General features: G+C 44.4%; 23 protein-coding genes and 1 pseudogene. 21 read left to right on the top strand and 3 right to left on the bottom strand.

The features are described 5' to 3' along the window. Positions 1–1,809 precede the first annotated feature (1,809 nt). The 8 genes and pseudogenes from M23134_RS29695 (at position 1,810) to M23134_RS42645 (ending at position 11,749) form a co-directional block, all read left to right on the top strand. Entirely contained in the window at positions 1,810–2,574 is a 765-nt protein-coding gene (locus M23134_RS29695) for a ParA family protein (protein WP_002702802.1), read from the top strand. Positions 2,575–2,576: 2 nt separating this feature from the next. Next, a complete protein-coding gene (locus tag M23134_RS29690) occupies positions 2,577–3,518 on the top strand; it encodes a ParB N-terminal domain-containing protein (protein WP_002702800.1) in 942 nt (313 codons plus the stop codon). Between the two features lie 377 nt (positions 3,519–3,895). Further along, positions 3,896–4,846, top strand: a complete 951-nt coding sequence (locus tag M23134_RS29685; protein WP_053337415.1) for a DUF6920 family protein — start codon at positions 3,896–3,898, stop codon at positions 4,844–4,846. Between the two features lie 842 nt (positions 4,847–5,688). Next, positions 5,689–8,169: a TonB-dependent siderophore receptor gene (locus tag M23134_RS29680; RefSeq protein ID WP_045114608.1), complete on the top strand. Its 2,481-nt coding sequence runs from the start codon at positions 5,689–5,691 to the stop codon at positions 8,167–8,169. Between the two features lie 59 nt (positions 8,170–8,228). Then, positions 8,229–9,677, top strand: a complete 1,449-nt coding sequence (locus M23134_RS29675; protein WP_002702796.1) for an ABC transporter permease — start codon at positions 8,229–8,231, stop codon at positions 9,675–9,677. A gap of 1 nt (position 9,678) precedes the next feature. Beyond that, entirely contained in the window at positions 9,679–11,031 is a 1,353-nt protein-coding gene (locus M23134_RS29670) for a DUF3526 domain-containing protein (RefSeq protein WP_002702795.1), read from the top strand. A 23-nt stretch (positions 11,032–11,054) separates the two neighbouring features. Then, positions 11,055–11,473, top strand: a pseudogene (locus M23134_RS42650) (ATP-binding cassette domain-containing protein); the annotation flags it as partial. After that, positions 11,459–11,749: an AAA family ATPase gene (locus M23134_RS42645; RefSeq protein WP_002702792.1), complete on the top strand. Its 291-nt coding sequence runs from the start codon at positions 11,459–11,461 to the stop codon at positions 11,747–11,749. The pseudogene M23134_RS42650 and the gene M23134_RS42645, both read left to right, overlap by 15 nt. 241 nt (positions 11,750–11,990) lie before the next feature. Here the strand turns inward: M23134_RS42645 and M23134_RS29660 are convergent, their stop codons facing one another. Next, a complete protein-coding gene (locus M23134_RS29660) occupies positions 11,991–14,801 on the bottom strand; it encodes a tetratricopeptide repeat-containing sensor histidine kinase (protein WP_198145112.1) in 2,811 nt (936 codons plus the stop codon). Between the two features lie 237 nt (positions 14,802–15,038). Here M23134_RS29660 and M23134_RS29655 point away from each other — a divergent pair, with 237 nt between their 5' ends. The 3 genes from M23134_RS29655 to M23134_RS29640 all read left to right on the top strand — a co-directional run bounded on the left by M23134_RS29655 (position 15,039) and on the right by M23134_RS29640 (position 23,541). Beyond that, entirely contained in the window at positions 15,039–15,893 is an 855-nt protein-coding gene (locus M23134_RS29655; RefSeq protein WP_002702789.1) for a response regulator, read from the top strand. A gap of 384 nt (positions 15,894–16,277) precedes the next feature. After that, on the top strand, positions 16,278–21,836 hold the full coding sequence (locus M23134_RS29650) for an OTU domain-containing protein (RefSeq protein WP_002702777.1): 5,559 nt from the start codon (positions 16,278–16,280) through the stop codon (positions 21,834–21,836). A gap of 829 nt (positions 21,837–22,665) precedes the next feature. Beyond that, positions 22,666–23,541: a hypothetical protein gene (locus tag M23134_RS29640; RefSeq protein WP_002702772.1), complete on the top strand. Its 876-nt coding sequence runs from the start codon at positions 22,666–22,668 to the stop codon at positions 23,539–23,541. 306 nt (positions 23,542–23,847) lie between these two features. On the opposite strand, the gene M23134_RS29635 is transcribed toward M23134_RS29640, so the two are convergent. Continuing rightward, positions 23,848–26,658, bottom strand: coding sequence for a TonB-dependent receptor (locus tag M23134_RS29635; protein ID WP_002702770.1), 2,811 nt, complete (start codon positions 26,656–26,658; stop codon positions 23,848–23,850). 665 nt (positions 26,659–27,323) lie between these two features. Here M23134_RS29635 and M23134_RS29630 point away from each other — a divergent pair. The 9 genes from M23134_RS29630 (at position 27,324) to M23134_RS29575 (ending at position 56,469) form a co-directional block, all read left to right on the top strand. Further along, positions 27,324–28,592 (top strand): hypothetical protein, encoded by a 1,269-nt coding sequence (locus M23134_RS29630; RefSeq protein WP_045114604.1) that lies wholly within the window; start codon positions 27,324–27,326, stop codon positions 28,590–28,592. Between the two features lie 131 nt (positions 28,593–28,723). After that, a complete protein-coding gene (locus M23134_RS29625) occupies positions 28,724–37,441 on the top strand; it encodes a LamG-like jellyroll fold domain-containing protein (RefSeq protein WP_002702762.1) in 8,718 nt (2,905 codons plus the stop codon). A 111-nt stretch (positions 37,442–37,552) separates the two neighbouring features. After that, the gene (locus tag M23134_RS29620) at positions 37,553–38,104 is read left to right on the top strand and encodes a hypothetical protein (RefSeq protein ID WP_002702760.1); all 552 of its coding nucleotides are present in this window, start codon (positions 37,553–37,555) and stop codon (positions 38,102–38,104) included. Positions 38,105–38,967: 863 nt separating this feature from the next. After that, positions 38,968–42,495 (top strand): amino acid adenylation domain-containing protein, encoded by a 3,528-nt coding sequence (locus M23134_RS29615; protein ID WP_002702756.1) that lies wholly within the window; start codon positions 38,968–38,970, stop codon positions 42,493–42,495. Positions 42,496–44,709: 2,214 nt separating this feature from the next. Then, positions 44,710–48,315, top strand: coding sequence for a hypothetical protein (locus M23134_RS29595; protein ID WP_002702752.1), 3,606 nt, complete (start codon positions 44,710–44,712; stop codon positions 48,313–48,315). A gap of 12 nt (positions 48,316–48,327) precedes the next feature. Continuing rightward, entirely contained in the window at positions 48,328–49,941 is a 1,614-nt protein-coding gene (locus M23134_RS29590) for an immunoglobulin domain-containing protein (protein WP_002702751.1), read from the top strand. A gap of 107 nt (positions 49,942–50,048) precedes the next feature. Beyond that, the gene (locus tag M23134_RS29585) at positions 50,049–52,370 is read left to right on the top strand and encodes a DUF6443 domain-containing protein (protein WP_002702750.1); all 2,322 of its coding nucleotides are present in this window, start codon (positions 50,049–50,051) and stop codon (positions 52,368–52,370) included. A gap of 55 nt (positions 52,371–52,425) precedes the next feature. Then, positions 52,426–55,506, top strand: a complete 3,081-nt coding sequence (locus M23134_RS29580) for an RHS repeat domain-containing protein (protein WP_002702749.1) — start codon at positions 52,426–52,428, stop codon at positions 55,504–55,506. Positions 55,507–55,590: 84 nt separating this feature from the next. Beyond that, a complete protein-coding gene (locus M23134_RS29575; protein WP_053337414.1) occupies positions 55,591–56,469 on the top strand; it encodes a formylglycine-generating enzyme family protein in 879 nt (292 codons plus the stop codon). A 203-nt stretch (positions 56,470–56,672) separates the two neighbouring features. Here M23134_RS29575 and M23134_RS39110 read toward each other — a convergent pair whose 3' ends face one another. Next, the gene (locus M23134_RS39110) at positions 56,673–57,035 is read right to left on the bottom strand and encodes a helix-turn-helix domain-containing protein (protein ID WP_002702747.1); all 363 of its coding nucleotides are present in this window, start codon (positions 57,033–57,035) and stop codon (positions 56,673–56,675) included. Positions 57,036–57,181: 146 nt separating this feature from the next. Between M23134_RS39110 and M23134_RS29565 the strand changes: the two genes are divergently transcribed. Then, positions 57,182–57,670 (top strand): CHC2 zinc finger domain-containing protein, encoded by a 489-nt coding sequence (locus M23134_RS29565; protein ID WP_075164088.1) that lies wholly within the window; start codon positions 57,182–57,184, stop codon positions 57,668–57,670. Position 57,671: the final 1 nt, after the last annotated feature.

Here is a 57,671-nt window from a genome sequence, read left to right as displayed (position 1 = left end):
TATTTTTCAGTCATGAACATTCTGCACTCCCGTGCTTGCTCATTCATTTTTCCGCACCCTTGTTCCAGGTACTGAACTTATTTTCAGGTCTGAACATTCTGCACTTGCTCATTCATTTTTCCGCATCCTTGTTCCAAACATCGAACTTGTACTTGTCAATCTACCATCTTTATGGTGGTTTTGCCCCTTCCCTTCTGCTATAGTTTTAAAAAACCAACTTTTATAGCCAGTTAATTATGTGAAAACGTGGCCTTTTTGCCCCTACCTTGCCGATCACATGATCCATTGTTTTTAAGAATAAGTACACCAGTTGTATACAGGTTTAATTGAATACATAAACTTAAACAAAAATGGTTTTGAGGATGGATTTTGACTAACTGTCTGAATACCAACATTAATCAACCGAAGCTACAGCTTTGCTGTGCTGAGCTCAGCTTCAGCTAATCCTGTAAATCCTAAAACCGAGTCTATTTATAAATCCCGATTCATCGGGGCAGCTTGCTGTGACGAGCTCACCGCAGGTAATCACTTTAATCCTAGTATAAACATAGCAACCTTGGGTGTAAAAACGTAGAGTTTACAGCGAAATCGATTTTTGTTGAAAGTAGTTTGCTGTAATGTCATGCCCAAGCTCTTCTTGTATCTATCATGAACTTTTTAGGTGAGTTTTGCTTCCTTCTTGTGGTGGTTGAGTTGGGTGTTGTCATGGTTACTTGCCCTTTTATTACTTCCTGATGCTTTGCCAATATGTATGTGATCATTGGCGATATTTTAATCTTTTGTTCGTGATTTGGAACACATCTCAATGATCATAAATTCTGTTATTCGGAACAGCTTATTCGTTATACTGAACAAGTATATAGTGTTTGAGTATGCGATACTTCGAACTACTTGTTCGGGGTATGGAACAAATGCCTGAATTCCGAGTTCCGCATTTATCCATTATCCGAACTTTACTAAAGTTCATTATTCGGAACTCGCTTGAACATAAAAAGCTATTTGAATGAGTTTAAACATAAATTACGCATTCGGAAGCGCGGAAATTAGGGCTACATTCCGCGTTTTAGGTGGTGCAATATTCGGACTTTTGGGTTGCATATATTCCGTATTCGTTAGTTCGTAAAAACGACATAGGCTTTGTAATTCCGAGCCTGTGGTCTGAAAAAATATCCATTATTGCGAACAGAGAGGTTCGTAAATGCGGAATTTTGGTCAATATTCCGTAGATGATGCGGTTCGTAAATTCGAAATTCATCAATGCGGAATTCGGGACATTGGTTCGTAAATACAGAACAAGCAGGGAAGTTGAACACAGAGGGCAAGCCCAACACTCGATGAAAAGCATAGGAGCAAGGCAATATTTTTTTTGGGTAAGAAGCTACCAATTGGAATGGGTACCCTGAAGGGGGTAAGAGAGTAGGTGAACTAATAAATGGGTGATAGAGTAATAGATTTTATGTAGTCATCAACGCATGTGTGAGAGCAGGAGGGGTGTAATTTTGCTTATTTAAATGATCATGCCAATTTTATGTCTTTGTTGTGAAATATAATTTTTAGGGTGTTTTGGAAATTTAAGTATTTTGTAATGAGTTATTTGTGTAATATTAAATTGTATTTAAAGTATATTTTCAGTAAAATTTTAGAATAAGGGTACAAAAAGCAGGTTTGGAGCAGGTGATTTATTGTAGTGGAATATGGTTTTTAAGGCAGTTTTGGGGACAGGTTATCTTACCATCTATAGAGGAAATATAAATAGTAAATGATAACTTTGATGCTATATTTGAAGTGAACCATAAAATAAGCGCAATAATGGCAAAAACAAGAATCATAGCAGCGGTAAACAATAAGGGTGGAGTTGGAAAAACCACTACTACGCTGAACCTTGGCAAAGCGCTTTCTTTGCAGAAAAGAAAGGTATTGATTGTAGATTTTGACCCACAGGCAAATTTGTCTAATTGGGTGCCTGATGAGCAAAGGAAAGCCATTCATGACATATCACATGCTTTGTCGGGGCAAAAACAAGAGATTCCTATTGCAACCATTAGTAAGAACTTTGATATCATACCAGCATCACGCAACTTATTAAATATTGAGGCTGAACTGTCGTCAGATAAAAATGTGAATGGGTATTTTAGGCTGGATGAAGTATTAAAAAATGTATATGATGATTACGACTATGTACTCATTGATTGCCGCCCAAACCTAGGGATACTGACTTTGAATGCTATGATGGCAGCCACTGATTTGCTCATTATTGTGAGTTCTACTGAGTTGGCAAGTCATGCTATAGATAACGTGATTGACCTGAAAAACGAGGTAAGTGAAAGGCTAAACCCTCAACTACAGGTGTTGGGCATGCTCGTGACAATGTATGATGGCAGAAAGACGATCAACAAGCTGAAGTTGGAGGAGCTGCAAGAAACTTACGAAGATTTTGTCTTAAAGTCTATTATTCGAAACCGAGTCGTTTTTGATGAATCGTCTTATGCCCAGCAAGATGTATTTGAATATGATAAAAATTCGGATGGTGCCAAAGACTATGCAAAACTAGCCAAGGAAATTTTAAAGAAATAACGATGGGGAAACTAGACAAACTAAAAAAAATTAAGCCTGGTGGTGTGGCTGACGATGCTTTCTCACAGGTTGAAAAAGCCAAGTCTAAATTTAAAACCACTGACGATTATATCAAGAGTAAAATTGAAGTCCATCCTGACTTTAGAGATTGGATTCACCCCCTTTCTGACGAAGAATATAAACAACTACAGGAGAATATAATTGAGGAAGGTTGCCGGGAACCATTGGTGGTTTGGCAGGTACCAAATGCTGAAACTTATTACATAATAGATGGGCACAACCGCCACAGGGTTTGTACAAGCAATAATGTACATTACAATATTGTAGTCAAAGAGTTTGTTGATGCTGCCGAAGCCAAGGAGTGGATGCTCTTGAATCAGCTGGGAAGAAGAAACCTTACCAAAGAACAAGCTGCCTACTATAGGGGGCTTATCTACAACCAGCGAAAGTCGGACCCAAAAAAGAACCTGAAGCGAGGCAACTCCCCGAAGTCTCAAAATGATACTTCGGGAAATATAGCCGAAGAACTGTCAAAACAGTACAATACCAGCCGGGCGGGCATTTTGCGTGATGGCAAGTTTGCCGAGGGGCTAGACAAGGTAGGCTCGGTAGATCCAGTGTTTAAACGCCAAGTGCTGAGCGGCAAGGCAAAAGTAAAAAAGGCGACTGTAGAGAAGTTAGCCAAGACAGAAACAAACAAAATAAAAGAAGAAGTTAATAAAATAAAGGAAGCCAAACCTACCCCAAAAGCCACCACCTCATCGCTTAAAAAGGCAGCACCAAAAGAGGCAATCAATGTAGCCAATGTGCCTCAGTTTCTTCAGGAAACAGTAAACACTCACCGCAAGGTAGTGAAAGCCAACAAACAAGACGAACAGTACTTCAAATCGTTGGGAGCGTTAGAGCTGTGTGAGCAATTGCTTGCCAAAGTTGACTGGAAATAAAAAGCATTTGAGTTAACAACCCCCGAAGTCTCAAAATGATACTTCGGGGGTTTTGCTTTAGGGAGCAGGGCTGTTGAGTTGTTTCATCTTTTTTGCTAAACTCCAAACACCTTCGGGTATGATATCAAACCATTAGGTGCCTATAGATGAAAATACATTCTTAAATCTTTTTTTGGGTAAGGTTTTAAATTTAGAGTATGTTTAACTTCGCAGGATTTGGAGGCAATCCTCCTGTGGTTAAGGTGGTATTTTGGGGCTAAAAATGATGGGTTTTTTAAATCACTTTTTTTGCCCCAAATATAATAGAGCGTAAACGAGTACTTTTGCACCGTTGGAAATAAACAAGAAAACTGATTTTTAAATATACTTTTATTTCAATGATTTTTAACTCCGATTATTACTGGCTAGGCGGGGGCTTGATTGTCATTATTTCGCAAGCTTTCATTGTCAACCATTGGTCTAATGCAAAATATTGGACAATATTGAACGCGATTTTTCTTATAGCAACCATTATCTCCTACGCAACCTTTAGTTTTAAAAACAAAGTGAGCAAAGAGAGGGTGCAGATGCTCAGGGGCTCAACGAACATAAGCCAAAAAGTGATTACTGAAAAAGATATCTCAAGCCTGCCTGCAGTTGTTCAAAAATGGTTGGTGAACGTTGGAGTCATTGGCAAAAAACCTGTAACCAGTGTGCGTTTAACTCAAGACCTACAACTAAAAATGACCCCAGAGCAAAGCGAGTGGAACAATGGAGTGGCAGAACAATACATTACTGTTCAACCACCTGCATTTAACTGGAGCATCAAGACTCGAATGGGCGTTATGGGTGTAGTTGGACGAGATAAATTTGAGAATGGTCAGGGTGAAATGATCATTAAATTGATGTCGCTTGTTTCGGTGGCAGATGCCAAGCAAAACGAAAAGGTTGACCAAGCTACTTTGCAAAGGTACTTGGCCGAAATTGTTTGGTATCCAACGGCGTCTTTAAGCCCTTATATTGTTTGGGAGCAAATAGGTGACAATGCTGCTAAAGCCACCATGAGCGTTCATAAAACAAAAGGTACAGGGGTATTTTATTTCGATGACCACGGGAACTTCCTTAAGTTTACAGCACCACGATACAAAGACTTGAAAGACAAAGAGCCGAAGCTATGGACTGTTGCTGCTATAAAAACAGAAGAGCGAAATGGAGTGAAGATACCTGTGGAGCTAAAGGCTGACTGGGAGCTAGACAATGGAAATTGGACTTGGTTGAAATTAAAGATCAAGGACATAGACTACAATGTAAAGGAAACGCCAACAGTGGGCAATATGTATGCAAAATAATTGATTGTATTGAACCCTTCGACCAAGGCTAAGGGAAGCGAAAAAAATAACTTCCTTGACTTCTATTTTTGGCATACGGAATTAGGGTTGTGCGAAGTTTTTAAAATTATTGATATACAAACATTTATGCATAAATCAAGAGGTTTATTGTAGGGGCAATCCCTTGCTGTAATGCAATGGAAGTTCGCGATTTATCGGAATGGTCGCCCTAGCGAAGGAGTGCATACGCCGGTGGAAAGAAAGGCGCTGTTGGTCAGACACGACGCAAATGAGTATACTGTTTCAAAGTACAAGTGTGTATGCCATTTTTTTAAGTTGGGTAATTAATTACTTTCTTATCCCTAAATTTGGCTAACATGGTCTTAGTCTGTTGTTGTATTTCTTTGCTTATAAGCAAGGGCATATGTTGCAAAGGGTCAATTCTATTATTTGCTTCAGGTTTTTGTGAAACTTTGCGACCGTTCATCCAAGCCTGTGAACAAAATTATATACTTAAGTTACGCAGTTTTCTGAAGGTCACCTGTTTCTATTGTTGAATGGCTATATTGTTGCGCAATGTGTAGCCCAACCATTGAGCAATAAAGCCATATAACCATCAAAATAAGTAGGTCTGCGTAACTTCAGTTATATAGTCTTTTTTACCCATCTGGAAGCTAACACACCAGTACTTCATCTTTATAACTTTGTAAGACTTCAATCAGAGTGGTATTTTGTTGATGCATCTTTGTATCTTTTGCAACATTATTGCAAAAGATGATTTTTTATTTACATTTGCAGCATTGTTGCATAAATGTAAATCCATCAAAGGAAAAATGAAACTTGTTAAGTTTACTCTTGTATTAATGTTCGCACTGCTTCACGTAGCTATAAGCTATGGGCAAAATTCAATCATCAAAGGTAGAGTCATAGATAAGACGAACGCTCCTATGGTAGGGGCCACTGTGGTCTACAATACAAATGCCCAAAATGTGGTTACTGTCACTGGTAACAGCGGCAACTTTTTTATCGAAGACCTAAAGGATACGAAAGGCATATTAAAAATTAGTTTTGTTGGTTATCAGACTTTGGAAGTGAACCTTTCTGATGGGCAACGCAATACAGAGGTGTTATTGCTCACCCTAATACAAAGCACCACAGAACTTAAAGGGGTAGAAATTGTAGGTAGGGTCAAAAAAAGCTACCATAGTGATTATTCGTTTTCGGCTACCAAGCTTCCTATTCAAAACAAAGAGTTGCCCCAGGCAATATCGTCTATTACCAAAGAACTCATCTCTGACCAACAAGCGTTTCATGTAGGAGATGCAGTAAAAGTAGCCAGTGGGGTAGTACCCTCTAGTTTTTATAACCAATACGCTATTCGAGGCATTAGTCAAAACGAAGAAGGACAAATTGTCAATGGATTGCGTACCCGCCAATTTTATTTCCTGCAACCTTTAACCGCCAATATTGAGCGTGTGGAGGTACTCAAAGGACCCGCTTCTATTACATTATCTAGTGTTGACCCAGGGGGAAGCATCAATATGGTGACCAAAAAGCCCTTACCCATTGACAGAAAAGAAGTCAGCATGGCAGCGGGTAGTTTTAGTACCATTCGGGGCACATTGGATTTTACTGGTCCCCTCAATGAAAGTAAAACACTGCTTTATCGCCTGAATGGTGCCATACAAGAAGCAAAGTCTTACCGTGATTTGATCAATAACAAATCTATCTTGATTTCACCTTCTATTAGTTATATTCCTAACGAGCGTACTGCAGTAAATGCCGAGATTATTTATAACAATATGCAAGGAAACCTTGATCGGGGACAACCCATTTTTGGGGCAGTGGCTGGAGTGACCAATTTGAACAGCACTCCCATTAGTTTAAACTTGGGTGCTCCTGGTGACTTTTTCCAGTCAAAGGAGTTGCTCATTATGGGATCTCTGTCACATCAGTTTACCAAAAACATCAAGATCAATGTTCAGTATATGAAGCAAACCTGGACCGAAGATTTGCAAGAGCACCGCACTATCAATGCCTTTGCCCCCGACATCAATGGAAACACCATTGCCAGTTTGGTAGGTATGCGCTTTGTACAGCGAAAGCAGTTTTGGAACATTGACAACGTAAATGCTTACTTTAATTTTGACTTTGACCTGGGACCTACCCGACACGTGTTGGTGGCAGGCTATGACTTACATAGTTGGCAAAAATTGCCTGGCGGAGGACAAAACTCTGCCCGTGGTTTTTTGTTGAACGATGGCAGTGTAACCCGTAGTTTTGACCCTGCCAATGCTGCCGACTATCAAACCATGGCCTATGGCGATGTTACCATTCCTCGCCCTAATGTACCCCATTTTGATCTTAGCAACCCATCGGCAACCATCCGCAATGTCAGCGATTATAACCTAAACTCGCGTTTTGCCATTCCTAATGCACTCACCACTACACATGCGGCGTATGTACAAGACTTTGTCAAGCTTGGCAAACTTTCTCTATTGCTAAGCCTAAGGGCTGAATGGTTTGAAGACATCACCAACCACAATACCAACAAGGCGGCTTCTTTTACCAATACAGTTTTGCTCCCTAGAGTGGGTGTAACTTACGAGATTTTCAAAAACATCAACGCTTATGCAGTGTACCTTGAGGGATATCAGCCGCAGTCCAATACTGTCACTTTGATGCCTAGCACGGGTAGTTTTTTCTGGGCTGATCAATCAGCCGCTCAATTTGAGCCATTGATTAGCGATTTGAAGGAGTTTGGGATCAAAGCAAGTTTTTTCGACAACAGCATTGTGGTAAACAGTGCCATTTATGAAATCAATCAAAAAAACATTCTCATCAGTGCCAATGATCCCAACAACCCCGATTTGCTGGTGCAGCGTGGAGCTGACCGAAGCCGAGGGTTTGAGATAGACATTACCGGGTTTATTACGCCCGACTGGCAGGTCAATGTATCTTATAGTTATATAGATGCCAGCATTGTAGAAGATGATGATGAAAACTTAATGGGGAAACGTAAGGAGAATACGCCTTTCAATAGTGGAAACCTATGGACAAGGTACAATTTCCCGCAATCATCTGCCCTAAAAGGCATAGGAATAGGTTTTGGTATGCAGCATCAGGGTAGCAAAATTCCTTGGTTTACCCGTGACTTTGAAGTGCCCGCTTTCACTATTTTTGATGCTGCGCTCTATTATGCGCCTGCCAAAGGCAATTTACAATTGGCGCTCAACCTGAGAAATTTAGCCAATGAAACTTATTGGTTGGGTGCTCAAACCTACACCCGTTTGTTTCCAGGAGCCCCCCGTAACTATATGCTCACGGCTACCTATATATTTTAACATCATCTCTTTTCAAAGCCAACGCATAGTCGTTGGCTTTCAACAGTTTTATAATCAAAATGCGCGCTCATCATATCAAAGTTTTTGCTCATCAGGTGCTTGTTACCAAACTCAAAACCAAGAGTGTGGTATACCTCCTCCTGATTTTTAATCTGCTGCTATTTGTCTCACTTTATACCGAGTTTAGGGTACGTACTCAAGACCATCACCACGTAGAGCAATACAGCAAAGAAGTACGCCAACGTTGGGAAAACAACCCCGATAAACACCCTCATCGAATGGCTCATTACGGCTATTTGGTTTTTAGACAAAAGTATCCCCTTGGCTTTTTTGATCCAGGCATTCACCACTTTCTTGGAAACGTGATTTTTTTAGAAGCTCATCAACAAAATACCATCAATTCCTCAGAAGCAAGTTATTCCAGTGGTTTGCTTCGTTTTGGGTATTTCTCGGCTTCTATGCTTTTACAAGTACTGGTTCCTCTGTTGATTTTCTTTTGGGGGTTCAACCTTGTATCGCAAGACCGTGAAAATGGCACCCTAAAAATTGTGTTTACTCAGGGAGCAGACTGGAGGGGGGTGTTGTGGGGCAAAACCCTGGGTTTATACCTGTTGGCTATGTTGGTATTTGTACCTGCCCTCATCTTTTCCTTGTTGCTGGTGTGGTTTCATGAGGCTTCCCTTGTCAATAGTCAACTGATGAGTAGGTTTGGGTTATTGTTTGTGACTTACGGCTTATACTTTTTCTTGATGGCTATTTTGGCAGTATACGTTTCAGGGCGTAGCAAATCGTCAAGAGGTGCATTGATTACATTATTGGGCATTTGGCTTTTTTTCAGCCTTATACTTCCTAAGCTCGCTACTACTTATGGGCAAGCAAAATACCCCGCGCCCTCTAAAATTGCATTTGACATCAAAGTAGAAGAGGAGCTGCTAAAGCTAGGGGACAGTCACAACCCAGACGATCCACATTATCAACACCTAAAAGACTCGGTGCTGGCTGTGCATAAGGTAAATTCTACTGATCAATTACCCTTCAACTATCAGGGGTTTGTGATGAAAGAAGGAGAAAAGCTAAGCTCTAAAGCCTACAATAAGCGCTACGAAAAACTATTGCAGATTTATCAAAAACAAAATAATATGTTGCGTCTGGCGGGCATTGTCAACCCTATGGTAGCCATCAAACAAGTCTCTATGGCTTTGGCAGGGTCTGGTTATGCTACTTATGACGATTTTCGCGCACAAGCCGAAAAATATCGCTATAGTTTAGCCCAAAAAATGAACGATTTGCAAATCAAGTTAATCAGCAATGTACGAGGGAAGCGTATCCAGGGAAAACCCGATATTTTGGACAAATCGCATTGGGCTCAATTCCCGGATTTTAATTACCGTTTTTTAAGCTTTTCTCAAAGCCTTGCCCAGGAATACCTCTCTTTATTAGTACTATTAGGCTGGATGCTGGGGCTGGGTTTATTGGTACACTACTCTAAAAGCCTGAAAGTTATCTAACATGAATCGATTATTAATCATCAGTTTTTTTAAAACCAAAGCATCCTGGATAGGACTCTTGTCCATATTTTTTGCGGGTATGCTGAGCTTGTATTTTGGTGGGTTATTCATCGAAGAAACTCAAGAAAATGAACAGCGAGCCATCTTGTTACAAAAAGAAAATATTGAGCGAAACGTACAGCACCACCCCAAAGACATAGGGTTGTTATTATATTATCAAAAGTTTGGTTTGGTCAATCAAGTATCGCCCTTGGCAAGCCTAGCCATCGGACAACGAGATATTTCGCCTTCTATTCAAAGGGTAAATATTCGTAACCTTGAGGAACAAAAATACAACTCCAGACTAGCCAACCCGGTCTATCAGCTTATTGGAAACTTTGACTTTAGTTTTGTGCTTGTTTACTTCATTCCTTTGGTCATCATTGCCTTGTGTTTCAACCTGATTTCTGAAGAAAAAGAAGGAGGCACTTGGGCGCTTGCCCTGAGCCAAACAAACAATACCAAAGGAATGATTCGCGTCAAGTTACTCTTAAGGTATGGCAGCACATTGGTGGTGCTCGCCTTGCTATTAATCATTGCCAAGTTTTACTTAAGCATACCACCAGACCAAAAATATGCGGCCTTTTGTCTGGTGTCGTTTGCTTATGTGAGTTTTTGGTTTGCGGTGGTTTGGTGGGTCATTTCTTTTCACCTCAGCTCTAGTAAAAACGCCCTGGTTTTGCTCACCATTTGGGTGTTCTTAAATGTCATTGTACCTGCTGCCATTAGTGGTACCATGTCTTTGGTTTATCCCATGCCAGAAACTTTTGGCACGGTAGTAAAAAGCAGAGAGGGTTATCATAACAAGTGGGACAAGGAAAAGGCACCTACCATTCAGAAGTTTATCAAACATTACCCACAACTTGCTCAATACAAGCACCCCAAAGGCGCTCGGTTTAGCTGGTTTTGGTACTTTGCTATGCAGCAAATGGGCGACGATGAAGCAACAGCACAAGCAAGGGAGCTACAACAGAAAATAAAAAAACGAATAAGCCTGAGCAAAAATACAGGCATGCTTTTTCCTAGTGCCCACACTCAGCTAGTGCTCAACTCTTTAGCCAACGTAGGCTTGCAAAATCAGCTCAATTTTATGCAAGCACTGGAACAGTTTCACGAAAAAAAACGGCTTTATTTTTACCCAAAAATATTCAGCCAGGTCGCTTCTACTACCGAAAAATGGAACCAGCACACGCTTGCCAAATACGAGGAACAATCTGGGGTAAATTGGTTTCAAGTGCTATTGCCACTATTATTGGGCATAGGCGTTTGTTTGGGGGCGGCACGGTTCAATCAACGTAAATTTTATCATTTATAATTTTATTCAAAAAATACGAAATAATGCTCAAAGCTATTGACCTTACCAAAAAATACGGCAATCATACTGCACTTAATCAATTGAATCTCACCATCAACGAAGGGGAAATATTTGCTTTGCTTGGTCAAAACGGTGCAGGCAAAACGACTACCATCAACTGCTTTTTAGGTTTTATAAAACCCACCAGTGGTCAAGCACTGGTCGATGATGCTTCGGTAGCTACATCCCCTGCTTTGTCTAAAAAATACTTGGCTTATATTCCAGAAACTGTCATGTTATACCCCCACCTCACGGGGCTGCAAAACCTAAAGTTTTTTTCTTCGTTGGCAGGTTTCCAATACTCAAAAGAAGACCTGGTTTATTTCTTAAAAAAAGTAGGCTTACAAGACGATGCTCACGAAAAACCACCAAAGGGTATTCGAAGGGGATGCGCCAAAAGGTAGGAATTGCAATTGCGTTGAGCAAGAAAGCCAAGGCGTTGTTGTTAGATGAGCCTACCAGTGGACTAGACCCTAAAGCAGCCAATGAATTTTCAAATATTTTGATAGAGTTGGCGCAGCAAAAAACAGCGATTTTGATGGCTACCCACGATATTTTTCGTGCTAAAGAAATTGCCCATCAAATCGGAATCTTAAATGCAGGAAATTTGGTGTCTCAGGTAGAAGCAGCGAGCCTAACGGCGCTTGAGTTAGAGGAACTGTACTTGCAAACGGTGTAGTATTTAGTTAGAAACCCCGATAAGATTCTAGGTACACCCTGTTTAACTGTGTTGAGCTCATCACAGCAAGCGGCTGTAGATTCGGTTTATAGGCAACTAACAAATTCATAGTATGCTAATTTTCAATGGATTATGAATTTGTTGCGCTCAACTGAGCTTTGTTGAGTTTATAAACCCTCCAAATCAAGTTTGGAGGGCTTGACCTCTTCGACTAATTTTAAGCAAGCACTAATACCTGCCCTTAATGCATATTAATCAAAGACTCGTACTGTGGTTGGTTGGCAGTTACCATCGCTTGCTTTAGGGTGTTTTTCCAAAGAGCCAGGTCAGGGTGTTTGTGGTCGTCTATTTGTTGAAGAATGGATTTGATTTTTGTAAAATGATAAATCTTATGCTCCTTTATTTTGCTGAGGTAAGGTTTTAAATACGCCTTATCTTCGGGGGTGAGGCGTAGCGCAGACGTGTGTGTATGGGCAAACTCTTTGGCCAATGTTTGGGTAGGTTGAATGACTTCAGGCATAGGCAAAGTAAACCAAAAAGTACTGCCTTTGCCCAAAGTTGATATTACTCCAATATTACCATGGTGGGCTTCTACCACCATTTTACAAAATGCAAGCCCCAGCCCGGTAGAGGCTTGTTTGGCATTGGCTTGGTGGTAAGGCTTAAATATGGTTGCCAAGTGTTCAGGGGCAATGCCCTCTCCATTGTCACTCACCATCACTTTTATCTCTTGGGTAGCAGGCATTGCTTCGTATTGTAGGGTAATGTGCCCGTTATTAGGGGTAAACTTGATGGCGTTGTGCAAAAGGTTAAGCAATACCCTGGATACCAGCTGGGTGTCTACAGGCAAGTACATTTCCTGAGTGGCTGCTTGCTCTAGGCGAATGTTTTTGGCTTGGGCAAACCATTCTACCTGTGCAAGGGTTGTTTTTCCCAGTTGTGGCAGGCTCTGGGTAGATTTTTTGAGCTTAACCTCGGTTTTATTAAACTTTTGCGCATCCAGCATATTCAAAATGAGCAAGAGCATGCGTTGGGCAGCCCGATGGATGGCGTTTGCCTCAGGGTGTACATGTGTATCTTGAGTAAACCCTATGATGGCCTGCAAAGGGTTTTTGAGGTCATGGGCAATCATTCCTACCATTTTTTCCTTAAAACTATCCAGTTCTTTAAGTTTTTGCAAGGCTTGTTCCAGTTCATTTTTTTGTTCAGAAATGAGTTGAGCACTGTTTCGAATGGTCATATAAGACTCCTCTAACTCTGTGTTGATGCTGCTAAGTTTGCGGTTGTGGCGTTGCTGGCTACGGTAAAACATCCATAACACGATGACCAGCAGAGCAGAGAGTCCCAAACCCAGGTAAGTAGCGCTTTGGGTAGCTTCCCGGCGGCGTATGTCTGCCTGTGCCAACTGGTCTTTTTGGGTTTGTATTACCCGCAAAGAGTCGACACGTTTTTGTGCAATGTATTGGGTTTCCAAACGGGCAATCTTCTGAACGTTCTTTTTGTTTAAAAGACTGTCTGCCATTTGTTTAAAACGTATGTGATTTTCTAGAGCCTTTTGTGGGTTACCCATCGCTTGGTATACCTTGGCAAGGTACTCAGTGCCATACTTTATAAATAGAATAAACCCTGCTTTGGAGGCAGCTTGCACACCCTTTTCCAGGCATTGTTGAGCCTGGCTATAGTTTTTTTGAGAATAGTATGCCATGCCCAGGTTTATTTGGGCTTCTGCCGACATTGCTTTTTCTCCCATTGCTTCCCGCATTTTCAGGGCTTTTTCAAAAAAATCATGGGCTTTTGTATACTGTTTTTGTAACAGTGCAACCCGCCCTAAACCCAAGTAACTATCCGCAATTTTTGCCTTGAGTTTGAGTTGTTTTTCCAGCACAAGTGCTTTTTGGTAATAGTCCAGTGCTTGAGCATAGTTGCCTTGTAATTCATGCACTATGCCCATATTGTTATGGCTAATTGCCATCCCTCTTTTATATTTTTTTTGTTGATATATTTTAAAAGCACGCCTAAAGAAGCCTAAGGCTGTGGCATAATTTCCTTGCGTTTTGTGAATATCCCCAATGTTGTTAAAACACTGCGCTATTCCCTGCTTGTTATTCGTTTGTTCACGTATTTTAAGCGATTTTTGAAAAGTCTCTAAAGCCTTGGGGTAGTTGCCCTGATACCTGTATATGATTCCCAGGTTGTTGTAGTTTACAGCCATGCTTCGCTTGTCTTTTATCCGTTGGTCGATGGCAAGCGATCGTTGGTGAAACTGAATGGCTTTAGGGTAGTTGCCTTGTCGTGTATAAACAACACCGAGGTTATTATACGCTGTTGACAGCCCCAATGTATCTTTAATTTCTCGCTGTGTTTTAGCCGCGTCTTGGTAAAGTTCCAACGCTTTGGGGTAGTTACCTTGGTTGGTGTAAATGTTAGCCAAAGCATTGTAACACTTGCCTATACCTTTTTTGTTGCCAAGGCTGGTTTCTATACGAAGTGCCCTCAAGTAAATCTTGATGGCTTGGGCGTGCTTGCCTTGGTATTGGTAAATGGTACCTATATTGACGCAAGTAGATGCCATGCCTTTTTGGTCTTTGATTTGGGTTCTTATCTGAAGCGATTTTTGGTAGTAACCCAGTGCCTTGTCCATATGGCCCTTAAACCAATAAGTAGCCCCTATGCCATTGTAAGCATTGGCCACGCCTTCCTGATACTTTATTTTTTGAGAAAGGCGCAATATTTTTTCAAAAAACTGCATGGCGTCCACGCGTTTGCCTTTGACGAGGTTTACAAAGCCCAGATAGTACCAGGCATCAGCTACCCCTTGAGGGTAATGGATGGCGTTGGACAAACTAATGGACTGTGAAGTGTAGTGGGCTACCCTGGCAGAATCCATATAGCGGTATTCTTTTGCCAATAGGTTGTATACATCTACCTTTTGTTGGTTGGTGAGGGTAGTTTTCAACGCTTTTTGCAAAGAATCAACCGTGTGAGGGTTTTGAGCAAAAACACAGTGTGAGGCAATGAGCATGAGCACACATAATTTACAAAATGTATTCATTGTTTTAGTAAGCATAAAATAAGTGATTTAGGAATATGTACCTGATTGTATTTGTTTACCCAATACATGTCTTGGGTTAGATTGGTTGCCTGTGGCTAAATTTAAATTCAAGGCAACTTATTCCGGCTTCGAGTTGTATTGCTTTTGATGTTGTATAGTTATTTCGAAAATAGCCCGACCAAACTGTTCACATCATCACTTGAATAATTTACTTGCTAACCAAAAGTATTGTATCCTATGACAATGAACCCTCATTCCTTCAGAAAAAAAATATTGGTAGCCGATGATAATCCAGCAGTCATTGAAACCATATTTCAGTATTTTAATGACACCAAACAACCCTATGAGTTGCTCAATGCCTGCAATGGTTCTATTGCTTACCAGATAGCCAAAGAAGAGTTGCCCGATTTGATTATTCTGGACTGGGAAATGCCCATGCTCTCTGGCTTGGAAGTGATTGGTTATTTGAAAAAACAAGAAGAAACCCAACACATACCTATTATCATAGCTACAGGTGCCCAAATAGAAGATCGCAACCTGGAAGAAGCCCTGGAAACAGGCGCTATAGATTATATTCGCAAGCCTTTTAGCCGCATCGAACTATTGGCGCGTTCCAAGGCGGCTATGCGCATGAGTGCGCTCCACCAAAGAGAAAAAACATTGTTGCAGTCAGTCATAGATGCCCAAAACAGAGAATTGTCAACAATTGCCTTGCAGGTAGCCCAAAAAAACGAATTGCTGGACGGGGTGGTAAAAAAACTTCAACCTATAGCCTCTCAGGATAACACTATAAAAAGCTACCTTAAAACCTTGCAAAACGGCTTAAGCCTGGACAACCAGTGGGGCAAGTTTAAGTTACACTTTGAAAAAGTACACCCCCATTTTTTTACCCGATTGCAGCAAAATTACCCCGTGCTTAGTCCCAACGAGTTAAAGCTTTGTGCTTACATGAAAATGAACTTGTCGGTAAAGGAAACCATGCAAATTCTGAATATTTCTAAAAAAGGCTTGGAAACAGCGCGCTACCGGATTAAGAAAAAAATGAGCCTGACGCCCAAAGACGATTTGCCCAAATTGATTCAACATTTTTAAACACCTTTACAAACCAAGTATCTGCAACTATTCAGGTACTTGGTTTCTTTGTTTAAGGAATAGTGAAAAAATAAATTACCGATTTTGAGGTAGGGATTTTATTCTGAGAGGAGGCACTTTTTGCAGGCGTAGCCATAGCTACGGCTAAAAAAAGTAACGAAGTATCAGGGTGAAAGAGCACCTCCAAACTGAAAACTTACAGCCCCGAACTTGATTCGGGGGTTATTTTTTTTCCGTTCCTAAAACTCCCCATGAAGGGCATTTGAAGGGGTGCCAGTAGAGCATTTGAAGGGCAGCAAAAATGGGACATACCCAGTGGTCATTGTTACTTTGTAGTACCAATCAGGTATATCAAAAAAATACAATATAAACACTTAGCATATTATGTCAGACCGCCTCATACCCATTGTTCAGGAGACAGAAGAAACCTCTCCATCAACTACTGTTCAAAGTTCAAAAAACCCACAATTACACCAAGTCAAACACCAACCAGTCAAGACCAAACACAAGTCGGTTCCATCTAAATACACCCCCATACAAACCAAACTAAAAAGTGGTGCTGGTAGTGCTGCCCGTTCCGCCGAAGAGATCAAGAGCGAACCAGCAGCTTTGCCCGACGATGGCGACTTTCCACGCTATGCCAGGGCTTCTGAAACCCAACAAGAAGGAAACCCAAAGTTAACGTATAGAAGTTATGTACATACCCTTTTGTCTCGCCTTGCTTATTATCGGCAACAATTTGCCTTTTTAAGGGATGGGCTTGCCTTCGATGAAGTAGACAGGGAAACCAGGCAGCAAGAGTTGCAAGCGTTGGTGTCGATGATGGTAGATTATATAGTAGTATTGGTCAACAAGGATAAACGCCCTTATCAACAAGAAAACTTGCAAGAGCTGGATCACATGATCCATTTTTTGCTTGAAAAAGCCAAGGCTGTAACGTTTGCCGAAACCCCTTCAATCTTAGAAAAATTCCAAAAAGAGCTACCCCACATACAAGCCTCTAAAGGTAGCATGGCATTTGATGATGATGTTAAGCGACTCATTAATCCAACCGAAAACAGAAACGAAGATTTTGATAACACCTTTAGAAAAACCAACAATTTAATAGGGAGCCATCCAGAGCGCATGCCAGGCAGTGCCGAGTCGATCAAAGGGCTCTTTTTTGAGGTACACATGTCGATAGAGGGTGCCGTTACTTATTTGTACGAATGGTTGGTGGGCAAACCAAAACCTGCCAATTTTTATCCAGTCATGAGCCTTTTATCTCGCCCCGATGTACGCAAGGTAGAAAATGCTTTTGTTTACCATGCCGAAAACACCCAAAGAATACCTTTAAGGGTAGCCATTGCTGCCGCGTTTGGAGCGAAAAAGGAAGATGGTCTGAAGCATTGGCGTTATAATACCCGCGTGCAGTATTTGTATGAATTGCTCGACAATAAGGGCAGAGCTTCTACGGCAATGCGTATTGCTATTTCTTTGGGGCGGGCAGGTGAAGGTGTGCCTTCAGGAAAACTTCGGGCAGATGAGGCAGAAGTGGTAAGACTTGTAGAAAAACTTGAGCCTAAAGAATTACTCGATTTTTGGCACAATTATCAGCCCAGGCTTAAAAGCTACCTGAGTCCTTATAATCTGCAGCGGGTGAGAAATTATGTGCAAGCCAACCAACAATATGCTGCAATTAAAGGTGCTGCGGAGACTTTGGGCAACAAAGAGGGGGAAGATACACAACAAAAAAATCAGGAGGCGTTGTTAGGCTGGCAAGAAAGCATATTGCAAGCAAAAGGAGGCGAAGGAAAGGAGAAAATCCCGTTTCTAGAGCAAAAAGACCGTCACCTGGAAGGCATCATCAAGCACTATGTCAATGGTGGTAGTAAATACCTACGTAAGATAGGACCAAGAGGAATAGTTGCGTTGAGCGGCAATGTGAAAGACCTCAAAAAGGAAGTGGCCGATTGGCTCAAAAATACCATCAAAGAAGAAAAGACCTATTTTGGGGGGTATCCGCTCATTCGCAAATATGTGTTGGGCGAAAAAGTGGAATTCTTTATGAGAAAAAATAGCAAGCTGGTGATACCTAAACCCAATGCCACAGCCAATGATTTGGATGCCAGGTTAGGCAGGGTGGTCAATGTGCCCACCCGCTATACTGCCAAAGCATTGTCAGATAAAAAGGTGAAGGTGGGGTGGCACGATGGCGACCGAAATATGTTAAGGCTGTTGATTTCAGCTGGATTTGATGCTGATAAAACAGCCGAAGAGGAGCAGCCTGAAAGACCCTTAGACATCAATGCTGATGATCTAAAAAGTAGCCAGCTTATTTTGGCAAGAATTGAGTCGGCAGTGCGCCAAGGGGATTTGGGGCGCCCCAAAGAAATTGTAAAGCTGCTAGGCGATTTGGCGGCTCAGGCAAAAATCAAAGGACGCTATGATGTGGTCAATCGCAGGCAAGATATATTCAAATCTATCATGGAGCTATCAGACCGAATGCGGGTGGAGTTTTTGAGTCTTTTTGTAGACACTCCCATTGCACATGCCGATAGTGCCGAAGACGCTGATGGGTTGGTGGAGCAGGCATTGGGTGAGTTGGAAAAGCTATTGGTAGGGCTCAAGATGCTCCCCAAGCAAATATACGAGGTGTTGGGCAAGCTAAAATATGGGAGCGACATTGGCGACGATTATTTAAAACTAAGGCGCAGCGCCGGAATGACCAACTACACCCGCATGGAAGGATTGAGAAAATGGACAGCCAATGAGCCTTTTAACCCCAGCAAAACCCACATCTATGCACTGGCGCTGTCAGACAAAGAGTTGGCAATGGCAAGACAAGACGATGAAATGTTGCTGGGCTTAGAGTTTAAGTTTATTCAGTCTGTGATGCATACCCATGAAACGGACTATATCAAGTATGTAGGCTCTTTGTTTCGCAGCCTTGCCCATCATGTGGGGTTTGAGCCTAAACTGCAGTGGCAAGACATAGATAAAAAAAGCCGTCAGGGTGCCTATAAAAAAATGCAAAACTGGGTGAAGCCACCCAATCAAGGTAGCCCAAGGCAACACCGATTGACCCCAGTAGAAGCAAAAGATTTTTCCCAGAACTATTTGGGCTACTATACCAAATACATAGGCAAAGGAAAAGGCGCAGGCAAGGCTGCCGAACAAGCAAAACAAGACCGAAAAGCCCAGGAAGAAAGATGGGATAGTTTGGCAACCCACGATGAGATGGTGGTAAACGACGCAGAGTATAGACGTCAAGTAGGCATTTGGTGCGCCAGGTTGCATAAGGTAGCTGTCAATAAAAATTACCATGATATTATGCTCATGATGATGAGGATATGGCAAGCGGGAGATAATTTGTATGTGCCAAAGGGGATTGTAGTAAAAAGTTACCAGCGAAACCCTTACCTCAAACAAGACTTTAATGAAAAAAGAAAAGAAGTTTTTCTCTTTGAGGTATTTGATGCCCTTCAGGAGACTGCTCAAAAAAGAATTGCTCAAGACACTTTTTTGGGCTATCAAAGCCACCAAAAAGCCTCATTAAACAAGTCTATAAAGCATTTGCAGGGTGGAACACTAGAGCTCATTCCTTTCATTATCAAGCAAGGGTTTAGGTGGTTTCGTAAGCTGGATGGCAAAGACAAGGAACTGGCTCAATATACTTTTACGGGGCTGCATGGGCGGGTATTGCTGGACGAATGGACAGATTATAAATCGAACAAAACAGCTTTAGGTAAAAGAAATAATTTGCGTGAGCAAATGGCTAAGCTTAAACAAGAAATTAAGGAAAATAAAGAGCCTGGCTTGTTTGAGCAGAAAAAAGAAAGGTTAGAGGAGCTAAAAGAAGAAGTTGAAACACAAAGCCGGGAAATCAGACAAAAACACTTGCCCCTGCCTAGCAAAGAGCAACTAGAAAGGTTGTATGGAGGCAATGAAAGCACCCATACGAGTTTGGTATTAGACCTGATGACTCACTTGAGCGATGCGGCTACCCACGACAAGGCTTTTGTAGATACTTTGCTGGCGGAGGGTTACCTGGCAGAAGATATTTTTGCCTTGTCTGAGAATTACCTCACACTGCATGCCAACATCAAAAATAAGTCATTGAATGCTGGGGTAAGCTGGAAGTGGTTGACTGCCAAGGCAGATGAGTACAAAGAAGGAGGAGCACGCCTCGTGAGTGCTATGCGTAATATAGAGCAAGGGGTGAATGCCAAAAATGCTTTTGAAGACCTAGGTCAAGACAAGGAGTATTTTGAAAAAACTTTTAAAGACGATGTAACCAAACGCCAGGAAGGTTTTGAGAAGACAACCACTGCTTACCGCAAAAACCTGATAAAAACTATAGAGCTGGTGGTATTGGTGGGGGTAGTGCCTTTTGCTTCGGTGGGCATAGTACCTATCATTATTGATAATTTGGTGTTGGGGGCGTTGTATGCAGGTACAGGTTTTGTAACGGCAGTGATTGACAAAGCGTTGGACCCTGACAAAGAAACCATTCAAAACTATGTAGGTTTTGCAGGATTTGAGGCTATCAAGGCTTCTCTGACAGCAATGATGTATATGGGCTCTTTTTTCTTAAGTGATGCTATCAAAGAGTCTAAACTGTTGGGTGACAGCATTAATGCGCTTAATGATGGAGGCAAAAAACCTGGTGAGTTGGCAGTAAAAGATGGAGGAAGGTATGTAGGGGTAGGGATGACCCGTAGCTTGGGTAAAGAAGTGATCAAAGGCTTGGAGGGCTTTGTCAAAGGAAAACCTAACGAAGATACCTGGAGAAACATTAGAGACCAGGTAACTAATCCAGCGTCTTTGGTAAAAGCCCTCACCAAGGCAACTACCAACACTACATTTGAGGTGACCGGGCTCAACGATGTATTGAAGGAGGAAATGAATCCACTCTCAGAACAAAGTAAAGACAAGGAGGTGTTAGACCCTAAAGAACGCAACGCTGAATTTAGAGCCAATGAAGGAGCACGAGCCATCCGTAGGTATATTAACACCCCGTTGGGCTTAGACAAGCTCGTAGAGTATACCCAAGAAATGGTGTCAAACCGAAATCCTTTGTTTAAATCTTTTGAAGACAAAAGTGACAAAGATGATGTGCAATCCTTGGCACAAGCCCATATAGAGGAAAAAATGAAAGAAGACCGCCTGCAAGATGCCATTGATGACCTGGAAGAGGTAGTAGAAAGGGTGAATGAAGAGATAGTCGACCACAATGCGTCTGCCAAAAACCAGAAGGTGAGCTTTATTAATATGAGTGACATCTATAATGTTGTAAAAAATACTGGCGTGGCAGGCATTGACCAACTCAAGGGTGCTTTATGGGCTATAAGAAATAACCTCGATTTTCTGTGGTCGCGTAACAAAGCGGCAACAAACAAGCCCAAGAAGGCAACGGATGGTAAACAAAGCAGCCAAGAAGAAATACTTAAAAGTGGCAAAAATCTAAACCCAGAGAACAAAACCCAAAAGACGACTGCTCCTAAACTCAAGGCTAAAAAAACTAAAAGAAGACGTTCTCTGAAGGCTATAGAAGCAGAAAAATGGGCCAATAACTGGTTTAGAGATGGAGCGCTTGTCACAGGCTCTTATCAGGGGCAACCCTATACTTTTAATGTGCAGAATGTTTCTGGTCGGGGACATAACTGCTTGATTAATTGCATAGTAGAAGGGCTTGGAGAGGATTCAACACAAGTATTGAATATTCGGAAGTTTCTTATGACACAATTTCCTGAAGAAGTACAAAAAGGTAATTACCTGGAGGCGAGTGATGAGATTGTTGGTGCTATATTTTCGCAATTGACGCAAAACGCGAATGTGGTAGTATGGAGAAGAACAGGCGAAAGTACTGTCGATGCTATGAACTTTATTGCAGGCAGGGGAAGTCGAGTTTTACATATTGTGCATGTGGGCAATCACTTTCAAATATTGAATCCTCGATAATTAATTGAAGTTGCGAGGTATAAGCGACAAGCTTCAAGTGCCAGTTATATTCGTACCTAAAATATATAAATAGCTGGAATTTAAGCTTTTACAGTTTATATACTGCAACTTGGGTTAATTAGGAAGCGTAAAAACTTCTTTATACAAATCAATGCTCCGCAGTGATTTTAGTCAAAGTTGATTACTGATTACCTTCGTTGAGCTCCCGTTGGTCGGTTATCAAATGTTTATAAGTGAAACTGACCTTTCGCAGCACGTATTTTTGTTTTTAAGCCAAAAAATACAGCATAGGATTAAGGTCGCGTCAGCTAGATTCAGCCTTAGTTTGTTGCCGTTAAGAATCTGTGAAACGAAGCCGTAAAACCGAGGCTGCAGCTTTGCTGCGCCGAGCTCTGCGTAAGCTAAACAGATCACTGTTTGAGCGAAGCGAGTTTGAGCTGTTTCGGCGTAGTGTAACAGATTTAGGCAAAACAAACTACAGCTGTGGGGTTTTTGGTTACTTTTTTACCTATAGAAAAAAGTAACGGCTCACAGATACTCGAATCATTGTGTTTTATTAGCTTGCTTGAAGACTGGTATAATATTTTGTTAAACAAATTTTTGACCTGCGAAAGGTCAGTTTATAAGTTTAAAAACTATTTAATTACGTGTTTAGACGTAAAACTGAAACCCTTTGAAAAATAAAGCAAGTACGCAAATTTAATATACGCCATTGGTTTACAATGATTCATAGGGGTAAACATTTACTCGAATCCGCTATGGACTACGGGCTAAATGCTGTGGACTATTGACAAATTATAATGAACAAAATTCTAATCAAAAATATCTTATGAACCACCAAACCCTCACTTTAGATACCACGCAAAAAATGATGTTGGCACTACAAAACAGCACCTTAACCAATGAAACCAACGTTACTTTTATCAAAGATTGGCTGCAGCATGTACAGCTATCAAACTCTGATCAGTTTCAACGCTTTGCTCTCCAAAGCACCCACCAAGGCAAGCGCCTTACCCTGCAACATCTGGGCAATGCTAAAGAGGTATTGAAGAGGTACGCCACTTATTATCAGGATCGCCTCAAGGTGAGCACAAGTATTTTGCAAAGGCTTGTAGACCTGGGCATTGACTGGCAGCCCGCCAAAATGGGTTCGTGGCTGGAGCTCAACGCCTTGGGAGTAAACGCAGGCTGGTACCTTCCAGGAGAGATTCCTATGAACCGAGTGCTCCATACGCTTGACCCAAACAATCATAAACGCAGGTTGTTGAGCCGTTGGGTCAGCTTGTGTCCTGAGGCGGTTTGTTTGGGTTATGGTGAGTCTTTAGCTGAGCCAACTATTCGGCAATTAGACCTGATGATAGAACCTGCCGATGAGGTTAGTACTCAATATTATCAGGCATTGCACTTGGCAGATTTGTTACAAGTACCTGCTTTTCCAGGCTTTCTGCTAGAAATTTTAGAAACCTATGAAGTACAGCAATTGGTTATTTCGCTGTGGATGACCTCTGAGGAAATGCTCAAGTTTGGGCTAAGAGTTTTGTACCCTTCCAACAAGCTGTTGATTGCTTTGTGTATGTTGGCAAAATTCAAAGATGAAGACCAAGTGGCTTTGGCAAGCACCTACGGCATATTGGGGCAAATACAATGGGTAGAGATTCAACAAACATCGGATGGACTCATGGCAGAGATAAGTTTTGATGTGTGAAAAGCGTAGCGAATATTGGTTATACAAAAAAACCTCATCAGAGATCAATCTATTCTCTGATGAGGTTTTGTTTTAAAAGTGAGTACGCAATCTTAATATAAAATACTGGTTTACAGCATTTAACAAGGTGTACATTTATTCGGATCAGCTATCGACTAAATACTTCCATCTACCGATTTTATAAACCATTAAAAATCAATGTATTATAAAACAGGTAAGTTGCTTGTAGAGCAGCCTCAAACTTGAAGCACCGATATACATCGGTATCTAAGGACTTGAGGCTGTAGAAGCTATGGACTATTGTTATTAGAATCTTAACTGTACCGAAGCATTAAACAAGAAACCTAATTGGCTAAAGTGGTAGCCATCGTAGGTCATTTGTGAGTAGCGTTGGTTAAACGTAATCAAGTTAGACTGTATCTGAATTGGCGTAAGCCCAAAAGCATTGGTGCTGGTATCATCAATAATGGCTTGTCCGGCAGGGTTCTCAGCCACAAACTTCCATTGAGGAAGGATGCCCAAAATATTGTTGGCATTCAACGAGATAGTCAAATTGTCGGTGGGAGAAATAGTAACCCCTAAGTCGGTAACAACCCTTGGCTCAAACTCAGTTCTCAAGTTGTTGTCAAGCCCTTGTTGCTTAAAGGTAGTTTTGCCAAAAAGCGTATTGTTTACCATAAAAGTAACTTTCCCTAATTCATAGTTCAGTCCAAGAATCCATTTGGTTTCTGGTCGTGAAGTAAAGAAAAGTGCCTCTTGAGTGGCATTGGCCACCGATTGGTTGGCTGATTCAACAATGGCAGGGTTCTTTACATTATTGATTCGCTTGTTTTCTAACACCACGTTTCCTGATAAGTTGATAGAAAGTGTACCAGCGCCTAAAGCGAGGTAGCGAATGGCTCCTACAAAATCAATCCCTGAAGTACGCGTGTCAATGGCATTGCTAAAAAAGCTTACATCAGTCAGGTTGTTGGCAGTTAACAAGGCATCCAATGGAGTATTTCCAGCAGTGGTAGGTCCTATCTCTGTACCCAATATAATTCGATCTCTTACCTCAATATTGTAGTAATCAATCGCAATGCTTACCCCTTTTTTAGGCTTTAAAGCAATACCTGCGGTAAAGTTTTGAGACTTTTCAGCTTCAAGCGGCTTAATGCCAAGTAGTTTTGCCTGAGGCGATACATTATTGACTAAACCACCCACTTGTATACCCTGACCAGGTACAAAAGAGTACTGGGCTTTTTGGGTATAAATTTGATGCAAGGTAGGTGCCCGGAAACCAGTAGATACCGAACCTCTTAAAATCACCTTGTCTTCAAGAAACTTATATCTAGAGCTTACTTTCCATACAAAGGCTTCGCCAAAATCGCTGTATTCTTCAACCCGTGCGGTTCCATTGATCAGGAAGTTATCAGTAATGTCATACAAAAGGTCAATATAACCCCCAATATTGTATCGGTTAAACTTACCTGAGTTTTCTGGTTGGTTTCCAGCAAAAGAATCAGCACCACCACCATCGTAAGAAGCTAAAGAACCTTCTATCACAGTAAAAGTTTCTGATCTAAACTCTGTACCGACACCCAAGCTTAGTTTTTCGCCAATTTTTCTGGAAACATCTATGTTACCCACAGTATGGGTGAATCGAGTGCCCCCTACGTCGAATGTAATCGGAGAATTTTCTCTGTACAGCAATGACCCTTGAGTAAGTTCACCCGTGTCTACAGTTCCATTACTGTTGGCGTCTAACCAGGTAGAAGGTGAATAAACAAAGTTTCTGTTGTGCGAATTGTTCACCGTATAGCCTTGTTGGTTGCCACCTACGGTCAAAGAAGCATCGTGGTTCCACTCACCCAGCTTACCCTTAATACCAAGGGTGGCATGGTAGTCAGCAAGGTTTCCGTCAAAGCTAGGCACGTACCCATCGTATCCACTAGGGTTGGTAGGGTGATTGCCTGGGAAAAAGTTAGCCAAATATGGGAAATCCTGGATGGTTCTCCAGTAAGGGGTACGGTAGTTGGCAAAGCTATTTACCTTTTTGTAAACATAGGCTGCATTGCCATACACCTCGGTATTCTTAGATAAATTGATTCCTCCATTGATCAAGAACTTGGCAGCAGTAGTTTGAGGGGCTCCATTGATGTTACCCGCATCAGGTTTTCTGCTCAAAAACTCATTCACAAAATTGATATCAGCGCCAAAATCCATGGCTTCCCCTGCGGCATTCACCGTACCAGGTCGGTTAGACAAACCTTGTTGTGAAAGGTCTATCGCGTAATTGATGAAGCCCTTTCCGGCAAACTTAGAACCATTGGTAAATGACACGCCAAAAAACTCGCCATCACCTGCTCCGGTAACCCCGCCTCTTAGCGTAAGCGCAGGTGCATCGGTCTGGTCTTTGAGTACCACGTTTATAACCCCTGCAATCGCATCAGAACCATATTGAGCCGAAGCCCCATCTCTCAATACTTCTACCCGTTTGATCGCATCTACAGGTATGGCCGAAATGTCAGCACCTGTTTCGCCTCTACCCGGAGACGTTTGTACATACAACAAAGAACTTAGGTTTTTTCGCTTTCCATTGATCAAGATCAAAGTACGGCTTGGGCCCATGTTTCTTATCTCATAAGGGTCTAACAAAGATGTAGCATCATTTACTGGAGTTTGTACTGTACTAAATGACGGGATAGAGTATTGCAATGCCTTATCAAAGGTAGTTTGCCCGGTAGCTATCAACTCTTTTGCGCCTATCTTATCTACAGGCAATGGCGTGTCTACTTCTATTCTGGGTACGCCACGGCTTCCTACTACTACTACATCGTCCAACGCAGCATCTCCTGCCATCACAATGTTAAATGTACTTCGTCCACTTACGCTTAATTCCTGAGTTTTGAAGCCTACAAAACGCACCTGAAGAATGGCGTTTTCTGAAACATTCAGGGTAAACTTTCCTTCAGCGTCTACGGCTGTACCATTGGTGGTACCCTTTTCAAGCACTGTAGCACCAATCAATGGCTGTTGCTTTTCGTCCAGTACAGTTCCTGAGACCGTTTTTTTCTGTGCGATAACTACACCTGATAGCAGCAGTAACATTGTAATAATCAGTATTTTTTTTGTCATAATGGTATTATGTTTATGGTTAAATTAGCCGCGAGAATATGATTATTTGTTAATTAATGCAAATTACTTATCAAAAATTAGGTGAAATAGGTGTAAATTAATACAAGTTCCTACTTTTATTTGGTACCAGAGGAAGCTTCAGCACTATATTTAGAAGTAGTTTTGAATGAATATAAATTAGGGCATGCGACAAGGTAGGAGGGAGCATGGATTTTACCTTTTGGCTAATTGCCTCAAAATCTGATACTTTAGCTGCAGCAAATCACAACAGGGCATAGCCGTAGGTTTGGCTTTAGGGCTCCATTTCACACGCCTCTTCAAGAACAAGCAAGACACACCATTCCACTTTCCTTTAAAAATAATCCTGTTTATACAATGGTTTTAGGCTTGTAAAAGCCTCGCCAGGCAAGGCACATGAAGGGCATTTGAAGGGGAGCATGAAGAGTGTTTGAAGGGCAACAAAAATAGCATACATACACCCATTGCCCGTACTTTGTGTCATAGTCTTGAAGGTGCGCACCCATCAGACCAAATGATAAAACAATTGGGCAATACTGCCCCTCATCAGGAAGGTAAAAAGAAAAGACCCTTGGGCAATCAATCAAAGGTTGCATAGGTACTGCTGGTCTTTGTCAGGAACCTCAAAAATTAACCAAAGCAAAACAATGAAAAAGTTATCATTTATTCTATTCCTATGTTTGGGCTATGTTGCCATTGCCCAGGCACAAACCAGAGTAACCTCTTATGACAACAACAATGAAGGACGTAAGGGAACAGAAAATGTATTTTTAGGGGGAGCTGCGGGATCCTTTACCATCGCCCAGGGTTCCCACAATGTGTTTATGGGCTATCAGGCTGGTCTGCGTAATAATATTGGTAGTGGCAATGTATACCTGGGACACAGGGCAGGGCTCACTGGTGGCACAATAGGCAATAATGTGATTGTTGGTAAAGATGCAGGGCGCTTTAATAAAGCAGGCATCAATGTGATTTTAGGAGCAGAAGCTGGATTAAGTAATGAAGGCAGCCGTAATATCATGCTGGGTTATCAGGTAGGTACCAATAACACTGGCAGGTATAATATCTTTCTGGGAGAGCAGGCAGGTACCAATAACGCTGGCGAGCATAATATTTTTATGGGGCACCAGGCAGGGCTAAACAACAAAGCTGGCAAAGACAATACTTTTATAGGAAAGCTGGCAGGCCGCGACAATACCACAGGTACCAACAACCTGTTTATGGGAAACATTGCTGGGCATAGAACTACCACTGGTAACAACAACACCTTTGTGGGTATGGAAGCCGGGCGTGGCAATACCAAAGGAAGAGACAATATTTTTATGGGTCATCAGACTGGCTTTGGTGCGATGGTGGGCAACCAAAATGTATTTATAGGAAACAGCGCAGGGCGCAACACATCGGTAGGGAGCAAAAATGTATCTATAGGGCACGAGGCAGGTTATAACAACTCGCTAGGCAGCAGCAGCGTATTTTTGGGGTATCAGGCAGGCTATGACGAAACAAAAAATGGACGTCTGTACATTGCCAATTCTAAAACCCGTACCTTGATTTATGGGGAGTTTTATTCTAAAAAGGTAGGCATTAACACAATTACTCCTGAGGCTACCCTTGACGTAAACGGTAGCATGAAAGGACACAGCCTCACCCTCAATGTGGGTAGTTTCCCTGATTATGTGTTTGAAGCAGGTTACGACCTAATGCCCCTCGAAGAAGTAGACGCTTACATCAAAAAACACGGGCATTTGCCCAAAGTACCCAAAGCTACCAAGGTAGTGAAAGAGGGCATGAACGTAGCCCAAATGAATGTGTTGTTGATGGAAAAAGTAGAAGAACTCACCTTATACACCATAGCTTTGAAGAAGGAGCTTGACCAACTCAAGCAACAAGTCAACACATCTACTACCAAAAAATAACCCCAGACCTCTTGACTACAACCCATGCCAATGGTTGGTGCTTGTCTTTTGGTGGATGGTTGCGATAAGCAGCCAAGCCAGTAAACAGTACACCTATGCATTTGCCAGTTGTATGTCTATGCTTTTTAGTTATGAAAATACACAAACAATTATACTTGTTGAGTGGTTTGCTTGCCCTGCTATTGCTGGGAAGCCATCAATCGCTCCGAGCCCAAAGCCATGGCATATTGCGTATGAACGCCATCAACTATGCCAGCCACTTCAATACGGGCATCGACCTACAGGCGGCTTTATCGGCGGGCATTGCCCAGGAAGCCTCCATAGAATTTTGGATACGCTCTACCTTTGCCAACAACGATTGGCAACTGACTGATATACTAGGCAACGACCAGTCATTTTCGTTGAAAATGACGGCGGGCAACCAACTGGTCGTCCGTTTGGGAGGCACCAGCCAAACCATTGATTTGAGTGGAACGGTACAGGCAAGTACCTGGCACCATGTTACTTTGGTGTACAAGTTTCAGGTATTGCAAATATACATCAATGGACATAAGCAAGCCGAAGTGTCGGCAAACCTTGCCACTCCTCATCCGCGTTATTTGTATTTTCACCGCAAACGTGATCAACACAGCTTGCTTGAAATAGCCGAAATACGTACCTGGAACAAAGCACGTACTGAAGGCGATATTGATGCCAACTGGTTGAGAAGTTTTACCAAACTGAACGAAGTAGAACTCACCAACCTGATTGACAACCGAGGCTTGTATATGCTGCTGGGTCAGTACGAAAAAGCGTCAGTAGCCACCTCTATGCTCGACTCACTAGACACCATGCAATGGAGAGATGCATTGGCAGGTTCACCCAAAATGGGGCAAGGGATACGCAGCTACAAAGGCATTACTACTACGCTGGAGGTAAGAGACGATATTGAGCATCCTATTTTCTTGAATGACAAAATTTTGTTGAGTGCCTCCAAAGGAGCCCATCCTGACAAAGTAGTACTTGCCTGGCCACATATCAAAGGCGCCACCAGCTACAATATATTCAAAAACGACAGCCAGATAGGGTCTGTAAATGCAGGCTCCAGCGTGGGCGATCAGCTTACTTTTGAAGTAAAAAGTAACATCTTACCCGGAGAAACCGACTTGTACAAAGTCAAAGCCAACGGAGAGGTAAGTTCTACCGGACTCGACTATGGCTTTGTGTTTCACAATGGTAAAATATCGGGTACAGTTGCCTCCTCAAGTCAGGTAGGCACCCCTGAAGCAGCCATTACCCTCAAGGGCGATGGTGGTTTGCCGGGGCACGCCTTGGGTCTGGCGAAAAACTCCAAGCCTTTGTTGGTAAAAAATGTAGATGTATTTAAGAAAAGTGGGGCTGCCTCCGATTTTATGATAGAGTTTTGGTACAAAGGAGCCACCACCGACCCTAACACAGTATTTGCCTTGGGCAATGTACAGGTGCAAATGCAAGCGGGCAACGCCGTTGAAGCAACCAATGGAGATGGTACTTCTTACCTGGTGTATACCAACCCTGCCGGAGATGACCAATGGCACCACTATGCTATAGTATGGTCTGCCATTGGCGGACGTATCTACATAGATGGGGCATTGGTGGCAAACAATACCACCGCTTATGCCTACAGCAATATTGGGGTGTTGAACGCCTGGAGCATCAACGCCAGTGCAGGCACCGACTATGCCTTGGACGAATTGAGGGTGTGGGGAGTAAAAAGAGGCATTGTGCGTGTAGATGAAGCTACCCACCGCGACGAAACCGACGAAGAGTGGATGACAAGCCTCGACAAGCAGGTACATAACCATGCTCCATACATGATCAGTGGCAACCAAGACACCTACGAAAACCTGTGGTTGTACTACCGATTTGACCTGGATGCCGAAAAAGAAGTGTATAATCAGGCGAGCCGCACTGCGGGGCGCTATGTTGCCAAAACAACCGAGGTGTTGCCCAGAATAGCAATAAACCACGACCTGCAATATGTAGTGTATACCAACGATTTTGGCAACTATGTGATGGAAGGCTTAAACTTTGGCAACAGCAGCACTGGTTTTATTGTAGCACCCGTCAAAACCAACCACCTGTTTAACCCCGTAGCCAAAAACGTTTTGCTGCAAAGCAGCGTTCAGGCGAGCGACTATACCAAGTCAGAGGTAGACTTTACCGACGAGTCGCAATTCAATATTTCGGGCAATGTATTTTACCATGAAGAGGGCATCGAGTATCCGGTACCTGCCGGGCAAAGCTTTCAATTTGCTTCGGGGCTCAACCCAACTGCCTTAGACTATCTCATGATCAACGATGAGGGAGGTGCTCCGGTAGGTTCTGACAACTTTGGACAGTACAACCTGAGTTTGCCCATCGGCCTGCAGCATTTTCAGGTAACCAACCGAGAGCAATTACGTTCGTTTGGTGCCCAGAGCCTGAAGTTTGACGGGATAAATGACTATGCCAAATCGGAGAGTACCTTTATTGCTCCCAGCAATGGCGCTACTTGGTCGGGGTGGATCAAGCGAGATGACTTTACCGAAGGGCAAGTACCCACCCTGCAAACCATTATGCAAGTAGGTAACATTCGTTTGGTGTTGCGTAACAATACTTTTTTAGCGCTTTACAAGGCAGATGTATCATTGGCAGAGTTGCCTTTTGGTAGCAGTACCGGTTGGCAGTTTTTTGCTTTTACTTATGACAATACCACCCAAATTTTGCACCTCTATACCGGAGCTTCCAGTATGGTGGCCAGTGCTACCACCATTGCCTCGTCTGAGCTGGCTGGTTTTGTTCATTTGGGTGCCGAAGGGAGCAATTTGACTGAAAACCTAAAAGCCCACTTGCATTTGATAGAGAAGCGGGATGTGGTGTATAACAAGCCCACTTTAGATGACCTAAAGGCGGGTAATTACATTGAAGACGATGACCACCACCTGACCCACTCTTATGCCTTTGGCGAAAGCGCCCAAAGCCTGCGGGTAGTGAGCAATACTGCCCATAGTCAAGGCCATGCCTTGAACTTACTCAATGATGTAAGCGATGAGTCTACCATGCCATTGTTTGATGGGTCGATGGCCAATGCTTACACACGTAAATACAAATACGAGTATGAGGCACAAGGCGCTTTTGCTCAGGGAGAAAAACAAGTATGGAATGTGACCCAACCCGAATCGTCGATTAACTTCTACAACCATACCCGTTATGGCATCACGGGCAACATCATCATTCCCTGCAACAACAGCATTGGTTTGTGGGATGTAACCATAGAGCGTACCGATGTGACCAGCCCTGCCTTTAGCAAAACCTTTACGGCGGGTACCACTCCCAGCGCCAGCGATATTTTTAATGGTGATGGTACCGTGTTTACTGTAGATAATTTGTTGCCCGGTATTTACAAGGTTACCCTGACCAACCAAGCAGATCCTGCCATTGTAAAAACCCAGTTTGGGATAGACATTACCAAAGGTTGGGCTACAGTAGGGGTAGAGTACCGCAGTCCTTTGCAGGTGAAGGCAAGCGTGGTAGATATTTTGGATAAAACCCAGGGCTGGACTCCGTTTGATGCTACCTCTGCGACCAACTATTGTGCGACCAACAACAACTTTATTCTGGAGCAACAGCAACAATACCGGGTACGCCTGGAATTTTTTGAACAATATGGCGACAGCAAATGCTATAGTGCCAATACCAACTATTATGTGTCAGGAGATTTGCCTCAGTACCACGGCAAAGACGAAGTAGTGGGGAGTTCGCCTGATGCGCCATTTACCAGTGCGACAGGTATCGACACCGTGGCCATCTGGACGGCTTACCCCAACTTTACGGGCGAGCATACCCGCCAATTGACCATCAACGCTACCGATAGACAAGCTACTGCTTCGCTGACTGCTTGGGTAGTGGGCGTAGTACAAGATGAAAATCAGACTTTTACCCTTACTTTTCCCAATGTAAAACAAGTATTGTATGACCCACCAGGCGACGGAAGTAGTACTACCTGGGGCAAAGGAGCAACCATCAACAGTAGCTCTAGCCTGATCAATACAGGTTCGGTAAAACTTGCCACCAAAATCACTGCTGGAACCAAACACTCGGCGTATATGGGGGCTTGGGTTGGACTAGGAGGAGGTTCTGTAGTATTATACGAATCGTCTACTGGCGAAGTAAGTGCCGGAGGAGCCGTTTCAGAAAATATCCGCATAGGTGGTGGCAAGACCTCTACCAATGCCTTGAGCTTCAATACCAACATCAGCACCCCTCAAGGTGCCTCTCCGCTACCAGGCGAACAAAGTGATATGTTTTTTGGGACAAGCGACATTATGTACCTGGGGACAGGTAAAACAATTTCGGTAGAGGGTTGCACAGCTACCCTTACCCAGAACGACCCTACTACTTCGGTAGAAACGGGCGCTACTTTTGTTTTTACCCGTTTTTCTATTGAAAACAAATTAATTCCCAGCCTCCATACATTGATTACCAGTTTGCGGGCGGGCTTAAACGACTCCGATGCGGAGAATAAAAACCGTGAGGACTTGTCGGCCAACGACCGGGGTAAGGTAGATACGATCAAAAACCGTTTGGGCGACATTAGAAAATGGCAAGAGGCGTTGAACAAAACCATTACTAGCCGCCAACAGGTGTTTCAGGGTACCAACAACGACCCCTTTACTATGAAAAACGAGGCTGGAACCAAAAGTTTGCCTACTGGACCTGTAGCCTTGTCGGGGCAGGCAAACCTGAGTTTTGCCATTGGCAAAAATGCCACCACCAGCAAGGTAGTAAACGTAAAAAACACCCTGGATTTTACCAAATATTTTAAAACAAACGCCACGGTGTTTAGCGTGAAGTATAACCTGGACAGCGAAATTTCCTTGTCGCACGAGATAGATTCTCAAACGGGCAGTGGTAGTGAAGACACCGAAGCATTTACAATCAATTTGTTTGACAAGGACGTCAACGACCAGTTTAGCATGAGGTTTAGACAAGATCCTGACTACCCCACGCCTATCATTGTGGCTAGAGCAGGAGAGTCTATGTGTCCGGTAGAACAGCATACTTTAGCCCGTCAGGGAGTAGAAATCGTTGCCGCCAACTCTTTAGCCTGGGCAGAGCTTACGGGAGAAGCAGTATTTGACATTACCATAAGCAATACCCAAAAAGCCAACGAAGCCACTAACGGTGGATTTGCCAAAACCTATAAATTGAAAGTGCCTGCCGCCGACTTGCCTTCTGGTACTTCGGTGCGGGTAGAGGGTTTGGGCAACTTGTTGATTCCCCGAACTTATACCCTGGAACCCGGCGAAGCCAAAGTACTAAGGGTGTTTGTAAAGCGTACTGAAGCTTCTTCTCCTACTGAGTTTACCAATATTCCGCTGGTGTTCTATTCTGCTTGTGACGAAAGCATTCTGGAGATGTATGAAGGGGAAAAAATAGGAGAAGAGTTCTTAAAAGGAGAAGACAAAAGAGCCGTGGTGTATAACTCAGACGGAACCGAATATGTGAGGCTAAGAGATGTAGTAAAACTCAACGCTTATTTTCACGCGCCTTGTGCAGGCAGTATAGAGGTAGCCGCTCCTACTACCAATTGGGTGGTAAACAGTACTGCTAAAAACACCTTGCCGTTTAAGCTGAAGCCAGTTACTCCTCACGCTACTTTTGCCAAAGTGCGCCTGGAGTTTGCTTTGCCTTCTTCTGACGACATTCAGTTTGCCAAAGAGGTAACCCTGGCTGAGCTGGGAACGCCTGATGCTCAAGGGTATTATAGCTACCACCTCAACACCACCGCCATTGGTGCCGACCAAGCCTATAGGGTAAGGGTAGTGCCTATCTGCGGAAGCGCCCTCGAAGACTGGGAGGTAAACAACCCAAGCGAATGGATTACAGGGAACGTTCAACGAGCTACCCCAACCATTATAGAGGTATCGCCCTTGAACGGAAGCACTACCGCAAGTGCCCTGGCCACTGCTACTTACAACAAAACCCTCAATGCCAACGGGGTCAATCCGTTGAACGTGTCGTTGCGGGGAATTTTAGGCAGCGTAGAATACGTGCCTACTTCAGCATTGTTTGACCAAGTGGCTGATCAAATCACTATTCCCGATCAAAATGTGTTGGATTTGGACAGTTCTTATACGGTAGAGTTTTGGGTAAAACCAAACAAGTTACACAGCAGTGTATTGTCTACACCCATTGTCAGCAAGGGTACCAATTGGAACATTTCTTTTATTCAAGGCAATAAAATTTATGCCGGACAAGGCAGTGCTTTTACCGATGAGTCGCTAGACCTGGATGACTGGAGCCATGTGGCTGTAGTATTTATCAAGGGCAAGGCGATCAACACTTTGAAGATTTATCTCAATGGAAGATTGACCAAAAGTGTTTCGGCAGGCATACAACACTTTGCGGCCGATGCCAGCGACCTGGTGATAGGACAAGCCAATGGCCTGGAAGGTTTCAGAGGAGGATTAGACGAAGTACGCATCTGGAACAAGGCACTGCAGGAAGCCAACATCAGAACGAATATGAAGAAACGTCTCATTGGTACCGAAGCAGGGCTGCAGGCCTATTATGTACTAGACAACATTGCCCTGGATGGAGAAGCCATTCGTGACTTTACCGGCAAAACCAGTGGCACCACCAGCAATGGGGTGAGTTTTATTACCAAAGGCCAGGCGGCTCCATTAAATATAGAAACCATTGTGCATGACATTCCGGTAGCGGTGAGTACTTCGGCTGACCTTACCCAAGTGATTGTGCAACCTGTGGCCACTTTTGCCCCCGAATTATTAGAAGGTGCTTTGCTGACAGCAACCATCAATGATGACGCTATTAAAGACGCCTTTGGCAATCCGGCGGCAGGCAGATCGTGGACTTTTAGGGTAGATGGTAATAATATAGGCTGGAACAAGGCAAACCATACTGTAGTGCAAACCACAGGTACCAGCCAGTTGTTTGATTTGAGTCTGGTAAGTACCAATGCTGCCGAGGTTCAATACCAATTGACCGAGGTGCCTATGTGGTTAAACATTACCAACAATGCAGCGTTGGCAAATGGGGTATATACATTGCCCGGAGGACATACCCATGCCATGAGTTTTGCTACAGCGCCGTGGCTAAGTGCAGGTACTTATTACGGACAGGTAAAGGCTAAAATCACCCAAGGGGCAGCATTGTTAGGGTACGAAACCCTGGACATCAAGGTAATTGTAAGTTGCGACGAAAGCCACTTAACGGTTTCTCCAGCCGATTTTACTTTTAGCATGAGTGCCCAACTGACCATTCAAAAAGCGGGACAGGCGTATACCGATGCCATAGGCAAAACCCTGTTGGTGAGAAACAGTCAAGGTGCTTTGGTGGGCAGAGGAACTGTACAGGCAGTAGGCAATACTGCAGTAGCTTCGCTCAATGTTTATGCGAATGAGGCAAGCCCAACCAATGCCACTTGTACAGTGTATTTGTGGGATGGTACAGCTTGCCAAGAGAATCCGATAGGTACTGTAGAGTTTGCCAATGGCGTTACTTTGAACACTACCCTGGATGCCGATTATTCGGGCAAGGCGCAGTATGCCATCAACCTTTTGGGTAAAAACCACTGGCTGAGCTTTCGGGCAACCGACGTGCCAGGTGGTAAGACACTTTCGTTGAATCAAGTCACTGGTTTTCAGGTAAATGATGCCATTCAAACCCAAGGAATGGATGCCTTGACAGAGATCATATATGATGGTGCCCAATGGAAAGATGCGGCGGGCAATGTACATGCCAACTTCTTGTTGGATGTGACCAAGTCGTACCTGGTTACCTGCCACAATGGAGGCAGCAGAGCCCTACAGGTCACCGGATACCAGGCAGACCGTAGCCAAACCATCGACTTGGTGGCAAACCCTGACAATGGCAACGATGCCGACAACAATGCATTGGGGTATACCCGCACCGATGCCATTACCACTGTACAGGCAATGAGCCGTTTGAATCCTGATCCATCTATAGGAGATGTGCTCATTTCTAAAGAAGGGCTTGCCCAATATACTTTGGTCAATGGTACAGGTACCTGGGTAGGTTCATTGACTCACCTCATACCCAACCAGGGATACAAAATAAAGGTGACCAATGTGTCTACTCTCAAGTATTCCAGTACCTCTAATCTTAGTTTAAGAAAAAGTAGTCAGGTAGCCGCCCCAGTCAAAGCGGTAGTGGCAGATGCTCAACGTTTGCGCCTGAGCGTAAATGTAGGAGATTACAAATATTCAAGCCACGTGATAGGTGTATTGCAAAGCGACGAAGGCTTGCAAAATGAGCAAGACTATATGGTGGTCGCCTTTGCCGACAACCAAGTGAGGGGGGTAGCCATTCCTCAGCAAATAGAAGGCAAGTGGTATTACTTTCTGACAGCTTATACCAACCAAACCGGAGAGCAATTAGACTTTCAGTTGGTGACGCGTGCCAGTGGAGAGGCTTACGCCTTGGAAAACGTGATGGGTCTGACCCCTTCGGCTTTGCAAGGAAAAATAGCCGATCCTTATGTGTTCCGCTTACGCAAAGATGTGTCAGCGGCTACCCAAGTCGGCGAAGCAGGTTTGCAGTTGTATCAAAACAAGCCCAACCCTGCCAATGCCCAAACAGCCATTGCTTATTATTTACCCAAGGCAGGGCAAGTAACCTTGGCGGTGACCAACAACCTAGGGCAAACTGTCCGTACTCTGGTCAAAGGCTTTCAGTCTAAGGGGGCGCATCAGGTAGTTTGGACACTCAAAAACCAAACAGGAAAGCAGGTGCCTAAAGGGGTATACCTTTACACCCTCAAAACTGCCCAGGGTGTATTGACTAAAAGATTGATTATTCATTAAAAAAAGAGGGAAGACCGGGAGTGGGAGCGTTGCCTGCCAGCAATGCTGGTGAGATGTTGCGGCAATGTCTCTCCTCCCTTTTTTCTAACACTATTTAAATCAAATAAGAAGATGAACAAAATATTTATCATAAGTCTGTTAGCCTGTTTAGGTTATGGGGCATCGTGCCAGGCACAGCTCAACGATTATTCTACTTACCAACTGGCTTTTCGCAAAGGAGGTAAAATTATTACCATACAACCCGGCTTGAACGCTGCCACTACCTCGGTTGCCCACGAAAGAGCCAACCAGGTAAGCCAACAATTGATTTTTAAACGCCATGGTGACGCGGGCATGTTGATTGCTTCGGTGGCAGCCCCCCACAAGTTTTTGAAACGGGTAAAAGAAGGGGATGCTGATAAGGTTACTTTTGCCGCGTATGACAGCAACCATAGTACTGACTATTTATGGATAGTACACATTGTGATAGGGCAAACTGATCCTATCGTAAGTACAAACCAGGGTGGCAGGATGACAGGACTATTGAGCGCCCCTGATGATGCCAGTAGAGCCGCTACTTTGCAGGCAGACGGCTCCATTCAAATGAGTATCATCGACTACAGCTTGGTCGATGACCCCCACAGACTGTACGTGTCTAAAAAAACAAGCCCAGGAGATTTTTAAGCAAAACAATATCAAAAATGGTTAATTTAGTACATGGTAAATGAATCAATGGCTTGGCTCATATTGGCGTAACCTACGGGAAGTTTTTCTTGCAACTGTCTGCCTTTGACTGTTTCAAACTTGCCTTTGGGAGCAGTATGATACCCCTGTTACTCAAAGCAATTATCAACTTTAAGCGTTGAAAGTCAAGCAACACCAGAGTAAGCATTAAAAACAGGCAGGCAATGGTCTGCCTTTGGTGCTTTAGACCATAAAAGTTACCTCTGCCATAATAAAAAGAGTAAAACCACTAAATTTGGCCTGCGTTTGACACGAAGTGCTAATCTCCGCCGTCGCTTGTGTCTTCACAAGAGACCAGACTTTCTTTGGGCGCTTTTTTTTAGAGACTCAATCAGCGAGTGGAGACACTCGCTGAGGCGGTGGCGGTATTTTTAGGGTAAATTTTCTACACTTGTTTGCTTAACCTGACGGCTATGCGTTTGACACGAAGCGCTAATTTTAGAGTTGCCTAAAGCACGCAAATCACACAACCCCTGAATCAGAGGAATTTTCAACCATTCCAAAACGCCTGTATTCAATTCAACCAACGATGTAACATTAGTTTTCAATTTTTCTGGCAAATTACTTCTACCAAAGGTAGTTGAGTGGCAAACTATACCCTCTGTAGAAAAGCGTTGATTTCAAATAATAGCTAATAACAATTTAGGTCTTATTTGGCTCGAAGTCTTGGGCGCGCTTTAGTCCACAGACGATGGTCAATAGTGGCTGAAGCCTGTATATCGGTGCTTAATGCAGTTACGCCAGCATTGGACTATCTAATGCCCATAACACTAACCAATATAATAAAAATAGGATAAATAATTATGGATAAACTGGAAACAACTATTTGTGGGCTCATCGCAAAGCAACGGTTAGCCCATCCAACAAAGATAGCCATCATTGATGGTGAAACCAACATTGACTACCAACAGCTGATCAAACGAGCCAATGAGGTGGCCGGAGAACTTAAGAACCGTGGGGTAAAACCTGGAGCGTTGGTAGGGGTGTGTATGCACCGCTCCTGGGAACTGGTGGCAGCCCTTATTGGAGTTATGCAGGCAGGATGTGCCTATGTTCCGCTCGATCCTGCCTACCCACAAGATCGGGTCAGGTACATGTTAGAGCATTCCCGTGCAATGGCTACCATCGTAGACGATGCCCACACCGCTGACTTGTGTAGTGGGGGAAGCGAACTCATCTGGATGAACAAGGTGGGCAAACATACCAATAGCGCTATACAACCATCTGCCAACAACCTGGCGTATGTCATTTATACCTCAGGCTCTACCGGGCGACCCAAAGGAGTAGCAGTTGAGCATAAAAATGTGGTATCTATGAGCCAGGAAATGCGTGGGCGATTCAGCAATGAAGAACTGGAAGGGGTGTTTGCGGGAGCTTCTGTGTGTTTCGATACTTCTGTCATGGAAACGATGGGTACATTGTCGTTGGGTGGTACAATCATACTCGCAAAAAACGCCCTCGAACTAACCAAGCTACCCGCAGTAGACCAAATAAGAACCTGCGTAATGGTGGCATCAGCGGTGCAAGCCTTGCTCTCGGTAGAAAAACTACCCGAAGGCATACAATGCCTGGTTTTCGGCGGCGAAGCACTCAAACGCTCATTGGTAGAGCAAGTACACGCCCAAAAACCCGACCTGAGAATATTAAATGCGTATGGGCCTACCGAAGACACCGTGTACTCGACCATTGCCGAAGTTGCGGCGGGTACTCAAGTGGTCACAATTGGCAAGTCGGTGCCCAACTCGCGTGCCTATATTCTAAACGATGCTTTGCAACCTGTGGGGGCAGGGGTAGCCGGAGAACTTTACCTTGCCGGAAGTAAGGTGGCGCGTGGCTACTTATACGATCAGGCGCTGACCAAAGAGCGTTTTATTGAGCATACCGCCAGCGATTTGATTCCAGACAATCGGTTGTACAAAACCGGCGACCTGTGTCGCTGGACAGAAAACGGTGAGATCGAGTTTCTTGGGCGAGTCGACCAACAGGTAAAGGTCAGGGGCTTCCGAATTGAACTGGAAGAAATAGAGTCGACACTTGAAACAATGCCAGGCATTGACGCTGCCGCTGCGGCCGCTGTAGACGGAGGCATTGGGCAGAAAATACTGGTAGCGTATGTGGTAAGCCAAGGCGAAACAGCAACCGAGGCGAGGGTGAAAGCTTATTTGGCAAAACGACTCCCAAAGTATATGGTGCCCCAGGTAGTAAAACACCTCAAGGCATTGCCTCTTTTGCCCAATGACAAACTCGATCGCAAGAAACTCATGAGCCTGGATGAAGGGCAGTGTTTTGAAAAAGGGAATGGTGCTGTCAATGGTTCCAGCCCCCACCAGGGCTTGACAGACTCACCTAATGAACAACACACCACAATACTATCCCTCATTCGAGGCGAAGTGGCTTCTTTATTAAATCTGACGGATGTCGCTCAGGTATTGCCAGACCATTCGTTCGATGGCTTGGGCATCGACTCGCTCACTACCCTGGAGTTTAGTCGCCGACTTACTAAATTGTTGGGGCAGGAGCTGCCAGCACAGGCCATCTTCGAATACCCCACCCCAAAGGCACTCGCCAGTTACATTGCCAACGCGACAGGAAGCATCCTCAATGGCCACTCGGCAAACACGCTACCCGGCGTGGCTACAGATACACTTGCCAGTTTCCAAACCCATATTCAATCCAGTCATCCTACGTTTCAAGCGGCAAAAGCATCGGCGTGGAACGCCACCGACAAAAGCAAGTTGGTGCAGGAAGTCTTATCTATGGTAAACAATGACCGACGCAACCCTTATAGCAAAGTATTGCAAACGGGAAGTGCCACCAGGGGCACAGTAGGCGATGCCTACAACGATGAAGTGCAGGAAGCGATTATATGGACAACCAACCTCTACCTTGGTTTGAACCGCGACCAAAAGGTAATGGAAGAAGCATCTCAGGCTTTGGCTCGTTTTGGAACAGGCATGGGCACCTCAGCGGCGGCATCTGGCATGACCAACCAACATCTTGAGTTCGAAACCGAATTTGCCGACTTGGTAGGCAAACCCAGTGCTTGCCTGTTTCCTACTGGCTACACCGCCAACGTAGGTGCAATAGCAGGGTTGTTGGGCAGAAACGATGTGGTGGTCATCGACCAACTCTGTCACGCGTCTATTGTAGATGGTGCCCGTTTGTGTGGTGCTACCGTGAGAACCTTCCAACACAACAATTCGGCTGATTTGGCGGCGGTGCTTGAATCAGAAACATCGCCCTATCGCACGGTGTTGGTAGTGCTTGAAGGGGTATACAGCATGGGCGAAGGGGCGGCTCCAGTGGCAGAAATTGTGCGTACAGCAAAAAAATACAATGCCTTGGTGTTGGTAGACGAAGCCCACTCTTTTGGCTTTTATGGCGAAGGTGGCGCAGGCATTTGTGCTGCTCAAGGGGTCACCGAAGAGGTAGACTTTATTATGACCACCCTGAGCAAGGCCTTGGGCAGCCTTGGTGGAGTAGTGGCGGCGAGTCAAGAACACATTGACTTGTTGAAGTCGTCTTCAAGGGCGTACATTTTTCAGGCATCCGTTAGCCCGGCAGACATGGCAGCGGCACTGACTGCATTGCGACGCCTCCGTGCTGATGATGCTTTGCGCGAGCGATTATGGAGTACCACCCGTTACATGCGCCAACGTTTCGAGGAGGCAGGCTACGACCTGGGAACCGGAGATGGACCCATTGTTACCCCTCACTTTAGCAACAAGGATAAATTGTACGCCATAGTACAAAGCTTGTATCAGCGAGGGGTGCAAACATCAGCGGTGACTTATCCCATTGTAGAAAGTGGACGGGGTCGTTTAAGGCTGATCTGCTCGGCAGCCCATACACGTGCAGACGTAGACAAGACCTTGGAGGCGCTCATAGAAGCAGAACGTGAAGTAGACCAGCAACTTGCCGCAACACGCGATGAGGCAAGAGAGACAAGGGTTATCCACAACGATGTTGAAAATTGGGCGAATGCATTGCTTGTTTACCTGAAAGAAACAATGGCTAAAAGTGCTGCCCCAACTCCTAGCCTTGCCATAGCTGCGAGCATATCGGAAGATACTGCACCCACCGTCATTGTGGTGAAGGATGGAGACGTAACCCTGACTCATCGTAAGCCTAAAGGTTTGCCTTCTTGCACATTGTCTTTTACCGATCAGGCGACCATTGTTGCCTTGCAGTCGGCTGATGTGCAAGCCTTGCTTCAGAGCATTTCTCAGGGCAACTGTGTACTCAACGGGCAAGTCGAGCCATTTATATGGTTGATAGGACGCTTGGTAGACCAGCGTCAGGACGCCTGCGTTTATGCTGAGTTGGAGTAAAACAGGATGAAAGCATTGATCAGCTATTACACCACAGGCTTAAGTTTTTTCAACTTAAGCCTGTAGATAGAAGAAAGTTTTTAACCTTCGTTCTTCCTGTCAAAGGCTGATATAATTAAAAACAGGTAAGTTCCTTCGTAGGGGATTGCCTACCTCTCGCAAAGGTCTTACCACAGGGTGACCTGAGCAGTGCTACCTCAAATGTTTGTAAACAGCTTATTTTTGAAAGGCCTCATAGTTATCTTTAGGGTTGGCAAGTGTTCCGTCATTCGCCGGAATAGTCAGGCTTATTGGTCAGGCTAAAGCCTTAAGACCAACAGGAGCTATCGACCCCGGACTAATTAACTCCGGACTAATCTCTTTTCACCTCTCGCGAAGGTCTTACCGCAGGGTGACCTGAGCAGTGTTACCTCAAATGTTTGTAAACAGCTTATTTTTGAAAATCCTTATAGTTAGCTTTAGGGTTGGCAAGTGTTGGTCAGGCTAAAGCCTTAAGACCAACACGGGGAGGGGGAGCTATCGACCTCGGACTAATTAACTCTGGACTAATCTCTTTTCACCTCTCGCGAAGGTCTTACCGCAGGGTGACCTGAGCAGTGCTACCTCAAATGTTTGTGAACAACTTATTTTTGAAAATCCTTATAAGTTAGCTTTTGGGTTAGCAAGTGTTCCGTCATTCGCCGGAATAGTCAGGCTTATTGGTCAGTCTAAAGCCTTAAGACCAACACGGGTAGGTTGTTTTTTGGGCTTGAATTGTCTACGATGGCACACGCGAGGACGACGTGCACCAGCAAGGGAGATTCGATCGTTTTTTTAACAAAGCAAATTCATTTAAACCACCACCTCCCGCGAAGGTCTTGCCGCAGGGTGACCTGAGCAAGGCGAACCAGCTACTTGAAAACCGACTTATTTTTGAAAAGCCTCAGCTTTTGGGTTGGCAAGTGTTCCGTCATTCGCCGGAATAGTCAGGCTTATTGGTCAGGCTAAAGCCTCAAGACCAACACGGGGAGGTTGTTTTTTGGGCTTGAATTGTCTATGCTGGCACACGCGAGGACGACGTGCACCAGCAAGGGAGATTCGATCGTTTTTTTAACAAAGCAAATTCAATTTAAACCACCACCTCCCGCGAAGGTCTTGCCGCAGGGTGACCTGAGCAAGGCGAACCAGCTACTTGAAAACCGACTTATTTTTGAAAAGCCTCAGCTTTTGGGTTAGCAAGTGTTCCGTCATTCGCCGGAATAGTCAGGCTTATTGGTCAGGCTAAAGCCTCAAGACCAACACGGGGAGGTTGTTTTTTGGGCTTGAATTGTCTATGCTGGCACACGCGAGGATGACGTGCACCAGCAAGGGAGATTCGATCGTTTTTTTAACAAAGCAAATTCAATTTAAACCACCACCTCCCGCGAAGGTCTTGCCGCAGGGTGACCTGAGCAAGGCGAACCAGCTACTTGAAAACCGACTTATTTTTGAAAAGCCTCAGCTTTTGGGTTGGCAAGCGTTCCGTCATTCGCCGGAATAGTCAGGCTTATTGGTCAGTCTAAAGCCTCAAGACCAACACGGGGAGGTTGTTTTTTGGGCTTGAATTGTCTATGCTGGCACACGCGAGGACGACGTGCACCAGCAAGGGAGATTCGATCGTTTTTTTAACAAAGCAAATTCAATTTAAACCACCACCTCCCGCGAAGGTCTTACCGCAGGGTGACCTGAGCAAGGCGAACCAGCTACTTGAAAACCGACTTATTTTTGAAAAGCCTCAGCTTTTGGGTTAGCAAGTGTTCCGTCATTCGCCGGAATAGTCAGGCTTATTGGTCAGGCTAAAGCCTCAAGACCAACACGGGGAGGTTGTTTTTTGGGCTTGAATTGTCTATGCTGGCACACGCGAGGACGACGTGCACCAGCAAGGGTAATAATTAAAAACAGGCAAGTTCCTTCGTAGGGGCTTGCTTGTGTTATTTTTAGGGCAAAATAGCGCATTCAAAAACCATCAGACACTATTAGTACTTATCATAATGTCAAGTTATAAAGCAAAATAAAAACCACTGAATACAGCGAAAAAAAGAAAGTTTAAAAAAAATCCGAAGATTTTGTCCGGAATGCCTCCAACAAATGGGTATAGAAATATTAGATAAGTTTTTGCTCAAACCTTGTTTATTGTTTCAGGCAAATATTACCCAATAAATAAGGTCTACATTTTATAATTGAAATTAATAAATAATGATCAATACATCTACCCAAACAACAAAAGCAATGGTGCTGGCAATAAGGATGATGCTTTGTTTGTGTTTAACAGCACACATTGTGCAGGCACAAACACAAAATGTTCCCCCATCACCCAACGCGGCAGCCCTCGAAAAATTTGCCGATGTACCCGTGAGTTTATATACAGGAATACCCAACGTAAGTGTACCCATTTATCAACTCAAAAGCCGCACTTTGAGCGTTCCTGTATCGCTTAGTTACCACTATGCCGGCTTTCAGCCCAACGAAACCCCCAGTTGGGTAGGACTTGGCTGGGCGCTCAATGCTGGTGGAGTCATCACCCGAACGGTGAAAGGCAAGTCAGACAACGCTCCCGACGGATATTGGTCGCTGGAAAACCCAATCAAAGGAGACTCTGGTTATGCCCCCTATACCAACCATGACGACTGGGTTTTTTTGGACGGCGTAGCCAATGGGCGGATCAAAGATACCCAACCCGACCTGTATTCTTTTAATGTAGGAGGTGCTTCGGGCAAGTTCTTTATCAAAAGAAATGCTGCCGGCTTGCTTGCTGCCTATACCATACCCTACCAAGACGTGAAAATAGAAATCCCTACTGATATAGACAGTACAGTGATCCGTAGTGATTGGACGATTACCTTGCCCGATGGTACCAAATATACCTTTGGAGGAGCAGGTTTTACCGAAGAAACTTCTATGTACAATGAAGCTGGAGGCCAAGGAAGCGGCGACAGGTATATTTCTGCCTGGTACCTCAAAAAAATAGTATCTGTAAACGGAGACGATGAAATCAATTTTGTGTATACGATGTCATCTGGTGAAATTGGTTACCGGGCCACGGTTTCTGAAAGTCGTAGCTATAGCCAAACCATTGGGCAAAACCTATGCAATGGCTCCAATAGCCAGTCGAGGAGCTACCACGAGGTAAAAGTATCGGGAAGGCTACACATCAAAGAAATTAGAGCGAAAACCGGGCACAAGGTCGTGTTTCACGAAACTGCCGAAAACCGTAAAGACTATCAGGACAAAGCCCTGGACAGAATAGAGGTAGTATCGACCAATGGAAACACTGTACAAACCCACCAATTAAGCTTTGGCTACATGGGACCACCCCTGCCCAGCCCATATAAAGGCTACCTGTTGCTCACCAAAGTACAACAAGTGGCTCCTCAGGGAAACCTGACCAAAGGTGCCTACGAGTTTAGTTATCATCGACAATCAAACCCTGGCTCAGTGTCTCGTCAGGGGAGCATGGCCATAGACCATTGGGGTTACTACAATGGCGCCCAAAACTCCACCCTCATTCCTGACTATATCAACGAAAATGGTTCAATCGTACACAAAGGAGCCAACCGGGAGGTAAATCCTGAAACGGTAAAAATAGGAGTACTCACCAAAATGACCTATCCCACCGGGGGCGAAGCTTCTTTCAAGTGGGAATCTAATATATTCTTCGACAGCAAAAGCTGCAATGGCTATATAGAAAAAGTAGCCACTACCACTCAAGTAGGCACAAGCTTCGGCAAGCTGCACAATGGCAGGCAAAGCAAACGCATTACTTTTGTATTGGATACCACCCAGTGGGTAAGTGTACATATTGCGGTGGTAGACCACGACATTACTGAAAGTGAAGTCTTTGGACAAATATTGATACCTATACGCGGCGATACAAATAATTTGGGCACCTACTTTTCTATGAACAAGACTGGGTTGCACAGATTACACATGGCACCGGGCACTTATATATTGGAGGCCAGCGCCTGGGCTGCAGCTAACTTCCTGCCCGACAACCAAGCCACTGTATCTGCCCACATCAGGATAGATTATGCCAAGAACAAAGCCAGCGATGGTTGCGACAAACCCGGCCCTGGCTTGCGCATTGCCAAAGTGACCATGACCGATGGGCTGAATCAAGGCAACGACTTGGTGAAAGAATACTTGTACCACCAATTTGCCAATAAAAAAGCAAGCAGTGGGTATTTACCCGGCCTGATGCCAAGCTACGACACCAAACGAGAATATAACGTACGGGAAACTAACCACCCAGGGGCAGCTTGTACCGAAGTTGTTTGTCAATCGGTGAGCCTTTCTTCGTCAAGCGTATTGCGGGGAGGCTATACCAAAGGCAGCCCCATTGGCTATACCAATGTAGCCGTGCTTTTGGGTGAGGCGGGCTCCAACGGTAGGACTGAGCACGAGTACTCTTTTGTGCTTGACGATGGAAGCAAAGACAACGACTGGCAAAGGGGGCATTTGCTCAAGCAACGCACCTACGATGTACACGGACGTATTTTGCAGGCCACCGAAAACTACTATACTACTTTAAAGAGCAAAGAAGACATTAACCACCAACAGGCACATGGTATTACAGCACGGTGGACGAAACGCTCAGTGTGCCTAGCCGATGTAAAAGAGCCAGGAACCAATACCATGGTAGTTACTCACCGCCCATTGGTTTCGGCGTGGCACCGTTTAGACCAGGTGGACAATTACCAATACTTTTATGACAATGGCGATTTGGCGGGTACTTCTCAACGAGAAATGAAAACAGTGAGCAAGTATTACTATGAAAACCCACTGGATCCAATGAACAATACCCAACATACCTTCTTGACCAAAACCGAAACTACCAATAGCAAAGGGCAAACTATAGTAACCAAAAATTACTATCCACAAGATGCCTTGGCGAATTTGCCCTTTACCAGCAAAATGCATAGAACCGCCGAGTTATTGTCTACTAGATACATGTTGGCAACCCCAGTGCTCAGCATCAGCCTGATAGACAACCAGGCAGTGGGCGCCACCTATACCGAGTTTACCGAAGTGGGCAGTAAGCTATTCCCCACCAAAAAATATGCAACAGAATTGGCTGCCCCATTAAGCAACATGGCAGATGTATACCAGGTAGACGGTGCCGGAAACTTTGTATACTTAAAACTCAAAGAAGCTTATACGTTTGAGTCTGAATACGGCAACCTGACAGAAACCAAAGCAGCCGATAATATCAGTAGTGCTTTTATCTGGGACCACGCGCACAAATCGCAGGTAACGGCCCACGTGGTGAATGCTACCGCCGGGCAAATTGCCTACAGCAGCTTCGAAACCGCTACCGATTGGGGTCACTGGAGCACCAACACCCCTACCTGGGTAGTAACCGCTGCTGAGCAACATACAGGAATGACGAGCTTGCAAGCCGTCAACGGGGTGGCGACCCTGCAAAGAAGCTCTTTGCCTTCGGGGAATTACCAAGTGAGTTTTTGGCAAAAAGGCAGTGGACAGGTAACCGTCAATGGCACGGCAGCTTCGTTGATAAAAACACTGCCTTCGGGTTGGTCGTTGCACCAAGCCACGGTCAATAATGCGACCATGGTGACAGTAAACGTAGCTCAGGGGGTATACCTCGACGAGTTACGGCTACACCCCGTAAATGCCCAAATGACTACCTTCAACCATCGGCTTTTGGTGGGTTTGGTGTCTAAAACCGATGCCAACCAACAAACCATTTATTACCAATACGATGGGTTGAATCGTTTGCAACTGTTGCGCGATTTTGAAGGAAATATTTTGAAAAGGTATACTTATCAATACAAGAACAAATAAGGAGATCAAAAAATGAGACATTATCAGGAAGTGCTTAAGTGGAGCCGAATCACAGGTTTGCTGTTGATCTTATGGGGGGCAATGGCTTTGCAGTTTGCCCAGGCACAATCAAGAAACATCCTCATTGGTCAAGCTTCATCCATAGAGTGTGTAGGTCAATCTATGATGTATACTGCCGAGATTTCAGGGATAGAGGAAATGCACATCGACTTCTCTAAGTATAGCTGGAGCATTGTCAGTGGCAATGGAACCTTGTCAAGCAGGTCAGGAAGAACAGTAGGAGTGACCTGGAATGACAACAATGGTGGCGTGATCAGGGTGATATATGCCGGGCAAATCACTGTTGAAATGACTACTTATAATATAACCCCAGCTACTAAGTCTAGCGTACCCCACCCAAACCCCAGCGTTGGCATGAGTGCCAGCCAAACAATGGTGGCAGCAGGAGCCGCCGTTAGCCTAAGCGCAAGTGGAGGCACCTCTTATTCCTGGACATATCAGCCTGCTTCTGGTGGTATATACCCTATCGGTGGTTCAGGTAGTTCGGTTACCAGCCCGGCGCTCTACCAAAATACTACATTTAATGTCACAGGGTACAATGCTGCTGGTTGTGCTTCTAGCCGTAGCGTGGCAGTAAAAGTCATCAAAAAAGCTTCGGTGGCGAGCCAGGTCACTACTTTTAACAACACCTACAATGCCCAGGCTACCCCAGGCGCCAATGGAACTACTTGTCGTTGGTACAATGCTGCCACGGGGGGTACCTTGCTTGCCCAGGGCACCAGCGTTACCATTGCTTCTTCGCAACTTATCAATAGCACGGTACATGTGGCTTCTTATAACACTACTTCTGGAGTAGAAAGCGCCAGAGTGCCCCAAAAAGTAGATTTTGTGCGGGTGCTTCCTGTCATTGTGAATGCTTCCCCCAGCTTTTTGTGCGGGGGCGGAGAGGTTTCGGGAAAAATCAATATCAATGGCTGGACCAACCAAGTCAATATTCCTGAAGGAGACGATGCCGGCAATATTACTTACGAATGGTTCAACGCCAGCCAGCAAGCCATTGGCAGCAGCCAACAACTGTTTTTAGGAAGTGTGTATGGCTCAAAAACTTTTTACGTAAGAGTGACTCTGGGCATAAACAATCCTATTTCCAGTCCGCTTATTCCTTTCGTGGTCACTTCGGGCACCCAGCCCAACCCACCTGCCTACCAGGTGAACAACTGCGGCGAAACGGTTACTTTGACCGGGGCAAATGCGGGTGAAACCTACCACTTGATCATAGAAGAAAGAGAAATGGACACTTGGCACCAGGTAGCCAATATCAGCAGTACTACAGGGGTGTTTAACCTGACCAGCGCCGAGCGCCTGTCGTCAACCATTCGCTACCAAGCCAAAATAGCCAATGGTGGGGGATGTTACAGCGTGCCCCAAAGCATTGCCACCCCTACTTTTGACCTGAGCAATTACAGCATTGGCAAGAACCCCTCTGCCGCCCAGTGTGGCAGCGACCTTACTCTGAGCATCAATAATATTCAGGGCTATGCCCATTTTTATTCTGAGTACTTGTGGGCCACCAGCAACGGCAGAAGCTTCACAACTACTGTCCCTACCTTGGTTTTGCCTCAGTAAAAGCAGTACTACTACCATATCGGTCAGGTTCAAAGACGCACATACTGGGTGCATAAGCCCTAGTATCACACCAATTTACCGCGAGTGCCGCCATCAACCCACTGAGTGTGCGCGACCTGACCATTACCAACTGTGGACAAAACCTCATGGTTAACAACCCTGAGTCTGGCGTCATTTATCACCTCAAACACCAGGAGGATTCTTTATTCACTAATATCATCACGGTAAGGCATTGGGTGACCAAAGAAACCTTCACCAGCAGCACCGGGGTTTTTAGTAACTTGCCACCTATCAACCACCTCAATCGCTATGTGTTACACCTGGAAACAGCCCCTACTTGTTTGAGCGAAGGTTTGGTAATAGGGGGCAATAGTTTGCCCTCCCCGGTGTTGTTGGGGGCTTCTTGCAAAAATAAGAGTACAAGCGTAACTTTGCCTTGGTTGCCCGGAGGCGTTACCTCTTTTGTTTGGAAAAGAAGACCAGTAAGCGACACAAACGCCATCTCTACTACCCCTGGAGATATGGCAAGCCTTACCTATAGTTTTTTATCAGACACCAATTACGAAGTATGGGCAGAGGCATCTATAGGCGAAGGTTGTGTAATGACCAGCCCCAAAACTACGGTTACCCCATTATTGGTGCCTTTGGCGCCTGGTGTAGCAGCCGATGCCCCATTGTTGTGCAACGCTTCTACTACCTTGTTAAGGGCTACGGGCAGCTCTAATACGGCAGGTATAGTACGTTGGTACAAAGACGACCCCAACAGCACGCCCATACAAGTGGGCAGCAAACCTTATTTACTCACCGAAAAGCTGAGCACTACCACTACTTACTATGTTTCTTTGTCGCATGGCGGTTGCGAAAGCCCCAAAACTGCTTTTTTGGTAGAAGCCTATACTGGTTTGCCCAAGCCTACCCTGGTAGGGGCGCCTTTGGGCATAGAAAAAGCCGGGCAGAAAACCCTCACCGTGGCTGGGGCACAAGCCGGACAGGAGTATGTGTGGTATACCAGCCAGGACGACCACAGCCTGGTGGCAGATAACAACACCGCTACCTATGCCGCCAATTTTACCCAAACCCAGGTAATGTATGTGGCACTCAAAAACGACAAAGTGGGTTGTGTGGGCGAAAAGCTGGCCATTCCGGTGCGCATTATGCCCACCTATGCCAATGTAACCGAGGCTGACCTGAACATTACTGGGGTACAAACCCTGCGGGTAAAAGAAACCAATCAGGCCAACCTGGATGCCTTGTCAGTCACCAATCGCCAAACTTTTTGGGACAAAGTATATTTAGATGGTTTGGGCAGACCCATCCAAAGCCTGAGCCAACAAACTTCGCCGGGCGGAGCCGATGTGGTAAAGGCTGTAGTATACGATGAAATAAGTCGTACCCCGCTTACCCATTTGCCCTATACCTCTAGCGAAAACCTGAAGGGTTTTAAACCCAATGCCATTACCGCCATTGAAAGTTTTTATGCCGATGGGGCCGGAGGCAACCGAGTCACTACCAGCAAGCCTTACGCGCTGACTACTTTTGAGGCTTCACCGCTCAACCGAGCATTTGCACAATACGCCCCCGGCAATAGCTGGGTAGGCGCGGGCAAAGGGGTGACCACCGATTTGTGGACCAATCCTGACCCCCACCAGGCAAGCACGGCATCTTTTGACAAAGTAAGGTTGTTGGAGGTAAATAATGCGTTGGCAAATGCGGAGGTAACGGTTCGCCCAGGCGAATTGACCCTGTCCACTCTCCAAACCAAAAGCAATGGGCAACCAGTTACCCATTATCAGGCAGAACCCAAGATAGTACTAAGCGAGGGCTTTAGCATTGCCGATACCGACCCCGCCATTACCTTTGAGATCAAAGAAAGTGACCAAAACAAGCCTGCTGTAGCAGGGTTTTATGCGGCTGGGCAACTCAGCCGGGTAAGGGTGACCGATGAAGATGGCAAGCAAACCGAAGAGTTTAAAAACAAGTCGGGACAAGTCATACTCAAACGCGCCAGGGTAGACGCCCACACCTGGGCACAAACTTATTATGTATACAACGACTTTGGTCAGTTGAGTTATGTATTGCCTCCAGCGGCAGTCAAAGCATTGGATGAGGCCAATTGGGACTTTGCCGCGGTTGATGCTCAGCTGGACAAGCTTTGGTACCGTTATTATTACGATGCCCGGGGGCGACTCATCAGCAAAGAAGTGCCTGGGGCAGGCAAGGTAATGATGGTGTATGACAAACGCGACCGTTTGGTGCTTTCGCAAGATGCCAACCAACGCCACCTGGGCAAGTGGAGTTTTACCAAGTATGACCAGCTCAACCGCCCTGTGATGACGGGCATGTACACCAGCACCCAAACCCGTTTGGCGCTACAAACGCCCTGGATGCCCAATTGGCAGCCCTGGATACGCCAGCCACGAAAAATTTGACCTGGCGGGCACCCATGGGTATACCAATGTAAGCTTCCCGAACACCGCCCTGGATGTGCACTCGGTGACTTATTATGACAACTATGCCTGGAAAAACGGCCAGACTGCCTACGACTACTCAATAGCCGGGTTGGATGCCCGCTTGGCGACCGAGCCCGTAAACTACCAGGTAACAGGGCAGGTAACTGCTACCAAAACTGCGGTGCTGGATGCCTACGGCGAACGCACCGGATGGTTGACTACGGTCAGCTATTATGATGCCCGGGGGCGGGTATTGCAAACCATTGCCGACAACAACAAAAATGGTCGTGACCTGACCATGACCCAGTATGCCTTTGATGGCAAAGTGTTGCAAAGTGTAGTAAAACACCAAACCACCAGTCCGGCGGCTACTTATTATGTGACCCAGTGGACCAAATACGACCACGCGGGCCGGGTATTGGAAACCTACCAGGACATTGCCAATGGTTATACTTACCGTGATGCCGCCACGGCTGAAGCCTTGGCGAATGCCCAACCTGCCACGGCTTCGGTGACTCAGGTAAGCAAGCTGGCTTACAACGAAATAGGGCAGTTGATCACCAAAAAGCTGGGAAAAAAACAACAGACAACTGAGGCTTTGCAAACCCTCAACTTTCGTTACAACATCAGGGGTTGGATGACCCACCTCAACGATGCTACCCTGAGCACCCACAGCGTAGACGGCGATATTTTTGGGTTTGAACTGAAATATGACCAGGGTGCCACCCAAAACTACCTCAATGGCAACATTGGGCGAATGGTGTGGCAAAGCAGCATAGACCAGGTGCAGCGCCAGTATGACTATACCTACGATGGGCTCAACCGATTGAAAACGGCCAGTTATACCTCTTCGAACGCCGCAGAAAACGGGCGGTATGATGTAAACAACCTGACTTATGACTTGAATGGCAACATTCTGAGCCTTAAGCGCCAGGGTTTGCTGGAGCGTAAACTCAACCTGGCAATGGTGTTTGGTACCATTGACGACCTAAGCTATACCTATGCGGGCAATCAATTGTTGGGAGTAGCCGATGCCGAAGACAGCCAAAACACCGGCGTAGCCGGAGACTTTAGAGATGGACACACCGCTACCGCTCAAGACCCCGACTATATTTATGACGCCAACGGGAACCTGGTGGAAGATAAAAACAAAAAAATAGCGAGTATTGTCTATAATTATTTAAATTTGCCTACGATTATCAATTTTGAGAAAAACCAGCAAATCGTCTATACTTATGATGCTGCTGGAATCAAACTCAATAAGGTAGTCATTGACAGCACGGGCGCGCAAACGAGCCGCACCGATTACATAGGGAGTTTTGTCTACGAAAACGACGAATTGCAATTTGTTCATACTGCCGAAGGGCGTGCTTTGGCACCTGGTACTTTGGACGGAAACGCGGGCTTTGTGTATGAGTATCATTACAAAGACCATTTAGGTAACTTGAGGGTAGCTTTCAGGGAAGGAGAAAAGAAAATTTACCGGGCTGATTTAGAAGATGTTACCACCGATAAACAGCAAGGTTTCGAATACAAAGAAGTTATTATTTCTTCTGATCCGACGAGCGCCAGCAACCATGTAGCCAAACTAACGAGCACCGAGCCGCTAGGAATGTTGCGCAACCTGGAAGTAAGCAAAGGCGATGTGGTAAAAGTGAAAGTGAAGGGTTATTACGCCGGGGGTTCGGTGACCCATAGCAATGCGGTGAACTGGGGGCTGACCCTGGGACAAGTAAACGGCCACTCAAACAGTGGTGAAATCTCTACAGAAAACACGCCTTTTCTACTGAATTTAGGGCTGAGTATTACGCCTAACAACGGGGGTAATAACCCGAACGCCACGGTACCAAGTGGTTACTTAAAATTGGTATTTTATAAAAAAGACGGTACGCCCGTTACCGCCTCGTTACAAATTGCTCATCTGAGCCCAGGCGCCGGACAATGGCAAGACCTGGAACTAACGTATACTGCTACCGAAAGGGGATACTTACAAGCCTTCGTCGCCAATGAAAGCGACCAGGAAGTATTCTTTGATGATATGGTGGTGGAGCATACCCCGCAACTGATTGTACAGGAGAATCATTATTATCCGTTTGGAATGAACCTGCGAGGGATTGAGAAGCAGGGTAAGCCTGAGCATAGGTATCAATATAATGCGGGGACTGAGCTTGAGAAAAGCTTTGAGTTGAACTGGCATGAGACGATATACCGAAGATATGACGCGCAGCTAGGACGCTTCCACGGAATAGACGAACTAGCCCCCTTGATGCCTAGTATTACCCCTTATCAATACGCTTTTAATAATTCTATTTCATTAAATGACCCTACTGGCTTAGCTCCTGAAGGTGATGATGCCATTGAACAAAAGCGCCTGGATGATTGGACTAAAGAAAACGAAGCGCAGGGAAGAGCTCAAGATGCGATGTTGGATGCACAACATGGTAGGTGGCCTTCGAGAAATGGAGTAGGAAATAATTCATCGGAAGGAAACCCCTTTGTGAGAGAAAGAATAATAGATAAATACATTGAGTATGTAGAAAATAAAAATTCTCCTCAAACAAGGCATACACTTATTGTTTGGTCGTTAAGCAGGAGCTTACAATCTGTCAAAACCCCCAGCGGACACATACGTCGCCAAGAAATTGTAAGGATTCGTAGGCTGCTTATAACTCTTAATGACAAAGGGATAATTAACAGGAGAGCCACGCTTGAAGGGGATTCTAAACATTACAACTATCCTTCCCAGTATAATAATAGCAAAGGTTCACCTCGTCCTTTTAAGCGACTAAGCAAGTTATCGCAAAGTAAGTATACGTTTAAAGGTTGGCTTGATAGGGCTGCCTTTGCTGGTCAGATTGATCAACCCATGAAAAACTTAATTTTGCGTTATACAGGTTTTATTAGAAGAAATTCTAGAGCTTTTATATCTGAAAAAACCAGCATGGGAAAGGCACTAGTTGGAACTTATGGCGGAGATAATAATCCATACTTTGATTTTGGGTATTCTCTTGCAGGTGCACTTGCTCCCATACTGGGGTATACTGACCTTGTATTAAAGGGGCTTAATATCATTAGGGGTGACAAAGTAAAATCATTTATATTGCCTGATAAATAGCTTTCAACCCATACAATACGCCTTAACACAGGTTTTTTATAGAGAAAACCTGTGCATTAACAAAAATTAAATATTTATAATTAGATGGCTACAAAAAAATATCTGATCTTATTTTTTCAAATAATGTGTTCAACGTTTCTGGTATCTTTGGGAACTGCAGGCTTTGTCTACTCCCAGAAAAATGATTTTCGTACTCCAGAAATGGTTTTTGTAAAGGGAGGGGCATTTAACATGGGAAGTCCACGCTTTGCGCCCGATGCCAAGCCTACCCACAAAGTTTTACTTGACAGCTATTATATCAGTAAATTTGAAATTACTAACCAAGATTTTGTCCTTTTTCTTAATAACGGAGAATGCACTTGGTTTTTAGACAGCCTTATCAATATCAAACATAAGTATTCAAGTATTAAATACTCAAATAAGCGTTTTTATGTAATAAAGGGTGCAGAAAGGTACCCAGTTACTAGAGTTTCATTTGATGGAGCAAAAGCTTATTGTGCCTGGTTAAGCAATACAACAAAAAAGAAATATCGCTTGCCTACCGAAGCGGAATGGGAGTATGCAGCACGGGGTGGGGTCAAAAGCCGAGGTTATTTGTTTGCGGGTAGCAACAATGCAGAAGAAGTCTCCTGGCATGATAAAACGGCTTTATACGTAGGAGGGGATGATGACCAGCAAAACGAAGTAGGGTTAAAAAAAGGTAATGAATTGGGTATCTATGACATGAGTGGAAATGTAGGTGAATGGTGTGAAGATTGGTTTGATGATGACTATTATGAAAGAAGCGCAAAACGAAACCCCGTGAATAAGGTTATTGATAAGAGGTTTGGAGCACTTAAAGTTGTTCGTGGAGGCTCTTGGAGAGATTTGCCAATGGTTTGTTCTGTTTTTTATAGAATGCAAGCATTTACATATGAGACTAAGCCAATTCTTGGTATTAGGGTGGTAAGGGAGGCTGATTAATCCTGGCTTGGTTTATCCCAATAAATATACAGCCTGATTCATTCACTTGAGTCAGGCTTTTTTATTTCTTATGAACCTGAAAGATAGGAGTTTATGAGTTGCGAAAGTATATGATTGTCTGTACTTTTGCAAGACAGACGATTTGGGATAGTCATCTGTTAAAGTGTAACCCTGTGCTAGTTTAGTGCAGGGTTTTTTGTTTCTTATGAGGCTAAGTTGATTGCATTTGCTAATGTATCCTTTAGGCGTTTGTGAGCCACCGCAGTATCAATCATTGTGTACAAGGACTGTTTTTGCGCCTCATCTAATTCTTCAATCAACTGTATTTTTTCTACCAGTGTTTTGTCATAAGAATCAATATCAAGCTCATCATTTTCTGCAAATAAGTCTGACAATTTAACATTTAAAGCCTGTGCTATTTTCTTAATTGTTGCTAGAGATGGTTCAGCCTTACCATTCTCAAACCTCGAATATTGCCCGCGATCAATGCCAACGCTTAGAGCCACTTCTTTCTGTGAAAGGCTTTTTTTACTTCTTATATCTTTTAGTTTTTTCGCAAAATCCATAGTGTTAATAGCTTATTTATACTACAAATTTACTTTTTAGTGTCTTACTATGCAATATTATTTGTTTTACCTTTTTCTTTAGTTGTATATTTATACAATTATAAATATGTTTGCAATTGTATAAATCTACAACAAAAAAATTTACTATGACTATCTCAGATATTAAACAAAATCTCTCCATCACCACCGTTCTAGCCCACTACGGCTTAAGCGTCAATGGAAGCAACCGCCTGTGTTGTCCTTTTCACGATGACAAAAAGCCGAGTATGGAAATGTTCCCGAAGTCGGACACGGTGTTTTGCTTTAGCAGCAATTGCAAGGTGCACGGAAAGCCTATCGATGTGATTGATTTTGTGATGCACCAGGAGAAGTTGAGCAAACACGAGGCAATTTTGAAGTGTAAGTCGCTGTTAGGTGCCACTGGTGGGGGAGTGGCTGCGGCTCCAGCACAGGCGCAGCCTATGGTGTCTGAAAAAGTGCGCGTAAAGACAATGACGGCGGCTTTTGCTCACTTCCAAAGGTCGTTTGCTCAAAGTAAAGCAGCCCAGGCATACATGCAAAATCGTGGTTTGGAGCGCATCCAGGAAGTAGGTTTTCACGATGGGACGTTGAGCAAGCCTTTGCGTGCCGGGTGAG

Origin of the sequence: Microscilla marina ATCC 23134 (genome assembly GCF_000169175.1) — a bacterium.
In the GTDB taxonomy this organism is placed as follows: domain Bacteria; phylum Bacteroidota; class Bacteroidia; order Cytophagales; family Microscillaceae; genus Microscilla; species Microscilla marina.
This window is presented reverse-complemented; position numbering and strand designations above follow the sequence as displayed.

Excerpts from the sequence above, each read along its gene's own strand:
- M23134_RS29695 (WP_002702802.1), top strand. The coding sequence starts at position 1,810 with ATGGCAAAAACAAGAATCATAGCAGCGGTAAACAATAAGGGTGGAGTT.
- M23134_RS29690 (WP_002702800.1), top strand. The coding sequence starts at position 2,577 with ATGGGGAAACTAGACAAACTAAAAAAAATTAAGCCTGGTGGTGTGGCT.
- M23134_RS29685 (WP_053337415.1), top strand. The coding sequence starts at position 3,896 with ATGATTTTTAACTCCGATTATTACTGGCTAGGCGGGGGCTTGATTGTC.
- M23134_RS29680 (WP_045114608.1), top strand. The coding sequence starts at position 5,689 with ATGTTCGCACTGCTTCACGTAGCTATAAGCTATGGGCAAAATTCAATC.
- M23134_RS29675 (WP_002702796.1), top strand. The coding sequence starts at position 8,229 with ATGCGCGCTCATCATATCAAAGTTTTTGCTCATCAGGTGCTTGTTACC.
- M23134_RS29670 (WP_002702795.1), top strand. The coding sequence starts at position 9,679 with ATGAATCGATTATTAATCATCAGTTTTTTTAAAACCAAAGCATCCTGG.
- M23134_RS42645 (WP_002702792.1), top strand. The coding sequence starts at position 11,459 with ATGCGCCAAAAGGTAGGAATTGCAATTGCGTTGAGCAAGAAAGCCAAG.
- M23134_RS29660 (WP_198145112.1), bottom strand. The coding sequence starts at position 14,801 with ATGAATACATTTTGTAAATTATGTGTGCTCATGCTCATTGCCTCACAC.
- M23134_RS29655 (WP_002702789.1), top strand. The coding sequence starts at position 15,039 with ATGACAATGAACCCTCATTCCTTCAGAAAAAAAATATTGGTAGCCGAT.
- M23134_RS29650 (WP_002702777.1), top strand. The coding sequence starts at position 16,278 with ATGTCAGACCGCCTCATACCCATTGTTCAGGAGACAGAAGAAACCTCT.
- M23134_RS29640 (WP_002702772.1), top strand. The coding sequence starts at position 22,666 with ATGAACCACCAAACCCTCACTTTAGATACCACGCAAAAAATGATGTTG.
- M23134_RS29635 (WP_002702770.1), bottom strand. The coding sequence starts at position 26,658 with ATGACAAAAAAAATACTGATTATTACAATGTTACTGCTGCTATCAGGT.
- M23134_RS29630 (WP_045114604.1), top strand. The coding sequence starts at position 27,324 with ATGAAAAAGTTATCATTTATTCTATTCCTATGTTTGGGCTATGTTGCC.
- M23134_RS29625 (WP_002702762.1), top strand. The coding sequence starts at position 28,724 with ATGAAAATACACAAACAATTATACTTGTTGAGTGGTTTGCTTGCCCTG.
- M23134_RS29620 (WP_002702760.1), top strand. The coding sequence starts at position 37,553 with ATGAACAAAATATTTATCATAAGTCTGTTAGCCTGTTTAGGTTATGGG.
- M23134_RS29615 (WP_002702756.1), top strand. The coding sequence starts at position 38,968 with ATGGATAAACTGGAAACAACTATTTGTGGGCTCATCGCAAAGCAACGG.
- M23134_RS29595 (WP_002702752.1), top strand. The coding sequence starts at position 44,710 with ATGATCAATACATCTACCCAAACAACAAAAGCAATGGTGCTGGCAATA.
- M23134_RS29590 (WP_002702751.1), top strand. The coding sequence starts at position 48,328 with ATGAGACATTATCAGGAAGTGCTTAAGTGGAGCCGAATCACAGGTTTG.
- M23134_RS29575 (WP_053337414.1), top strand. The coding sequence starts at position 55,591 with ATGGCTACAAAAAAATATCTGATCTTATTTTTTCAAATAATGTGTTCA.
- M23134_RS39110 (WP_002702747.1), bottom strand. The coding sequence starts at position 57,035 with ATGGATTTTGCGAAAAAACTAAAAGATATAAGAAGTAAAAAAAGCCTT.
- M23134_RS29565 (WP_075164088.1), top strand. The coding sequence starts at position 57,182 with ATGACTATCTCAGATATTAAACAAAATCTCTCCATCACCACCGTTCTA.